This window comes from Alphaproteobacteria bacterium (assembly GCA_041396705.1).
Lineage (GTDB): Bacteria > Pseudomonadota > Alphaproteobacteria > CALKHQ01 > CALKHQ01 > CALKHQ01.
This window is the reverse complement of the sequence record JAWKYB010000013.1, coordinates 112619-169735: the sequence shown is the minus strand read 5'-3', so window position 1 is coordinate 169735 and position 57117 is coordinate 112619. Positions and strand designations below refer to the sequence as shown.

49 protein-coding genes and 1 riboswitch (2 of these 50 only partly in view) are annotated in these 57117 nt (G+C 71.8%); of the genes, 23 read left to right on the top strand and 26 right to left on the bottom strand.

Going from position 1 to position 57117, the window contains the following annotated elements:
- The 4 genes from R3F55_18790 to R3F55_18775 all read right to left on the bottom strand — a co-directional run.
- Positions 1 to 784, bottom strand: the 5' portion of a protein-coding gene (locus R3F55_18790; GenBank protein MEZ5669441.1) for a carbohydrate ABC transporter permease. Its footprint begins 53 nt before the window's first position; the window shows 784 of its 837 coding nt (coding positions 1–784); it begins with the start codon at positions 782 to 784; its stop codon lies beyond the left edge, outside the window.
- A gap of 6 nt (positions 785 to 790) precedes the next feature.
- Positions 791 to 1666, bottom strand: coding sequence for a sugar ABC transporter permease (locus tag R3F55_18785; protein ID MEZ5669440.1), 876 nt, complete (start codon positions 1664 to 1666; stop codon positions 791 to 793).
- A gap of 114 nt (positions 1667 to 1780) precedes the next feature.
- Positions 1781 to 3181 (bottom strand): extracellular solute-binding protein, encoded by a 1401-nt coding sequence (locus tag R3F55_18780; GenBank protein MEZ5669439.1) that lies wholly within the window; start codon positions 3179 to 3181, stop codon positions 1781 to 1783.
- A gap of 131 nt (positions 3182 to 3312) precedes the next feature.
- Positions 3313 to 4275 (bottom strand): sugar-binding transcriptional regulator, encoded by a 963-nt coding sequence (locus R3F55_18775; protein ID MEZ5669438.1) that lies wholly within the window; start codon positions 4273 to 4275, stop codon positions 3313 to 3315.
- 135 nt (positions 4276 to 4410) lie between these two features.
- Between R3F55_18775 and R3F55_18770 the strand changes: the two genes are divergently transcribed.
- Positions 4411 to 5181: an SDR family oxidoreductase gene (locus R3F55_18770; protein MEZ5669437.1), complete on the top strand. Its 771-nt coding sequence runs from the start codon at positions 4411 to 4413 to the stop codon at positions 5179 to 5181.
- Here R3F55_18770 and R3F55_18765 read toward each other — a convergent pair.
- The gene (locus tag R3F55_18765) at positions 5166 to 6557 is read right to left on the bottom strand and encodes a HAMP domain-containing sensor histidine kinase (protein ID MEZ5669436.1); all 1392 of its coding nucleotides are present in this window, start codon (positions 6555 to 6557) and stop codon (positions 5166 to 5168) included. The two genes, R3F55_18770 and R3F55_18765, sit on opposite strands and share 16 nt — an antisense overlap.
- Positions 6554 to 7276, bottom strand: coding sequence for a response regulator (locus tag R3F55_18760; protein ID MEZ5669435.1), 723 nt, complete (start codon positions 7274 to 7276; stop codon positions 6554 to 6556). Before R3F55_18760 ends, R3F55_18765 begins: the two co-directional genes overlap by 4 nt.
- Before the next feature lie 191 nt (positions 7277 to 7467).
- Here R3F55_18760 and R3F55_18755 point away from each other — a divergent pair, with 191 nt between their 5' ends.
- Positions 7468 to 8103 carry a ferric reductase-like transmembrane domain-containing protein gene (locus tag R3F55_18755; protein MEZ5669434.1) on the top strand — a complete coding sequence of 212 codons (636 nt, stop codon included), beginning with the start codon at positions 7468 to 7470 and terminating at the stop codon, positions 8101 to 8103.
- A 9-nt stretch (positions 8104 to 8112) separates the two neighbouring features.
- Here the strand turns inward: R3F55_18755 and R3F55_18750 are convergent, their stop codons facing one another.
- From R3F55_18750 to R3F55_18725, 6 genes are all read right to left on the bottom strand, one after another.
- Positions 8113 to 9978, bottom strand: coding sequence for an EAL domain-containing protein (locus R3F55_18750; GenBank protein MEZ5669433.1), 1866 nt, complete (start codon positions 9976 to 9978; stop codon positions 8113 to 8115).
- A 31-nt stretch (positions 9979 to 10009) separates the two neighbouring features.
- The gene (locus R3F55_18745; protein MEZ5669432.1) at positions 10010 to 11554 is read right to left on the bottom strand and encodes an ATP-binding protein; all 1545 of its coding nucleotides are present in this window, start codon (positions 11552 to 11554) and stop codon (positions 10010 to 10012) included.
- A gap of 186 nt (positions 11555 to 11740) precedes the next feature.
- Positions 11741 to 12667 carry an ABC transporter permease gene (locus R3F55_18740; protein MEZ5669431.1) on the bottom strand — a complete coding sequence of 309 codons (927 nt, stop codon included), beginning with the start codon at positions 12665 to 12667 and terminating at the stop codon, positions 11741 to 11743.
- 7 nt (positions 12668 to 12674) lie between these two features.
- Positions 12675 to 13628 (bottom strand): ABC transporter permease, encoded by a 954-nt coding sequence (locus R3F55_18735; protein MEZ5669430.1) that lies wholly within the window; start codon positions 13626 to 13628, stop codon positions 12675 to 12677.
- Between the two features lie 15 nt (positions 13629 to 13643).
- Complete coding sequence (locus R3F55_18730; GenBank protein ID MEZ5669429.1) at positions 13644 to 15335, bottom strand: peptide ABC transporter substrate-binding protein; 1692 nt, start codon at positions 15333 to 15335, stop codon at positions 13644 to 13646.
- A gap of 88 nt (positions 15336 to 15423) precedes the next feature.
- Positions 15424 to 16131, bottom strand: coding sequence for an ABC transporter ATP-binding protein (locus tag R3F55_18725; protein MEZ5669428.1), 708 nt, complete (start codon positions 16129 to 16131; stop codon positions 15424 to 15426).
- Between the two features lies 1 nt (position 16132).
- On the opposite strand from R3F55_18725, the gene R3F55_18720 reads away from it, so the two are divergent.
- Positions 16133 to 17101 (top strand): hypothetical protein, encoded by a 969-nt coding sequence (locus tag R3F55_18720; protein MEZ5669427.1) that lies wholly within the window; start codon positions 16133 to 16135, stop codon positions 17099 to 17101.
- Positions 17102 to 17131: 30 nt separating this feature from the next.
- On the opposite strand, the gene R3F55_18715 is transcribed toward R3F55_18720, so the two are convergent.
- From R3F55_18715 to R3F55_18705, 3 genes are read right to left on the bottom strand one after another with little or no spacing between them, the layout of a single operon-like run.
- Positions 17132 to 17875, bottom strand: a complete 744-nt coding sequence (locus tag R3F55_18715) for a branched-chain amino acid ABC transporter permease (protein ID MEZ5669426.1) — start codon at positions 17873 to 17875, stop codon at positions 17132 to 17134.
- 7 nt (positions 17876 to 17882) lie between these two features.
- A complete protein-coding gene (locus R3F55_18710) occupies positions 17883 to 18755 on the bottom strand; it encodes a branched-chain amino acid ABC transporter permease (GenBank protein ID MEZ5669425.1) in 873 nt (290 codons plus the stop codon).
- Positions 18756 to 18758: 3 nt separating this feature from the next.
- The gene (locus tag R3F55_18705) at positions 18759 to 19889 is read right to left on the bottom strand and encodes an ABC transporter substrate-binding protein (protein MEZ5669424.1); all 1131 of its coding nucleotides are present in this window, start codon (positions 19887 to 19889) and stop codon (positions 18759 to 18761) included.
- 90 nt (positions 19890 to 19979) lie between these two features.
- Positions 19980 to 20076: riboswitch (TPP riboswitch) on the bottom strand.
- Between the two features lie 63 nt (positions 20077 to 20139).
- Here R3F55_18705 and R3F55_18700 point away from each other — a divergent pair.
- The 4 genes from R3F55_18700 (at position 20140) to R3F55_18685 (ending at position 23330) form a co-directional block, all read left to right on the top strand.
- On the top strand, positions 20140 to 20643 hold the full coding sequence (locus R3F55_18700; GenBank protein ID MEZ5669423.1) for a hypothetical protein: 504 nt from the start codon (positions 20140 to 20142) through the stop codon (positions 20641 to 20643).
- A gap of 386 nt (positions 20644 to 21029) precedes the next feature.
- On the top strand, positions 21030 to 21191 hold the full coding sequence (locus R3F55_18695) for a histidinol dehydrogenase (GenBank protein ID MEZ5669422.1): 162 nt from the start codon (positions 21030 to 21032) through the stop codon (positions 21189 to 21191).
- Positions 21192 to 21231: 40 nt separating this feature from the next.
- Entirely contained in the window at positions 21232 to 22041 is an 810-nt protein-coding gene (locus R3F55_18690; protein MEZ5669421.1) for a histidinol dehydrogenase, read from the top strand.
- Positions 22038 to 23330, top strand: coding sequence for a hypothetical protein (locus tag R3F55_18685; protein MEZ5669420.1), 1293 nt, complete (start codon positions 22038 to 22040; stop codon positions 23328 to 23330). Before R3F55_18690 ends, R3F55_18685 begins: the two co-directional genes overlap by 4 nt.
- Before the next feature lie 6 nt (positions 23331 to 23336).
- Here R3F55_18685 and hutG read toward each other — a convergent pair whose 3' ends face one another.
- Positions 23337 to 24158, bottom strand: coding sequence for an N-formylglutamate deformylase (gene hutG, locus R3F55_18680; protein MEZ5669419.1), 822 nt, complete (start codon positions 24156 to 24158; stop codon positions 23337 to 23339).
- Between the two features lie 213 nt (positions 24159 to 24371).
- Between hutG and R3F55_18675 the strand changes: the two genes are divergently transcribed.
- The 11 genes from R3F55_18675 (at position 24372) to R3F55_18625 (ending at position 42445) form a co-directional block, all read left to right on the top strand.
- Positions 24372 to 25763, top strand: a complete 1392-nt coding sequence (locus tag R3F55_18675; GenBank protein MEZ5669418.1) for an SrfA family protein — start codon at positions 24372 to 24374, stop codon at positions 25761 to 25763.
- Between the two features lie 24 nt (positions 25764 to 25787).
- On the top strand, positions 25788 to 26732 hold the full coding sequence (locus R3F55_18670) for a hypothetical protein (protein MEZ5669417.1): 945 nt from the start codon (positions 25788 to 25790) through the stop codon (positions 26730 to 26732).
- 5 nt (positions 26733 to 26737) lie between these two features.
- The gene (locus R3F55_18665; protein ID MEZ5669416.1) at positions 26738 to 28117 is read left to right on the top strand and encodes a VWA domain-containing protein; all 1380 of its coding nucleotides are present in this window, start codon (positions 26738 to 26740) and stop codon (positions 28115 to 28117) included.
- A 22-nt stretch (positions 28118 to 28139) separates the two neighbouring features.
- Positions 28140 to 29612, top strand: a complete 1473-nt coding sequence (locus tag R3F55_18660; protein ID MEZ5669415.1) for an SrfA family protein — start codon at positions 28140 to 28142, stop codon at positions 29610 to 29612.
- Between the two features lie 142 nt (positions 29613 to 29754).
- The gene (locus tag R3F55_18655) at positions 29755 to 32772 is read left to right on the top strand and encodes a virulence factor SrfB (protein ID MEZ5669414.1); all 3018 of its coding nucleotides are present in this window, start codon (positions 29755 to 29757) and stop codon (positions 32770 to 32772) included.
- A 15-nt stretch (positions 32773 to 32787) separates the two neighbouring features.
- Complete coding sequence (locus R3F55_18650; GenBank protein MEZ5669413.1) at positions 32788 to 35463, top strand: virulence factor SrfC family protein; 2676 nt, start codon at positions 32788 to 32790, stop codon at positions 35461 to 35463.
- Positions 35464 to 35473: 10 nt separating this feature from the next.
- Entirely contained in the window at positions 35474 to 36889 is a 1416-nt protein-coding gene (locus R3F55_18645) for a hypothetical protein (protein MEZ5669412.1), read from the top strand.
- Positions 36886 to 38880, top strand: a complete 1995-nt coding sequence (locus R3F55_18640; GenBank protein MEZ5669411.1) for a vWA domain-containing protein — start codon at positions 36886 to 36888, stop codon at positions 38878 to 38880. Before R3F55_18645 ends, R3F55_18640 begins: the two co-directional genes overlap by 4 nt.
- 40 nt (positions 38881 to 38920) lie before the next feature.
- The gene (locus R3F55_18635; GenBank protein MEZ5669410.1) at positions 38921 to 39676 is read left to right on the top strand and encodes an ATP-binding cassette domain-containing protein; all 756 of its coding nucleotides are present in this window, start codon (positions 38921 to 38923) and stop codon (positions 39674 to 39676) included.
- Entirely contained in the window at positions 39673 to 40899 is a 1227-nt protein-coding gene (locus tag R3F55_18630; GenBank protein ID MEZ5669409.1) for an FtsX-like permease family protein, read from the top strand. Before R3F55_18635 ends, R3F55_18630 begins: the two co-directional genes overlap by 4 nt.
- The gene (locus tag R3F55_18625; GenBank protein ID MEZ5669408.1) at positions 40892 to 42445 is read left to right on the top strand and encodes an SUMF1/EgtB/PvdO family nonheme iron enzyme; all 1554 of its coding nucleotides are present in this window, start codon (positions 40892 to 40894) and stop codon (positions 42443 to 42445) included. Before R3F55_18630 ends, R3F55_18625 begins: the two co-directional genes overlap by 8 nt.
- A 10-nt stretch (positions 42446 to 42455) precedes the next feature.
- Here R3F55_18625 and R3F55_18620 read toward each other — a convergent pair whose 3' ends face one another.
- From R3F55_18620 to R3F55_18610, 3 genes are read right to left on the bottom strand one after another with little or no spacing between them, the layout of a single operon-like run.
- Positions 42456 to 43256, bottom strand: a complete 801-nt coding sequence (locus tag R3F55_18620; protein MEZ5669407.1) for a M15 family metallopeptidase — start codon at positions 43254 to 43256, stop codon at positions 42456 to 42458.
- 37 nt (positions 43257 to 43293) lie between these two features.
- Positions 43294 to 43671 carry a hypothetical protein gene (locus R3F55_18615; protein MEZ5669406.1) on the bottom strand — a complete coding sequence of 126 codons (378 nt, stop codon included), beginning with the start codon at positions 43669 to 43671 and terminating at the stop codon, positions 43294 to 43296.
- 44 nt (positions 43672 to 43715) lie between these two features.
- On the bottom strand, positions 43716 to 44222 hold the full coding sequence (locus R3F55_18610) for a DUF1993 domain-containing protein (GenBank protein ID MEZ5669405.1): 507 nt from the start codon (positions 44220 to 44222) through the stop codon (positions 43716 to 43718).
- A gap of 218 nt (positions 44223 to 44440) precedes the next feature.
- Between R3F55_18610 and R3F55_18605 the strand changes: the two genes are divergently transcribed.
- A complete protein-coding gene (locus R3F55_18605; GenBank protein ID MEZ5669404.1) occupies positions 44441 to 45061 on the top strand; it encodes a hypothetical protein in 621 nt (206 codons plus the stop codon).
- Here the strand turns inward: R3F55_18605 and R3F55_18600 are convergent.
- Positions 45033 to 45635 carry a hypothetical protein gene (locus R3F55_18600; protein ID MEZ5669403.1) on the bottom strand — a complete coding sequence of 201 codons (603 nt, stop codon included), beginning with the start codon at positions 45633 to 45635 and terminating at the stop codon, positions 45033 to 45035. The genes R3F55_18605 and R3F55_18600 overlap by 29 nt on opposite strands.
- A gap of 146 nt (positions 45636 to 45781) precedes the next feature.
- On the opposite strand from R3F55_18600, the gene R3F55_18595 reads away from it, so the two are divergent.
- Positions 45782 to 47233 carry an aldehyde dehydrogenase family protein gene (locus tag R3F55_18595; GenBank protein ID MEZ5669402.1) on the top strand — a complete coding sequence of 484 codons (1452 nt, stop codon included), beginning with the start codon at positions 45782 to 45784 and terminating at the stop codon, positions 47231 to 47233.
- Between the two features lie 144 nt (positions 47234 to 47377).
- Positions 47378 to 48406: a hypothetical protein gene (locus R3F55_18590; protein ID MEZ5669401.1), complete on the top strand. Its 1029-nt coding sequence runs from the start codon at positions 47378 to 47380 to the stop codon at positions 48404 to 48406.
- A 9-nt stretch (positions 48407 to 48415) separates the two neighbouring features.
- On the opposite strand, the gene R3F55_18585 is transcribed toward R3F55_18590, so the two are convergent.
- Together R3F55_18585 and R3F55_18580 are read right to left on the bottom strand one after the other, a co-directional pair.
- Entirely contained in the window at positions 48416 to 51025 is a 2610-nt protein-coding gene (locus R3F55_18585) for a hypothetical protein (protein MEZ5669400.1), read from the bottom strand.
- 237 nt (positions 51026 to 51262) lie between these two features.
- Positions 51263 to 52372, bottom strand: a complete 1110-nt coding sequence (locus tag R3F55_18580) for an LCCL domain-containing protein (GenBank protein MEZ5669399.1) — start codon at positions 52370 to 52372, stop codon at positions 51263 to 51265.
- Between the two features lie 157 nt (positions 52373 to 52529).
- On the opposite strand from R3F55_18580, the gene R3F55_18575 reads away from it, so the two are divergent.
- On the top strand, positions 52530 to 53030 hold the full coding sequence (locus R3F55_18575) for a hypothetical protein (protein ID MEZ5669398.1): 501 nt from the start codon (positions 52530 to 52532) through the stop codon (positions 53028 to 53030).
- 28 nt (positions 53031 to 53058) lie between these two features.
- Here R3F55_18575 and R3F55_18570 read toward each other — a convergent pair whose 3' ends face one another.
- The 4 genes from R3F55_18570 to R3F55_18555 all read right to left on the bottom strand — a co-directional run bounded on the left by R3F55_18570 (position 53059) and on the right by R3F55_18555 (position 56895).
- Complete coding sequence (locus R3F55_18570; protein MEZ5669397.1) at positions 53059 to 54222, bottom strand: serine hydrolase domain-containing protein; 1164 nt, start codon at positions 54220 to 54222, stop codon at positions 53059 to 53061.
- Positions 54223 to 54329: 107 nt separating this feature from the next.
- On the bottom strand, positions 54330 to 54746 hold the full coding sequence (locus tag R3F55_18565; GenBank protein MEZ5669396.1) for a hypothetical protein: 417 nt from the start codon (positions 54744 to 54746) through the stop codon (positions 54330 to 54332).
- Between the two features lie 89 nt (positions 54747 to 54835).
- On the bottom strand, positions 54836 to 56377 hold the full coding sequence (locus R3F55_18560) for a CHAD domain-containing protein (protein ID MEZ5669395.1): 1542 nt from the start codon (positions 56375 to 56377) through the stop codon (positions 54836 to 54838).
- Entirely contained in the window at positions 56377 to 56895 is a 519-nt protein-coding gene (locus R3F55_18555) for a histidine phosphatase family protein (GenBank protein MEZ5669394.1), read from the bottom strand. The genes R3F55_18560 and R3F55_18555 overlap by 1 nt, the downstream gene beginning before the upstream one ends.
- 106 nt (positions 56896 to 57001) lie before the next feature.
- Here R3F55_18555 and R3F55_18550 point away from each other — a divergent pair, with 106 nt between their 5' ends.
- Positions 57002 to 57117: the start of an MATE family efflux transporter gene (locus R3F55_18550; protein ID MEZ5669393.1), read on the top strand. 1249 nt of this gene lie beyond the right edge of the window; only the first 116 of its 1365 coding nucleotides appear in the window; its start codon is at positions 57002 to 57004; its stop codon lies beyond the right edge, outside the window.

Here is a 57117-nt window from a genome sequence, read left to right as displayed (position 1 = left end):
CGGAGAATACGATCAGCGCCGGGATCAGTGTGATCACCGCGATCGCCGCCATGATCCCCCATTCGGTGCCGGTGGTGGTGACATATTCCGACAGCCCGGTGGTCAGCGTGCGCGCGTTGAAGCTGGTCAGGGTCGCGGCCAGCAGGAACTCGTTCCAGGCGAACACCCAGGTCAGGATCAGGGTGACCGCCAGCCCGGGCCGGGCCAGCGGCAGCACCACCTTGGTGATGACGTGCCAGGTGCTGGCGCCGTCGACGACGGCCGCCTCGTCGAGCTCGCGCGGGATCGCCTCCACCGTCGGCCGCAGGGTCCAGATCGCGAAGGGCAGGTTGAAGGTGCAGTAGATCAGGATCATGCCGATGCGGCTGTCGTACAGCGAGAAGGTGCCGATCTTGAACACCTGGGTCAGCAGCAGGAAGAACGGCAGCAGGAACACGGCCGGCGGCGCCATCCGGTTGGTGATCGTCCAGAAGAAGATGCTTTCCTTGCCGCCGAGGTCGTAGCGCGACAGCGCATAGCAGGCCATGAAGCCCAGGGTGGTGACGAGCACCGCGTTGCCGGTGGAGATGATGATCGAGTTCCACAGGTAGCGGCGCAGCGTGTCGTCGGTCAGCACCTCGGCGTAGTTGTCCCAGTAGAAGGTGGAGAGCAGCACCTCCGGCGTGGTGAACAGGTCGACCGCCGGCTTTACCGAGATCACGAACAGCCAGTAGATCGGGAACAGCGTGACGAAGCTGATTGCCAGCCAGATCAGCAGCGAGATCCAGGGTCGCTTCGATCGCATCGCGGCTCAGGTCCTCGTGTTGCGCGGCGCGATCAGGGCGACGTAGAGCAGCCAGCAGATCACGATGGTGAGGTAGAGCACGATGATGGAGATGGCAGAGCCGTAGCCGTAGTCGGTCTTCGGGAACACGATCCGCCAGATGTGCAGCCCGACATAGCGCGTCGCCGCGCCCGGGCCGCCGCCGGTCAGCATCCAGACCTCGTCGACCGTGCGCAGCGCATCCATCAGCCGGATGAACAGCGTGGCGAGGATGGCCGGCCGGATCATCGGCAAGGTGATGTGCCAGAAGATCTGCCGCTTGTTGGCGCCGTCGATCTGGGCCTGCTCGAACGGTTCCTTCGGAAGCGAAACCAGCGCCGCGATCAGCGACAGCGTGACCAGCGGCGTCCAGTGCCAGATGTCCATCACCACGGTGACGACGAAGGCGGCCGTGGCGCTCTGGCCGATGTTCATGTCGTAGCCGAACCACTCGTCCAGGAAGTGCGGGATGATGCCGATGCTGGGCGTGGTCATCAGCCGCCACACCGATCCGACCACGATCGGCGCCACGATCAGCGGCAGGGTGTGCACTGTGCGGAAGAAGCCGCGCCCCGGGAACTCGCGCAGCAGCGCCTGTGCCAGGAAGTAGCCCAGCACCAGCTCGCTGACGACCGCGAACGCCACGAACTGCATGGTCACGACGACCGAGAACAGGAACTCGTCGTCGAACACGAGGCGGCGGAAGTTGTCGGCGCCGGCATATGTCATGTTCGGGTTGGCGCCGAACGGGTTCCATTGCTGGAACGCCAGGAACAGGACGTAGAGGAACGGAATCACGCCGAACACGCCGAGCAGGATCAGCGTGGGCGAGAGCAGGAGCCAGCCAACCTTGTTGGATTTCACGGCGCTGTCCTTGGGGCGCGGCCGGGCCGATGCATGCGGGGGCGCCCGAGCCGAAGGTGCCGAGGGGACCGGCTGCTGCGGTCCCCTCGGTGCCGGTCGGTGCGGTGGCGGGCGTTACTGGCGGTAGCCGAGCTGCTTCAGCTCTTCCTCGGCCCGCGCCGCCATCTGGTCGAGACCTTCGTCGGGGCCGACCTCGCCGGTCAGGATCTGGTAGAAGATCGGCGCGGTCGCCTCGCGGACCTGGGCGTGGAACGGATAGGCCGGGGCGCCGGCGAACAGGCGGCCCTGGTCGCGCAGCATGGTGTAGTAGCCGCCCAGCGTCTCGTCCATCGCCTGCACCTGCGGGTCGTCGTAGGTCGCGGTGTTGGTGATCCGCGGCGCCGCGACGGCCCAGCCCGGCTGCACCTCGTTCTGGCCGATGAACTGCAGGAACAGGAGCGCGGCTTCCTTGTTGTTCGACGTGACCGGGATGCCGAAGGCGCCGCCGTCGTAGTAGCCGATGTAGCCGGTGCCGGCTTCGGCCGCTTCCATCACGCCGGGCGAGGTCGGCGGCAGAGCGACGCCGACGTTGCCGACGACGCGCGACTTCGACTCGTCGGACGCGATCCAGGCGGCATTCTCGCCGTAGACCAGGCCCTGTGCGGCGCGACCGGCGGCGAAGGTGGTGCCGACCTCGGTCCAGGTCGACGCCGGCGATTCCGGCGGCGCGATGTCGCGCAGGTGCAGCCACCAGCGCAGCGCTTCCTTGGCCTCGGGGCTGTTCATCGTGCCGCCGTTCGCGACGGTGGCGGCATAGTTGGCGTCGGCGTTGATGCCCCAGTTGTAGACGCCGAAGGTGGGCGCGACCGATTCGAAGAACTCGTACCACGATGCCGGATGGCCGGTGTGGGCCTGGGCGGTCGAGCCCCAGAGCTCCATGCCGTGCTCCTGGCCCCACGCGGTGAAGAACTCGGCGATCTCGGTATATTCCTCGTGGGTGGTCGCCGGCGCGAGCTCGCGTCCGGTCCGCTCCTGGAACGCGGCGCGGATCTCGGGGTCGTTGAACAGGTCGGTCCGATAGAGATAGAGCTTGATGAAGGCTTCCATCGGCACGCCGAACAGGTCGCCGCCGTCGCCGCGGAAGTAGTTCGCGAAGGTGGTGAAGTTCGCCTCGTCGAAGGTCGCGGCCTTCAGGGCGGCGTTGTCGGCCAGCGACTGGGTGATGTCGACCAGGAAGTCGCGCGACAGATACGCGTAGATGATGTCCTGCTCGATGTAGACCATGTCATAGATGCCGGTGCCGGCCTCCATGTCCTTGATGGCCTTGTCGTACATCTGGTCCCAGGACGTGGTCTCGATCTCGACCGCGATGCCGGTCAGCTCTTCGAATTGCGGCGCCAGCACGTCGGCGATGTAGTTCGACGGCGGGGTCGCCTCGGTCACGCCGCGCAGCGTGACGCCCTGATACGGCGCCGCCGCGTCGGCCCACCATTGATCGTCCGCCATCGCCTGCGCGCTGATCACGACGGCAGCCATGCTGACGGCCGTCAGCCTGAGCGTTCTCACGGTTTCAATCCTCCCTTGGTCTTTCCGTGGCCGTAGATCATTTGCTCAGCCACTGAGCAAAAATGCTCGGCCTTCGCCCTGCGGGAGTCAAGCCGGGAATTTCACAGCGTGGCCACCACGGCGGCGGCGGTGTCTTCGTCGGTGATCAGCCCGCTGATCAGCCGGCCGCGCAGGGCCGCGGCGATCGGCTGCACCTTGCGGGCGCCGCCGCCGATGGCGACGACGGTGCGCCCCGGGCCGGGCCGCAGCGGCGCGCTGAGCACGCGACGATTGAACGAGCCGTCGATCAGCCGGCCCTCGCGATCGAACGCCCAGCCGGCGATCTCGCCCACCGCCTGCTGCTCGCTCAGCTCGTTCAGCTCCTCGTCGGTCAGGAAGCCGTCGACGTGCAACGGCCCGTCCCAGCTGACGTCGCTGATGCCGACCAGCGACAGCCGTGCCTTCTCCGCCAGGTCGTTCAGCGTCAGATGGGCGCGCTGGGCGGCATAGAGGTTGCGCTCGTCCTCGGTCTCGGCGACCAGCGGCATCGGCCGCGGATAGCAGCGGCAGCCCAGCCGGTCGGCCAGCCGCATCACCACCTCGAAGCGGTTGGCGGAAGCGTCGCGGCCGATCGAGCCGACCAGCGAGACCAGCCGGTGCTGCGGCCGGCTCGCCGGCGTGACCTGCTCAACCATGGCTCTGAGCGCGCGCCCGGTGGTCAGCCCGATCACCACCGGGGCCGGATTGGCGATCTCCGCCTCCAGCCGCAACGCCGCGGCCAGCGCCACGCCCTGGGTCATCGAAGCGGGGTCGGTCGGGTCCGACGGCTGCACGTCGCAGATCTGCAGGCCGAACCGGGCGGTCAGAGTCTCCGCCAGCGCGGCGCAGCTGGCGATCGGCCGGGTCACCTCGACCCGCACCAGCCGCTCGGAGACCGCGAAGGCGATCATCCGCTGGGCGGCCGGCCTTGAGATGCCCAGCTTGTCGGCGATCTGCTCCTGGGTGTCGCCGGCAACGTAGTAGAGCCAGGCGGCGCGGGCGGCCTGGTCGAGCTTCAGCTGCTGTCGATCGGGAGTTGCGGCCAACGTCGCTAACCTTCATCATCGCGGTCCGGAAATATGAGCACCAATGCACAAAGTGAGCAATTGCTCATTTTTTGCGAAACCCTGGCCAGCCAACGGCCGCGCCGCTGCGCAGCCGCTACAAAGGAGACGATGGCGTTGTATCGGGAGAAATCGGACCTGACCGGCCGGGTGGCTGTGGTCACCGGCGGCGGGCGCGGCATCGGGCTGGCGTCCGCCGAGGCGATGGCGGAGTGCGGCGCGCGGATCGTCATCGCGGAGATCGACCCGGCAACCGGCGAGCCGGGCGCGGACAGCCTGCGCAAGAAGGGCTACGACGCCCAGTTCGTGCCGCTCGACGTCACCAAGCCGCAGATGGTCACCGCGGCGGCGGACGGGATCATGGCCAGCCACGGCCGCGTCGACATCCTGCTGGCCAACGCCGGCATCGCCATCAACACCAGGGCCGAAGAGACCACCGACGAAGAGTGGCTGAAGGTCATCGACATCAACCTGAACGGCGTGTTCTGGTGCAACCGCGCGTTCGGGCGCCACATGCTGGCCGCCGGCAAGGGCAGCATCGTCAACATCGGCTCGATGTCCGGCATCATCTCCAACAAGCCGCAGGAGCAGGCGCACTACAACGCGTCGAAGGCGGCGGTACACATGCTGACCAAGTCGCTGGCCGGCGAATGGGCGACGCGCGGGGTGCGGGTCAATGCGATCGCGCCGACCTACATCGAGACCAGCATGACCAAGCGCGGCATGGACAACGCCGACTGGTACAGGATGTGGCTGGAGATGACGCCGATGGCCCGCGTCGGCCAGCCCGAGGAGATCGCCTCGGTGGTTCTGTTCCTGGCCTCGGATGCGTCGTCGCTGATGACCGGCAGCGTGGTGGTGGTCGACGCCGGCTATACCGTCTGGTAGCGCGGCTGCGCCGGGCCGGGCCGCGCACCCGGCAGCGTTATGATCACGCGGGTACCGCCGCCGTCGGCGTCGTCGATGGCGATGGTGCCGCCGTGCGACTCCACCACGGTAAGCGCGATGGCCAGGCCGAGGCCGGCGCCGCCGGTATCGCGGCTGCGCGAACCTTCCAGCCGGACGAACGGATCGAACACCTGCCGGCGCGCCTCGACCGGAATGCCCGGTCCGCTGTCGTCGACCACGATGCGCGCGAAGCCGCTGGTACACTCGAGCCGGATGCGGGCTTCCGCGCCATAGCGGCAGGCGTTCTCGGCAACGTTGCGGATCGCCTGCTTCAGCGCCGTCGGCCGGGCGTCGACGACGACTTCGGCGTCGACCGCGAGGCTGGCCCGCGCGCCGCGCTCGCGCAGGTCCGCCACCAGTTCGTCCAGCAAGGCACCCAGGTCGACCGCCGCCTGCGGCTCCTCGGCGCTGGCGCCGCGCGCCAGCGCCAGCGCTGCCTCGACCAGCGTCTGGATCTCGTCGAGGCAGCTGGCGATGCGCGTGCGGGTCTCGTCGTCGTCGATCATCTCCAGGCGGATGCGCATGGCGGTGATCGGCGAGCGGAGGTCGTGGCCGACCGCGGCCAGCATCCGCGCGCGCTCGTCGAGCAGCCGGGTCAGGCGGTCGGCCATGGCGTTGAAGGCGGCGGTGGCACCGCGCAGCTCGGTCGGGCCCGAAAGCGGCAGCGGCGCCGGCTTGTCGCTGCGGCCCAGCCGGTCCGCGGCCGCGGCCAGCGCCCGCATCGGCCGCACGATGCGCCCGACCGAGACCCAGACGACCGCGACCACCAGCGCCACCGTGACGGCCAGGATGGCCAGCGGCCACGCCCATTGCAGGGACGGGAAGTCGAGGACGAAGCGGGCGTTGAGCCAGCGGCCGTCCGCCAGCGCCGCCGAGACCAGCAGTTCCTCCGCCGCCGCGCGGCGGCGGTCGTCCGCTGCCCGGCCGTCCCGTTGCGGGTCGAGCGCGCGCAGCGCAATGCCCAGGTCGCGCTGCGGCGGCGCTTCGACGATGTGGACGATCCTGTCGGTCAGTCGCGGCTGCGGCTCGGCATCCGGCGCCGACGCCAGCGGCCGTTCGTCCACGCTGAACCGCAGCGCATGGGATTCCGCGGCGCGCAGGACGGTGGCGACCGTCGCCGCCGGTGTGCTGTCCAGTTCGCGGGCGACGTTGACCAGACGGCTCGCCGCTTCCTTCGCCGCCGCGAAGCGCACGGCGCGCGCCCGTTCGTCGAGCAGAGCAGCGATGCCGCCAAGCTGTGCGAGCGCCAAGGCGACCAGCAGCAGCAGGATCAACTGGGCGCGCGCGCCGCGCGGCAGACCCCGGCGGGCGGTCATTGCGCGTCGGTCACGTCGGTGGCCAGGCAGTAGCCGCCGCCGCGCACCGTGGCGATGATGCTGGGCTGTGTCGGGTCGCGCTCGATCTTGCGGCGCAGGCGACTGACCTGGTTGTCGATCGCGCGGTCGAACGGTCCGCCGTCGCGGCCCTGGGTGAGGTCGAGCAGCCGGTTTCGCGACAGCACCAGCCGCGGCCGCTCCAGCAATGCGGTCAACAGCCGGAACTCGCCGGTGGTCAGCGCGACCTGCGTGCCGGCGTCGTCGCTGAGCAGCCGGCGGTCCACGTCAAGGGTCCACCGGTCGAAACGCAGCCTGCGTCCGCCCAGCGTCCCGCCCGACCGCTCCGGCCGCTCGGTGCGGCGCAGGATCGCCTTGATCCGCGCCAGCACCTCGCGCGGGTTGAACGGCTTGGCGATGTAGTCGTCGGCGCCGAGCTCCAGGCCGACGATGCGATCGGTTTCCTCGCCGAGCGCGGTCAGCATCAGCACCGGCATGTCGGAGGTGACGCGCAGCCGCCGGCACACCGACAGGCCGTCCTCGCCCGGCATCATCACGTCGAGGATGACCAGGTCGTATTCGGCCGCGGCCAGCCTGCGGTCCATCGCCTGCGCGTTCTCCGCCGCATCGGCGGCAAGGCCGTTGCGTTCCAGATAGCGGGTCAGCGCGTCGCGGATCTCGCGATGATCGTCCACGACCAGGATTCGGGGCGTTCGCGTCATCGGCACTCCTTTGGCCGCGGATCATAGCCGCAGTGCCGGCCGCGTCGCCGCGACGCAATTGTAACCGTCTGTCGCTGGCGCCGGCGTTGCGACAGTCGGTTACATCGCGGCGCGACTTGCGGCACACATCTGCGACAGCCGGCGGCTATGGTTTGCGGCGGGCGGAAACAATGCGCGTGGATCGATCGACGATGGACCGGACATCCTTGCGGCAGCGGGCCGTGCGTCTGGGCGATGCGACATCGCCCTATCTGCTGTGGCTGCTGCTGGCGCTGCCGGCCCTGCCGATGCTGAACGATGCCATTGCATCGGACGATGCGCGGGTGTTCCACCGGCTGGTCCATCCGTCGGGGGAGACGTCGGCCCGCCTGCTGATCGTCGCCATGATCGCGACGCCGCTGGCGCTGCTGCTGCGCGGCTGGCGGGGGCCGCGCTGGCTGGTCCGCAACCGCCGCTATTTCGGCGTGGCGGCCTTCGCCTATGCCGCCCTGCACACGCTGTTCTATCTGGTCGACAAGGCCGACCTCGATCGCGTGGTCGGCGAGCTGGCCCGCTTCTACATCTGGACCGGCTGGCTTGCCTTCCTGATCTTCCTGCCGCTGGCGGCCACGTCGATGGATTTCGCCATGCGCAAGCTGGGGCGCTGGTGGAAGCCGCTGCAGCGCTGGACCTATGCCGCTGCGGTGCTGACGCTGCTGCACTGGGCGGCACTGCACGAGTGGCGCAACCCGACGGCGGCGCTGGTCCATTTCGCGCCGCTGGTTCTGCTGACCGGCTATCGGCTGTGGTATCGCTACATGCGGCCCCGCCGGCGCCAGGCGGCCTGAACGGCGGCGTTATTCGCCGACGGCCGCCGCGGCCGCGCGGATCAGCTCGGCGGCGGCGGTCGCCTGCAGCGCGCGCACGTCCGGCGCGTCGCCGCCGGTGCCGATGCCCCATTCCCGGTGCGCGCGCCGCACCGCGTCGAGCACGACGCGGCTCAGTTCCGTCGGCACGGTCGGGCGGGCGATCAGGAAGCCTTGGCCGTAGTCGCAGCCCAGCGCGACCAGCCGGTGCAGGATCTCGATCTGGTCGATGCCCTCGCCGACCACCTCCATGCCCAGGCTGTGGGCGAGGTCGATGGTCGAGCGCACGATGGTCGCGTCGGTCGGCGAGCCGAGCATGCGCGACACGAACGAGCGGTCGATCTTCAGCTCGCGCACCGGCAGCCGGCTGAGGTAGGCCAGCGACGAGTAGCCGGTGCCGAAGTCGTCGATCGACAGGCGCACGCCGATCTCCGCCACCTCGTGCGCCACCTGCAACGCGCCCTCGGGGTCGTGCATGATGGCGCTCTCGGTGAGCTCCAGGGTCAGCCGGCCCGGCGCCAGCGCGTGCTGGCACAACAGATCGTCGACCATCTTCGGCAGGTTGCGGTCGTGGATCACCTGCGCCGACAGGTTGACGGCGACCGACATCGCCAGCCCGCGCTTCTCCCAGTCCGCCATCTGCCGGATGGCGGTGCCGAGCGTGTTGATGGTCAGCGCCCCGATCAGGCCGGTCTGTTCCGCCTGCGGAATGAACTCGGTCGGCGAGACCTTGCCCAGCGTCGGGTGGTGCCAGCGCAGCAGCGCCTCGGCGGTGAACGGCCGGAACCCGGCCAGGCACAGCTTGGGCTGGTATTCCAGCCGCATCTCGTTGTCCTCGACCGCCCGCTTCAGCTCGCCGGTCAGGGTCAGGTGGCGGATCGAGTTGCGGTCGACATGGCTGTCGTAGGTGGCGAACCGGGTACGGCGCTGCTTGGCCTCGTACATCGCCACATCGGCGCAGCGCAGCAGATCCTTCATCGAGCCGGCATGGTCGGGAAACAGCGCCACGCCGATGCTGGCCTCGACGCCGAGCGACAGGTCGCGCAGCATGAAGGGCTCTTCGATCCGCGCGGCCAGCGCCTCGGCGACCTGTTGCGCGGTCTGCTGGTCCGGAACCGGGTCGATCAGCAGGGCGAACTCGTCGCCGCCCAGCCGCGAGACGAAGCCGAACTGCGGGTCCTGCAGCCGCAGCCGGTCGGCCAGCCGGCACAGGAGGTCGTCGCCGATGTCGTGGCCGAGGGTGTCGTTGATCTCCTTGAAGCGGTCGAGGTCGAGCAGCAGCAGGGCGAAGCGGCTGCCGGCGCCGTCCGCCGCGGCCAGCCGCGCCTCCACCGTCTCGGTCAGCAGGGTGCGGTTCGGCAGGCCGGTCAGCGGATCGTGGGTGGCCTGATGGCGCAGCGTCCCTTCGTGGCGTTTCCGCTCGCTGATGTCGCGCAGCACGATGACGTGGTTGGTGCTGTCCTCGCCGCACACCGACGTCACCGCATATTCGATCGGCAGGGCTCGCCCGTCGGCGTGGGCCAGCAGGCCCTCGCGATAGCGGCCGTCGCGGGTGGCGAGGTCGATGTCCGGGATCAACCGCTCGATCCGGCAGTCGCCGGCGGCCAGCCATGGGCGGCCGATCAGGGCGTCGGCGGCGGCGTTGGCGACCGCGACCAGGTTGTCGGCGCCGACGATGAGGATGCCGTCCTGGCTGGTGGCGAACACGCTCGCCATCAGCGCCTCGACGTCGCGCACGCGCGCGGCGCTGGCCACCGCCAGATCGGCGTTGCGGCGCGCGCCGATATGCTCGCGCTGGACCAGGAAACGGCCCATCGCCGAGTCCGGCCGGGCGGCCAGCTTCTGCCAGGATCTCATCGCGGCAAGCGGCCCCGCTGAAGGCTCGGCGTCATCGCGCGTCCCGCCAGCGACCGATGACCGACTTGATGAACTCTGGCGTGATGTCGTCCTCCTGCCAGCGTTCGCTGAACACGGCGGTGGCGCTGTGCGGCCGGCTCTCCGGCGGCAGCGAATCGAACATCAGGCGCATGGGCACCGACACGCCTTCGCCGACGGCGATGGCCTCGCCGTTGCGCAGGGCCGGCAGCAGCTCCATCAGGCCGCCGCTCCAGTCGGGCAGGGTGCCCTGCACGAAGTCCTGGTCGGCCTTGCTGGTCAACCGCATGGCGAACACGGTGCTGCACTGCGACAGCGCACCGGCGGCCAGGTCGGCCGGGCGCTGGCTGACCAGGCACAGCGACACGCCGTACTTGCGGCCCTCCTTGGCGATCTGCGCCAGGATGCGCTTGGTCGGCTCGAAGCCGGCGCCGGCCTGCTCCGGCAGGTAGCGGTGGGCCTCCTCGCAGACCAGCAGGATCGGGATCGACTGGCTGCTGAACAGCGCGAACTCGAAGGTGATGCGGCCGAGCACGGAGACGATGACGCTGAGCACGTCCGACGGCAGGCCGGACAGATCGACGATGGTGATCGGCTTGCCGTCGACCGGCACCCGGAACAGGCGCGACAGCACTGCGCTGAGGTTGTCGCGCAGCGCGATGCCGGAGAACATGAAACTGTAGCGCGCGTCCTCGCGCAACGCCTGCAGCCGCGACTTGAGCCGCAGATAGGGAGTCAGCGCCTCGCTCTTGTCGAGCCGGCCCATCTCCTCTTCCAGCAGCTTCATCAGGTCGGTGATGCGATAGGGCACCGGCGTGTCGACCGTGATCGGGCGGCGCTCCTCGTGGCCCTGCGCCTGGTAGGCGCGCTTGGCCGCGACGACCAGCGTGGTCAGGATGTTGATCTCCGCCGGCGCCTCGCGCAGCGGCTTGTCGGTGCGCAGGACGACCGCGGCCAGCTCTTCCAGGCTGAACAGCCAGTAGGGCAGTTCCAGCGTGGTGCTGTCGACCACCTCGGCCATGCCGAAAAAGGCGGGCGCGTATTCGCAGTGCGGATCGAGCAGCACGATGTGCGCATTCGGGTTGCGCTTCAGGATGCGCTGCAGGATCAGCGCGGTGGCGCAGGACTTGCCGGTGCCGGTTCCGCCCAGCACCGCGAAATGCTTGCCGAGCAGGTCGTCGGGCGCGACGGTGGCCGGGATCGAGTCGTCGTGGTGGACCTTGCCGATGCTGACGGTCGAGCGCCCGGCATTGGCGTAGACGGTCGCGATGTCGTCGGTGCCGGCGACGCTGACCGGCGCGCCGACCGCCGGCACCAGCGACACGCCGCGCTGGAAGCGGGCGCCGGATTCGGTGTGCGACGCCTCGCCGAGAAGGTCGAGCTCGGCAAAGACCTGCGAGTCCGCGGAAGCGACGGAAGCGGTGGGCTCGGTGACCGCAGTGACCAGGCCGAACACCCAGTTGCGGGCAACCGGAATCTTGACGATCTGGCCGGCGTGCAGGCCGGAATTCGGATCCTCGGCATCATAGCGTCCGCGGTCCGTGACCAGGATCACCATCTGCGATCCCGACACGCTGGCGACGCGCCCGACGACGTCCGAGGCTATCTGTCCGACGTGTCCGCCGTCCATTTCGCTACCTGCAGCTTCACTCTCTCCGCCATGCCTGAAGCCTAGCAGCGGGGGCATGAAAGGCCGGTTAATTTCAGCGCCGCGAAGTTGTAGAACGCACCCGCTCTGCGACCCTCAACGGCGGGTCCGGCGCGGGTTCAGCGCCTCCTGCAGGCCGTCGCCGAGGAAGTTGAACGCCAGCACGGTGACGAAGATGGCCAGGCCCGGATACAGCGCCAGGCCGACCGAACGCCCGATCGTCTCTTCGGCGTTGCTCAGCATCCCGCCCCAGCTCGGGGTCGGCGGGTTGATGCCGAGTCCGAGGTAGCTGAGCACGGACTCCACCAGGATCACGCCGCCGACCGCCAGCGTCGTCGCCACGATCAGCGGCGACAGGATGTTGGGCAGGATATGGGTGGCGACGATGCGCAGGTCGCTGGCGCCCAACGCCTTGGCGGCACGCACGAATTCCCGCTCGCGCACGCTCAGCGCCGAGGCCCGCACCAGCCGCGCGGCGGTGGTCCAGCCGAACAGCGCGACGATCACCACGATGCGCCAGATGGCCGCAGCCTCCGACCGGGCGAATTCCGCCGACAGCCCCAGCTTGCCGAGGTCGAGGGCGGCCAGGATGATCAGCAGCGGCAGCACCGGCAGCGCGATCACGCCGTCGGTCACCCGCATCAGCACGCTTTCGATCCGCCCGCCATAGTAGCCCGCTGCCAGCCCGACAACGGTGCCGATCAGGCTGGCGACGATGGCGCCGACGAAACCGACCAGCAGCGAGACCCGGCCGGCATGGAGCAGGCGCACCAGCACGTCGCGGCCGGCGGCGTCGGTGCCCAGCCAGTTGTCGGCCGTCGGCGGGCCGTAGGTGTTGAACAGGTCCTCGGCATAGGGGTCGATGCCCAGCCAGCCAGCGACCGCGGGCGCCAGTACCGCGCTGGCGATCATCAGGACGATCACGACCAGGCTGATCATCGCCGGCCAATGGCCCGCGAAGCGCCGCCAGGCGCCGTCGGCGCGCTGCGGGGCATGCAGGACATGCGAGGCGACGCTGCTCATCGCGGCCTCAGCGCAGCGTCACACGCGGGTCGAGCCACGCATAGGCGAGGTCGGCCAGCAGGTTGGCGATCAGGATGGCGAATGTGGCCAGCATCAGCGCGGCCAGCGCCAGGTTGTAGTCGTTGGCGAACACCGCGTCGTAGATGGTGCGGCCCATGCCGGGGTAGGCGAACACCTGCTCGGTGACCAGCGCGCCGGAGAACAGCGTGCCGAAGTCGAGCGCGACGATGGTCGCCACCGGCATCATCGCGTTGCGCAGGGCGTGGCGGTAGACCACGCGCCGGTTGGAGGCGCCCTTGGCGCGCGCGGTGCGGACATAGTCCTGGCCCAGCGCCTCGGTCATCGCCGCGCGCACGTGGCGGATGTAGACGGCCAGGCTGGCCACGGTCAGCGCGGTGACCGGCAGCACCTGGTAGCTCAGCCAGCCGAAGAAGCCGTCGCGCTCGACCGAGCCGCCGCCGCCGGGCGGCAGCCATTTCAGCGCCACCGAGAAGCCGTACATCAGCAGCAGCGCCAGCCAGAACGGCGGTACCGACACGCCGGCGAAGCAGAACAGGTTGACGCCATAGTCGGTGGCGCTGCGCGGGCGCTGGGCGACCAGCACGCCGGCGGGGATCGCGATCGCCAGCGACAGCACGAAGGCGGCGCCGAGCAGGATCAGCGTGTTGACCAGGCGCGGCAGCAGGATCTCGCCGACCGGCACCCGGTAGGTGCGCGAGTAGCCCAGGTCGCCGCCGAGCACGTCGCCGGCCCAGTTGACGTAGCGGGTGACCAGCGGCTGGTCGAGGCCGTAGCGGGCCTTCAGCCGCTCGGCATCGGCGCTGGTCAGCTCGGGATCGGAGCGCACCATCACGTCGATCGGGTCGCCGGGCATCAGCCCGATCAGGCTGTAGGTGGCGAACGAGACGGCAAGGCTGACCAGCAGCAGGCCGAACAGGCGGCGGACGAGGAATGCCCCCATGGGCGCGCTGCCGCGCTACTGGCCGCCGTCGTTGCGACGCCAGTGCTCGACATACAGGGTCGACGGGTCCATGTGGCCGGTCGGCGTCACCCCGTCCAGCCAGAGCGGCAGGATGAACGGCTGGGCGCGGTAGTACAGCGGCAGCACCGGCAGGTCGGTGGCGTAGACGGTCTGCAGCCGGTCCCACAGCGCCTGCTTCTCCGGGTCGTCGCAGGTGGTCTCCAGCGCGTCGATGACCTCGTCCATCTCGGCGCTGACGTAGCCGGGATAATTCTGGCCGGCCCAGTTGTTGGCCTCGGTGGGGATCATGGTGGAGTGCAGGGTGGTGCGCGGGATGTTCTCCGGCGAGCTCAGCCAGGCGAACATGATCATCGCATCGAAGTCGCGCCGCGCCAGCGTCTCGCCGAACAGCACCCGGGCCGGCTCGTTCTTCACCGTGACGTCGATGCCGGCGCGCCGCCACTGGCTCTGCAGCACCTGCTCGACCAGCTCGCGGGTGGCGTTGCCGGCGGTGGTCATGATGGTCAGGGCCAGCGGCTCGCCGGCGGCGTTGGTGCGGATGTCGGCGTCGGGCCGGAACGTCCAGCCGGCCTCGTCCAGCAGCTGCGCCGCCCGCGCCGGGTCGAATGCGTAGGTCGGCACGCCGTCGAAATAGACCGAGTCCTGCGGGTTGACCGGGCCGGTCGACACCGGCTGATGACCGGCGAACAGGCGGTCGGAGATGGTCTGGCGGTCGATCGCGTGGATCAGCGCCTGGCGCACGCGCAGGTCGGCCAGGATCGGGTTGTCGAGATTGAGGTCGATGTGCTCGTGGAACAGCGCCGGCTTGAAGATCACGTCGTATTCGTCGCCGTGATTCTCCTCGAAGGCGATGGCCTGATCGATCGAGATGCCGTCCTCGCCGGCGATCATGTCGATCTCGCCGGCCAGCAGATTGGCCTCCAGCGCCGGCGTGCTCTCGATCGGCCGCACCCGGATGGTGTCGAACCAGGGCTGTTCGCCCCACCACAGCGGGTTGCGGGTCATGGTGATCTCGCCGCCGAACTCGATGTCCGACAGCACATAGGGCCCGAACCACAGCCCCGGGTTGGTCGGGTCGGTCTCGTACAGCGAGCGCTCGGCATAGGCCGACGGCTCGGCCTCGAACAGCGCGCGCTCCAGGTGGGCGGGCACAAGCTCGAAGTTGTTGATCAGCTCGAAGCCGCACGACACCTTGTCCCACTGGATGGTGAAGGTCTTGTCGTCGCGCACGTCGATGGCGACGATGTCGTTGGCGAACAGCTCGAAATTGATCGTGCCGGATTGCGGGTGGCGGCCGACCTCCCAGGTGAACAGCACGTCCTCGGTGGTGATCGGCACGCCGTCGGCCCACTGCGCCGCCGGGTCGATGGTGTAGGTCGCCGCCCAGCCCCTGCCGCCGCCCAGCTCGGCCGGAATGTCGCGGATCTCGGCGGTGCCGTCGGCGACGCTGGGCAGTGCGGTGCACAGGAAGCAGTGGCCCTCCCAATCCGGGCCATAGGCGGTGAACGGCCGCCGCGTCATGCCGTGGATGTAGCTCTGCACCACATGCGCCTCGGTCAGCGGGTTCAGGTTGGACGGGTACTGGCTGACCCCGATGACCAGCTCGCGGTCGCCGTCGGCCGCGGCGGTGCCGGCCAGCGCGCCGGCCGCGATTGCCGCAAGGCCACCCAACCCAAGCCACTTCATGTCGCCCACCTCGCCCGTTGCCCAGCAGGAAACCGGCAGCATGGGCCGCAAAATCGGCGCCGACAAGCGGCTTGCCGGAAGCGGCGGCTCAACCGCCCGTGAGGCCGCGGCCGGCCAACATGGCGCGCATGGCGTCCGCCGGCGCCGACTCGGCGATGCGGCCGCGCCGCAGCAGCACGGCGCGCCCGGCGACGGCGAGGGCGGCGCGTGCGTTCTGCTCGGCCAGCAGCACGGCGGTGCCGGCGGCGGCAATCCGGGCGACATGGCGCATCACGTCGCCGACCAGGGCCGGCGACAGGCCGAGGCTGGGCTCGTCGAGCAGCAGCACCCGCGGGCCGGTCATCAGCGCCCGGCCGATCGCCACCATCTGCTGCTGGCCGCCGGACAGGGTCCAGGCGCGGGCGGCTGCCTTCTCGGCCAGCGCCGGCAGCAGCGCCTCGACGCCGGCAAGCCGCTGCGCCACCGCCGCGCGGCCGCCGCGTGCGCCGGCCAGCAGGTTGTCGCGCACGGTCATGCCGGGAAACATGCGCCGGCCTTCCGGCACATAGCCGAGGCCGGCCCGGGCGCGCCGCTCCGCCGGCAGCCGGCTGACGTCGGTGCCGGCGACATGCACGCTGCCGGCGGCGGCGTCGACCAGTCCCATCGCCGCCTTGATCAGCGTCGACTTGCCGGCGCCATTGGGGCCGAGCACGGCCAGCACCTCGCCCGGCGCGACCGCGAGGTCGAGGCCGTCGACGGCCGGCGCCTCGCCGTAGCGCACGACGAGGCCGCGGATCGCCAGCGCCGGCACGGTCACGGTGCCGCCTCGCCGCCGGCGGCAGGCCGAGATAGGCCTGCCGGACCGCCGGGTCGGCCAGCACCGCGTCCGGCGGGCCGTCGGCGATCCTGCGGCCGGCGTCCAGGCAGACCAGCCGGTCGCACAGGCCGGCGAGGTAGTCGACATTGTGGTCGACGATCAGCCAGGTGGTGCCGTCGCCGCGGCTTGCCTCGATCAGTGCCGTCAGCCGTTCGCGGTCGTCGTCGGCGAGGCCGGCCGCCGGTTCGTCGAGCAGCACCAGCCGCGGCCGGCCGGCCAGCGCCCGCGCGATCTCGACCAGCCGGCGCTGGCCGAAGGCGAGGGCGGCGACTGGCGTCGCGGCCAGTCCCGCGATGCCGCACCTTTGCAGGCCCGCGGCCGCCGCCGCGCGCGCGCCGGCCAGACTGGTGGCGCCGGCGTCGCCGAGCGCGGCGTTGTCGATGACGTCGTCGCCGTCCAGCAACATCGGCTGCTGGAAGCAGCGGGCGAGGCCGCACGCGACACGCCGGTGCGCCGGCAGGCGGGTGGCGTCGGCGCCGAACAGCGCCAGCGTGCCGGCGTCGGGCCGCTCGAACCCGCAGACCAGGTTCAGCAGCGTGGTCTTGCCGGAGCCGTTCGGACCGATCAATCCGCAGACCTGCCCCGGCGGCAGCGCCAGCCGGTCGAGGTCGACGGCGACGACGCCGCCGAAGCCCTTGCGCAGGCCGGCGATCGCGAGCGCCGGTGCGTCGCCTGCGGCCGCGGCCGGTGGCTGGGCCCGGATGGCGGCGGGCTGGGCGGCGCCGCCGTGTCTCGCGCCGTGGCGCCGCCCGAGGCGGTCGACCATGGCGGCGAGCCCGGCGGGCGCGAACACGACGATCGCCAGCATCGCCGCGCCATAGGCCAACAGGTAGTACCGGTCGAGGAAGCCGGAACCACTCGGGCACGTGGGTCAGCAGCAGCGCGGCGACCAGCCCGCCGGCGAGGCTGAGCCGGCCGCCGATCACCGTCATCGCCAGCGTCAGCACCAGGATCGAGAAGGCGGCGCGTCGGGCGAGATCACCCGGGTGGTGTGGACGTAGAGCGCGCCGGCCGCCCCGCCGAACGCGGCGCTGAGCAGCAGCGCGGCGAAGCGCAGGCTGGCACGGTCGATGCCGACGGCCGCCGCCGCCAGCGGCCGCTCGCGCTGCAGCGCGTAGCGCAGCCGGCGCCAGGGCGACAGGACCAGGCCCGCAATCGCCAGCCCGGCGCCGACGCAGATCCAGACCGCGACGAAGGTCGGCAGCCCGCGGCCGAGCGCGACGCCGAACAGCACGATGCCGGGCACGTTCGGCAGGCCGTTGGCGCCGCCGGTCGCCGACTCCCAGTTGACCGCGACCAGCAGCGCGACCTGGCTGATGCCGAGCGTGGCCAGCGCCAGATAGTGGGTCTCCAGCCGCAGCACCGGCACCGCCACCGCCGCGGCGACCAGGCTCGCCGCCGCCACCGCCAGCGGCATGGTCAGCGCGAACTCGGCGCCCAGGTGCAGGCTGGCCAGCGCGCTGGCATAGGCGCCGATGCCGAAGAAGGTGCCCTGCGCCAGCGACAGCGCGCCGGCATGGCCGAAAATGAACTGGTAGCCGGCCACGTTCAGTGCCCAGACGCCGGCCAGGGTCAGCACGCGCAGGCCATAGGGCCCGGCGCCGGTCAGCGCATAGGCCAGCATCGCGGCGACGGCGAGCATGGCGATGGCCGTGCTGGGGCGGAGCGGGGGCAGCAGCCGCATCGGCGCCTCAGGCCCGCACCCGCGCCGCCTCGCCGAGCAGGCCCTGCGGCCTGAACGCCAGCACCAGCAGCAGGGTGGCGTAGAGCGCCGCCTCGGCCCAGACATAGGAGACCAGCGCGGCGCCAACGACCTCGAACGCCGCGATCACCAGCGCGCCGACCGCCGCGCCGCCGATCCGGCCCCAGCCGCCGATGGTGACCGCGATATAGGCCTTCAGCATGAACTGGCCGCCGTCGGTCGGCGTCAGGAACAGCTCATGCCCGGTCATCAGCCCGGCCGCGCCGGCCAGCCCCGCCGCGGCGGCGAAGCTGGCGAGCGTCATGGCGGTGACCGGGATGCCAAGGCTTCGCGCGATCTCCGGGTCCTGCGCGCTGGCGCGCAGCCAGCGGCCGAGCCGGGTGCGTTCCAGCAGCCAGGCCAGCCCGCCGATCAGCACCGCCGCCGCGGCCAGCGTCGCCGCCTGCTGGCCGGACAGGCCGAGCCAGGGCAGGGCCGCCGCGCCTTCGCCGAGCAGGGCCGGGGTGGCCCGCGGCGCAGCGCCGAAAGCGGCGGTCAGGCCCTGCTGGATGACGATGCCGACTGCAATGGTGGAGACGAACACCGCCGTCGGCGGCCGGTCGCGCAGCGGCAGGTAGGCGACCAGCCCGCAGAGCAGGCCCAGCGCCATCATCGCCACGATCACCAGCGGCAGCAGCAGGATGGCGGGCAACGGCAGCACGCCTGCGACCAGCACGGTGGCGAAGCCGCCCGCCACCACCCAGTCGCCATGGGCGAAGTTGACCGCGCCGACCGCGTTCAGCACCAGCACGAAGCCGATCGCCATCAGCGCGTAGGCCGCGCCCAGCGCGGCGGCATTGGCCAGCAGCGGCGCCAGCGTCATCGGCTATTCGCCGGCGGCCGGCACCGCATAGCGCTTGACGATCGCCGGCGTGCGGCTGGTGCCGTCGTAGCAGATGATCACCGCGTCGTGGGCCATGTTGCCGCCGTCGGCGTAGCTGTAGCGCATCGCCAGCCCGTCATAGGGCGTCTCGGTCAGCCAGGCGCGCAGCGATTCGGCGTCGGTCGCGCCGGCCGCCGCGCCGGCCAGCACCATCCGCACCGCATCGTATTGGGTCAGCGCATAGGCATCGGGCTCGGTGTCGAATTCGGCGCGATAGGCCTCGGCCCAGGCCTGCACCGCCGGCCGGTCGTCGGCGTTCGGCGCGGCCCCGCTCTCTGCGCAGACCCCGGCCAGCTCGGCCGGTTCCAGCAGGGCAGCGGTCGCGGGCTGGTGCATGGCCGATCCGGCGATGATCGGCAGGTCGAGGCCCATCGCGCGGGCCTGCTTGATCACCAGCGCGGTGGAGCCGGCGTGCAGGTGCAGGATCAGCCCGTCGGCGCCGGCCTCGACCGCCTTGCTCAGCACCGGCAGCATCTCGCGCGCATCGACCGGCAGGCCCTCTTCGAGCACCGGCGTCACGCCCAGCGCGGCCAGGTTGGTCTTCAGCTGCTCATAGCCGCTCTGGCCGTAGGCGGTGGTCTGGTAGATCAGCGCCGGCGCGCGCATGCCCATCGCGTTGACCGCATAGTCGGCGTGCGCGACCTTGACCACGGCGTCGCCGGGAAAGAAGCGGAACACCCAGGGATTGCCCTGTTCGGTGATGGCGGCGGTGCCGGAGATCGTGACCAGCGGCACGGCGTAGTCGGCTGCCAGCGGCAGCAGGGCCAGCATCTGCGTGCCCAGCATCGGCGCGACCACGGCCAGCGGCTCGCCCTCGCCGAGGGCGCGCTCCATCGCCGTCACCGCCTGCTCCGGCGAGACGTTGGTGTCGGTAACCTCGCTGCGCACCGCCAGGTCCGCTGGCGCCTCGTCCAGCGCCATCACCGCGCCATTGCGCTGGCTGGTCCCCTCCAGCGCCAGGAAGCCGGTGATCGGCACCAGCACGGGGACGTAGATGTCGTCCGCCAGCGCGGCGGTCGCATGGGCAAGGCCGGCGGCCGCCACGGCGGCCGGCAACAGCGGCCGGAACAGCATGATCGTGATCCTCCCGTTCAGCGCTGGCGGCAACCCGGGCGACGGACGCGGACCGAGGGCATGAACGTGGAGGCGTTGGTTGGGTGACGGTGCGTCACGCGACAAGCTCCCTGCGCCGGCATTACCCGGATCCGGTTCGATGGGTCTGCTCTCAGCCCGGCACTGCCGGACACCCCAGCTCGTCGTCATAATGTGGACGGATTCGGGGCGCTGTCAAATGGCGCAGGACGGTTGCGGAGGAGGGCGCGCGATGCGGCGCTGGCTGGCGGTGGTTGCGGTGGTGTTGGGCGGCGCACATCTGGCGGCGCCGGCCGAGGCCTGCGAGGGGACGACCGCCGATCCCGCAATCGCGGCGCAGGCGCAGGCGATCGGCGGCGCGCTGCCGCTGGCCTATGTCGGCACCTTCCAGTGGGACGGCGCGCCCCAGGGCGACCCGGTCGCGTTCACCTTCACCGACTGTCGCATCGACGGCGTGATCCTGCTGAACGGTACCGGTCAATATCTGGCCAGCGGTACCACCATCGACCTGCTCGGCCGCCTCGCCGGCGGCAAGATCGTGCTGTTCGAGGCCAATCCGCGCGACGGCCGCGGCGGCTTCGTCACCGACGGCCGCCACCACGGCTCCATCGCGCCCGACCTCAGCCGCATCTGCGCGACCTGGGTGACCGATGTCAGCGGGGAACGCGGCCTGCTGCGCCTCGGCTTCACGGCGGCGGACGCCGCGGCCTGCGACGGCAGCGCGCCGATCAGCTGAGCGTCCTCGACTCGGCCCCGTTCACGCGCTAGCACTCGGCCCGCGAACAACGGGGCGGACGATGGCGGACCGGACGATCAGTTTCTACGACCTCGAGGCGATGGATGCGGCGGCGCGGGCGGCGCTGCTGGTGCGGTCTGAGGCGGACCTCGGCGAGTTCATCGCGCGGGTGCAGCCGATCATCGACCGGGTCAAGGCCGAGGGCGATGCGGCCCTGGCCCATTTCGGCCGCGCGTTCGACAAGGCCGCCGTCGCCGCGGACGCGATCCGGGCGACGCCGGGAGTCGACGCCGCCTTCGCCGAGGTCGAACCCGACGTGATCGATCGATCGAGTACGCGGGCCTACGGCATCCGCCCATTTCCACCAGCGCCAGAAGCCGGAGCCGATGTGGCTGCACGAGGCGCGCCCGGGCGTGTTCGCCGGCGAGAAGTGGGAGCCGATCCCCTCGGTCGCGCTCTACGTGCCGCGCGGCAAGGGCGCCTTCCCGTCGGTCGCGCTGATGACCGCGATCCAGCGGTGGTCGCCGGCGTGCCGGAAATCGCGATGATCACGCCGCCGCGGCCCGACGGCGGCGTCGACGCCCGACGCTGGTCGCGGCCCGGATCGCCGGCGTCGCCAACGTCTACAAGTGCGGCGGCGCGCGGCGTGGCCGCGGTCGCCTACGGCACCGAGACCGTGCCGAAATGCGCCAAGATCGTCGGCCGGGCAGCCCCTGGGTGGTGGCCGCCAAGCGCGTGCTGGCCGGGGTGATCGACACCGGCCTGCCGGCCGGCCCTTCCGAGGCGATCGTGCTGGCCGACGAGACCGCCGACGGCGCCATCGCCGCGCTCGATCTGATCGTCGAGTCCGAGCACGGCCCCGACAGCTCGGCCTTCCTGGTCACCAACAGCCGCAAGGTGGCGGAGACGGCGCGCGACGCCATTCCCGGCTACTGGGGGCAGATGGGCGAGCAGCGGGTCGGCTACTCGTCGACGGTGCTGTGCGGCCCGCGCGGCGGCATCGTGCTGGCGCCGGACATCGCCGCGGCGATCGGCTTCGTCAACGACTATGCGCCCGAGCACCTGGAGATCGTCGCCGACGAGCCGATGACCTATCTCGGCCGCATCCGCAATGCCGGCGAGGTGCTGCTGGGCGCCAGCACACCGGTGCCGCTGGGCAACTTCGTGCTCGGCCCCAACGCCGTGTTGCCGACCTCGGGCGCGGCGCGCACCCACTCGCCGCTGTCGACCTACGACTACATGAAGCGCATCTCGATCGGCCAGGTCACCGCGGCGGCCTATCCGGAGATGGCACGCCATGCCGAGCGGCTGGCCCGCTACGAGGGCTTCGACGGCCACGCCAACGCGGTCTCCGCGACCCGCGACCGGGTGATGGCCGCCGGCAAAGCGCGGGCGTGACCGCCGCCTCGCCGCTCGCCGCCGCCCGCGCCGCGCTGGCGGCGGGCGACCAACCGGGCGCGGAGGCCATCCTCGCCGCCTTCGTGGCGGAGGAGTTCGCGCTGCCGGTCGCCGCGCTGTCGATCCGCCGCGACGGCTATTCGCTCAACTCGGTCAACGGCTTCGTCGACCTTGCCGACGGCCGGCGCTTCTTCTTCAAGTTCCACCAGGAGGAGGGCGAGGAGGCGACGGTCGAGGAATATTACCGCGCCGAGCTGCTGGCCGAGGCCGGCTATCCGGTCGACCGGCCGGCCTATGTCTGCCGCGCGGTCGGGCGCCAGATCCTGCTCTACGAGGCCCGCGAGACGCCGCGCTTCGCCGACCTGTGCAAGGCGGCCGAATTCGCCGCCGACCCGGCGACCCTGCGTCCGCTGGTCGAGGCGCAGATGCGGCTCGACCGGCTGGTCGGCGAGCGCAACGTCGCGACGCTGCACGGGGCGGAGGCCGCCGACTACGCGGCGGAGCCGCTGCTGCAGCTGTTCGTCTGGCGGTTGGTCGACGACAAGGCCGACGCCCGGCTCGGCGGCCGCGCGCAGCGCTTCTACAGCGGGCGCAGCCTCGTTTTCCCCGGCCTGTCGCTGCCGGCGGAAGAGCTGCGCCGGCTGACCTGGCGGATCAACGGGCGGGACTATCCGGCCACGCTGGACGGACTGTTCGCCGACGCGCTCGCCCAACTGCGGCCGCAGCCGGCCGGCCGCTATCCGGCCGTCGTCGCCCATGGCGACGCGCACAATGCCAACGTCTGGTACGACGACGGACAGCTGAGCTGGTTCGACCCGGCCTTCGCCGGCGCCCACGTGCCGGCACTGCTCGCCGAGGTCAAGGCGACCTTCCACAACATCTTCGCCCACCCGCTGTGGCTCTATCATCCGCAGGAGGCCGATGCCCGGCTCGCCGCCTCGGCGCGGCGCGAGGGCGACGTGCTGGTCGTCGCGCACGACTGGGCGCCGACGCCGCTGCGCCAGGCCTTCCTCGACAGCAAGGCGGCGCTCTACTGGCGGCCGGTGCTGGCCGCGCTGCATGGGCGCGGCATGTTGCCGGCGGATTGGCGGCAGACCGTGCGGCTGGCGCTGTTCTGCTGCCCGACGCTGGTCATGAACCTCAGCGCCGGCTGCGGCATGGGTGCGGCGATCCACACGCCGAAGACCTCGCTGGTCGGCCTGTCGATCGCGGTGATGTGCGGCTGCGCACCGGCCGACGGCGACGATCTCGTCAGCCGTTTTCTCGACAGCGTCGATCCGGCGGCATAGGCGCGATCAGGCGGCGGCGGCGTGGCCGACCCAGTCGGCCAGCGTACCGACCATGGCGCCGAGCACGGCCATCAGCGGCCGTGCCTTGGCCTCGTCCCAGACCCAGGGCGGACCCTCGGTCATGTAGGCGGCCTGCACGATCTCGATCTGCAGCGCGTGGACGCCCTGCTCCGGCTGGCCGTAGCGCCGCGTGATGTAGCCGCCCTTGAAGCGGCCGTCGTGCACGGCGCTGAAGCCCTTCGCCTCGGTGCAGACGCGCCATGCGCGCGCCGTCAGCGCGGGCGCGGCGCTGGCGCCGTCGGCGCTGCCGAGGTTGAGGTCGGGCAGACGGCCGTCGAAGAAGCGCGGCGCATGGGCCGGGATCGAGTGGACGTCGAGCAGCACCGCGATGCCGTGGATCACCTTCATCCGCGCCAGCTCGGCATAGAGCTGGTCGTGATAGGGCATCCAGTAGCGGCCGACCCGCTCGGCAAGCGCCGCCGCGTCGGGCGGCGCGTCGCGATAGATCGGCTCGTGCGCGAAGGTGGTGGTCGGCACCAGGCCGGTGTTGTCGGCACCGGGATAGAGCGGGGTGCCGGTGGGATCGCGGTTGAGGTCGACGACATAGCGGCTGTGGGTCGCTGTCATCAGGGTCGCGCCGTGCGCCAGCGCCACTGCGGCCAGCCGGTCGGCGAACCAGTCGGTGTCGGCGACGGCCAGCGCCGCCGGCGTCATCGTCGCCGCGATCGCCGGCGGAATGTGGACGCCGGCATGGGGCACGTTGACCAGCACCGGGATGGTGCCTTCGCTGACGTGGTAGAGGGCGGGCTCGCTGGGCGCCTGGCTCATGGTCGTCGCACTCGTCGCTGGGCGCGCGGCGGGCCACGCGCCGAAAAAATGTCGCAATTGCGGTTTCGGTTGCCCAGGCGCTTGCGCCGGGACGACGCAGCCGGCGATGCAGGAACCGTGCCTTGCCGGCCAAGCTGTGCTACGCCGCCGCAGAAAGACTTAGAGCATAGTGCCTTTGCCTGAAAGCCCCGTTACCTCCGCCGCGGAAAGGGAATGGCCGACCACCTGATCACCTCGACCGACCTGCGCGGCCTGCGCGCGCTCGGCCTGCAGGGCGAGCGGGTGTCGGCGGCCTATGCGCAGTTGTCGGCATTGCTGCGTGCGCGGCTGGGCCCGACCCATGCGGCGCTGTTCGCCGAGCCGCAGGCCGGCGCCGACGACATGGTCGACTGGTACGCCGCGGTCGACGGCCCGGTGACGCCGCTGGTGCTGCTGGACGGCGACGCGCGCGAGGCGGCCGAGGCGCGGATCGGCGAGATCGTTGCCGACATCGAGACGCTGGCGACCGCGCTGGTCGACGGCGGCCGGGACGAGGAGGTGCTGCTGGGCCGCATGCTGCGGCTGGCGATCCACCTGCCGGCGGCCGACCGCATCTACATGGTCGGCGACCAGCCGGTCGCGGTGTGCTGGGGCTATGTCGAGGAATCCGCCGCCGAGGACGCGGCGAGCGCGCTGGTCGCATTCATCAGGACGCCGTCGTCGGCCCCGGTCCCGCCGCCGCAGCCGACGGTCCAGCCAGCGCCGGTGCCGGCAGCGGTCGCACCGCCGGCCGGCTTCGGCTGGCAGTGGGCGCTGCTGCTCGCCGGGCTCGCCGTGGCGGCGATCCTCGGCGCCTGGCTGCTGCGCGACATCGGCCGCGAGCCTGTGGTCGCCGCGGCTACGGTGCCGCCGCCCGATCCGGCGCCGCCGGTCGCTGCCGGCCCGCCGCCGCGCCACGACGAGCTGGCTGAGGCGATCGGCCGGGCCCGCGATCTCCGGGTCTGGCTGGCCGGGCTGGAGCACCAGCTGGCCGAGCGCAAGGCGGCCTGCGAACCGCCGGAACTGATCGTGCCGGCCTCGCTCGCCGGCGATGCCGAGGCAGACGGTGCCGAGGCGGACGATGCCGCCGCCCCGGAAGCCGCCGAACCGGCGCCGGACGATGCCGACGACGCAGCGGCGGACGATGCCGAGGCCACCGAAGCGGCGGACGATCCGGAGGAAGAAGCGACGGCGACGGACGGCGCGCTGGTGATCCCTGACTCGGCCGTGGCCAATGCCGAGCTGGCCTTTCTGGAAGGCTGCTGGCAATCGACCACCGACCTGGTCAACCAGGACGATGTGCCGCTTGGCATGCGCTACTGCTTCGCCGCCGACGGCAGCGGCGACGTCACCGTGACCGAGGGCGAGGGCGACGCGGAGGATGGCACGCTGTGCAAGGGCCCGGTCCGCGCCACAATCTCGCCCAATCGCGGTCTCATCATCGCAACCGATGAGGACATCGAGTGCGAAGATGGCAGTTCCTATTCGTCATGGCGGATCGAGTGCACGCAGGGCGACGGCGGCGCCGCGGCCTGTGCCGGCGCCCATGGCGACGGCGGCACCTTCGAGGTCTCGATCCAGCGTTGACAGCGCGCCGGCCGGTGCGGGCCGATGCGGCGCCCGGTCCTGATGGCGGCGGTGATGCTCGCCGTGGCCGGCGGCGGAGTCGGTGCGGGATGGCTGGCCGCGCTGGCCGAGGCCGGCCGGGGTGCGGCCGCCGAGAAGGCGGTCGAGCCGCTCGCGGACCGGGCGGCCGTGCCCGCCGCGCCGGACGCGCCGGCGGACCCGGACGCCATGGCACCGCTCGCGCGCCTGCTGGCGGCGGCGGACCGGGCCGACGGCCTGGAGCGGGAGCTGGCGCGGTTGCGCTGGCAGGTGGCCGCGCAGCGCCGCGCCTGTCGTACCGAGGAGCCGCCTGCCGCCGCGCAGTCGCCGGTGCCGGAGCAGTTGGCCGCGGCCGGCCCGCGTTCGGCCATCTTCAACCCGGCGCAGCCGGCGGTGGAACCGGCGCCCGAGCCCGCTCCCGGGCCGGCAGTGGCGCTGCCGGCGGCGACGCCGCAGCGCGAGCGCGCGCCGGAGCCGGTGCGGGTCGCCGTGGCGGAGCCGGCCGTGGAGCCGCCGGCGGTCCCGATGCCGGTCCAGCCGCAGCCGCAGCCGCCGGTGAGCTATCGTCCCGGGCAGACGCTGGCGGTGCCCGAAGCCGCGATTCAGACCGGCGACCTGGCCTTCCTGGAAGGCTGCTGGATCTCTTCACCTTTTGCCAATCCGGTGAATGGTAATGCCGCGACCAAGAGCTATTGCTTCGATCGCAACGGCAACGGCCAGATGAATTTCCGCGACCGCGACGGCACCACCTGCACCGCGCCGATTCAGGCGCGCTGGGAACCCGGCCGCCGGCTGGTGATGGAGGAGCCGCGCGACGGCACCTGCTCGAACTTCGGGCCGTGGTACCGCGAGGCGACCAACTGCAGCATCGGCGGCGACGGCCAGGCGCAATGCAACAGCTATGAGTTCTTCCGCCGCTTCAACTATGCCACGCGGCTGACGCGGAGCTGACCGGGATGGCGGACACACCCATGCGCAACCGCGGCGTGCCCTGGCCGGTCTGGGCCGGGCTCGGCGCCGTCCTGCTCGGGCTGGCCGGCCTGGTCGGCTGGCGGCTGGTCGACGAGCCGGCGCAGGCGGCCGACGCCGAGACCGCCGTGGCGCCGGCGCCGGAAACGGTCGCCCTGGCGGAGCCGCCGGCCGCGACACCGGACCCCGAGCGCGAGAAGGCACTGGTCCAGCTCGCCGCGCTGAACGATGCCCGGGCCCAGGGCACCGCGCTGGCCGACGAGGTTTCGCGCCTGCGCTGGGCACTGCTCGACCAGCGCCGTCAGTGCGTGGTCGACGAGCCGCCGCCGCCGGTGGAGCCGCAGGTGGCCGAGGCCGAGCCGCCGGGCGAGCCGCCGGTTGCACCGGAGCCGCCCGCGGTCGAAGAGCCCGCCGCCGAGGAGCCCGCGCCGTCCGAGCCGGTGGTGGTCGCCGCGGTCGAGGTCGAGCCGGAGCCTGTCGCGGTAGCGGTCGCCCCGCCGCCTCCGCCGCCGCCCGCGCCGGGCCGTCCGGCGCTGGTGCCGGCGCGCGAGGCCCCGCCCCCGCCGCCCCCACCGCCGCCGCCGGCCGAGCCGGTGCAGGTGGCCGATGCTCCGGTCCAGGTTGCCACCACGACGGTGCCCGCGCCGCAGCCGCAGGCCCTGCCGGGCTGCCCGGCGCCGCGCCCGCCGGAGGAGGCGCCGGAGGTGGTGTTCGTGCTCGATGCCTCCGAGAGCATGATGATCCCCTATGGCGCGCCGGCCGGCATCGACGAGCAACTGCAGTCGATGGCGCGCGGCGGCCTGATGGGCGGCCAGCAGGCGGAGGCGATGTTCCAGCAGCTGATCAGCCAGTCCGGCGCCAAGCGCATCGATAGGGCCAAGCAGGCGATGATCGGCGTGATCCAGTCGACCCCGGCCGATGTCGACATGGGGCTGATCACCTTCCACGACTGCGGCGACGTGCGCAATTTCGGCTACTACGACAGCGGTGCGCGCGGCGCGCTGACCAACCGTATCGCCGGCACCCGCGTCGGCCGCGGCACGCCGCTGGCCGACAGCATGACCGCCGCCGGCAACCTGATCCGCGGCGGCCGCTCGGCCAGCGACCCCGCCTACATGGTGGTGGTGACCGACGGCAACGATTCCTGCGGCGGCAACCCCTGCGCGGTTGCCCAGCGGCTCGCCGCGATCTATCCAGGGCTGATCATCAATGTGATCGACCTGTCCGGCACCGCCAACCTGCAATGCGTCGCCGGCGCCACCGGCGGCCAGCTGGTCCGGCCCGAGGGCAGCGGCGGCCTGACCGACATGGTGCGGCGCGCCGCCGGCCAGCCCGACGTGCCGGCGCACTGCCTGCAGGGCCAATAGGGGCGGCGGGAACGGAACCGACATGAGCGAACGGATCAGGCTGGCGACCGGTTCGGTCGGTGAGCTGCAGGCGCTCGGCGCCTTCGGCCGGCCGGTACATTCGCTCTACGCCCAGCTGAGGGCGGTGGTCGGCGCGCGGCTGTCGGCACGGCACGCGGCCCTGTTCGCCGAGCCGGTAATGCATTCGTCCGACAACCGGATCGACTGGTATGCGCCGGTCGACGGCCAGGCGCGCCGTCTGGCCGATCTGCCGCCGCAGGAGGCACAGGCCGCGCAGGCGACGCTGCAGCAGCTGTTGGCCGAGCTGTCGGCGCTGTCCGCACAGATGGCGGCCTCGACCAACGATAGCGACCAGGCGCTGGGACACCTGATCTCGCTCGCCCTGTCGACGCCCGACGACAGCCACCTGTTCGTGGTCGGCGACCAGCCGGTGCTCAGCTTCTGGGGCTTTGCGCGACGCGGCGGAACGGCGCAGGCCGCGCCGCTGCACGGCTTCGGCGGCCAGGCGGCGCAGCCGGCCGCCGCCGCCGCGCCGGTGGCGGCGATTGCCGTCGCGCGCGGCTCGCCGCTGCCCTGGCTGATGTGGGGCATCGCCTTCCTGCTGCTGGTGCTGGCGGCGCTGCTGCTGATGCGCGCCGTCGGCGGCATGGACATCCCCGGCCTCGCCTGGCTCGACGGACCGGCGGCGCAGGCCGCCGGGCCGACCGGTCCGGGCGGCCCCGCCACGCCGGCGGCGACCCAGGTGGCCGAACGCGCGCCGGCCGACGACTCCGCCCTGGTCGCCGCCCGCGACCGCGAACGCGCACTGCGCGCACAGCTCGCGGCGCTGCAGTCGGACATGGAGCGCGCGCTGGCCAGCTGCCCGGTGCCGCAGCGGCCGCCGGCCGCCACTCTCGTCCCGGACCGGCCGGCGAATCCGGTGCGGCCGCTCGACCGGGCCGAGGTCGACCGGCCCGGCGTCGACCTCGACCGGGTGGTGCCGTTGCCGGACCGCGACGCCACCGATCTTGCCGCGCTCGACCGTCCGGACGACCCCGACCTCGGCACCGACACCGCCGAGACGGACGAACCGGCGCCGGACGAGCCCGCGGTGGCGGACGAGCCGCCCGCCGGTGCGCCGCTGACCATCGACCGGGCCGCGCGCGACGCCCAGGACCTGGCCGCGCTCGAGGGGCGCTGGCGCACGGGGCGCAGTCTGATGGACCAGGGCAGCACCGATCCGCTGGAGATCGAGTATGCCTTCGACGCAGAGGGCCGCGGCCGCTCGACCATCCGCCTCGACGACGGCGTCACCTGTTCGGCCGAGGCGCAGGCCGCCTACAACGGCCCGGACGCAGTGGTGATCACCGAGCTCGACCACCCGGCCTGCAGCGACGGGACCGAATTCGAGCGGTCGGAGGTGGTCTGCGTGATCGACGCGGATGGCTCCACCATCTGCGAAGGCGCACAGGCCGGCGGTTCCGGCTATCCGGTGGGGCTGTACGCGGCCGAGTGACGCCGCAGGCCGCCACCGCCATTCACGCATGTTGGGGAAAGTTGCGCCGCGTCATGGCAGGTGTTTTGCGTGATCGCCATATCCAGGCCATATTCGATGCCCCATTCTGTCCCCTGGGGCGGGAGAACGGATTGCTGAGCGAATGCTGAAGGCCCTGCCCACCTACCGTCATCTGACCAGCCTGATTCCGCGCAGCGGCATCCAGTTCCTGGACTTCGGCTTCAGCATCGATGCCGCCGCCCGGGTCAGCCGCGCCTTCTGGGAGGAGGCGACCGGTACCGCCGAGGACGCCCCGGTCAACCTGCACTGCCTGGAACGCGACCCGCAGACCCGCGACTTCGTCACCAAGGACGCCGAGCGCAAGACGGTCGAACCGAGCTACGTCATCAACGCCGACCGGGCACTGGAGGTATTCCTCGGCCAGTGGGTGCCGGTGCCGTTCCTGCGCATCCGCGAGCGCAGCCGCGACGGCGCGCCGGTGTTCGCGCGCGGCCCGTCGAACTGGGCGCGCGTGCGCGTGGTGGCGCTGGACGAACCCGACCGCGACGGCAACAGCCACCGGGTGACGCTGGCCTTCGACACCGAGCTGGCCGACCAGGCCGAGGGCGCGCCCTATCTGGCGCCGTCGCCGGAGGACGCGCGCTCCGGCCAGGTGTTCTCGCTGGCGCACGACGACCGCGACAATTCATGGTTCATCGCCGACGATTGGGTCGACGAGTGGCTGTACGAGCTGTTCATCGACTATCGCCGCCGCCAGCGCGGCGGCCGGCCGGTGACCGAGGCCGACCTGCAGTGGGCCTGCGAGCACTACGCCCGCTATCTGACGTTGCTGCAGGTGCTGGCCGACATGCGCCTGTTCCCGCGCATCCAGCTGGTCGACACCGACACCCGTCCGCGCAAGTACCGGCCGATCGGCGTCGACCTGGTGCTCGACGTCGGCAACAGCCGCACCTGCGGCATCCTGATCGAGGCCGACCCCGACGACAAGATCGACCTCAACAACTCCTATGTGCTGGAGCTGCGCGACCTGTCGCGCCCGCACCTGGCCTACAACCGGCCGTTCAGATCGCGGCTGGAGTTCGCCAAGCCGGCATTCGGCCGCGACCACCTCAGCCGCCGCTCCGGCCGGCCGAACGCCTTCAACTGGCCGTTGGTCGCGCGGGTCGGGCCGGAGGCGGCCTGGCTGGCCAGCCAGGCCAAGGGCACCGAGGGTGCCACCGGCATGTCGAGCCCGAAGCGCTATCTGTGGGACACGCGGCCGCGCAACCAGGACTGGCGCTTCAACGGCCTGGCCGCGCCCGGCCACGGCGGCGCCCGCGACGACGACCAGGGCTTCGAGCCGCCGGTCACCACCGGCGTGTTCGTCCAGCAGCTGACCGAGGAGGGCGTGCCGCTGGACGACCCGAAGCTGCCGGCGGCGGCAAGGATCCCGGCGCTGCGGGCGCGCTATTCGCGCTCGTCGCTGATGGTGTTCGTGCTGGCCGAGATCATCCTGCACGGGCTGGTGATGGCCAATTCCGCCGAGCAGCGCGGCAAGCGGCCCTATGAGGACGTGCCGCGGCAGCTGGAGCGGGTGATCATGACCATGCCGACGGCGATGCCGAAGGCGGAGCGCGACATCCTGCGCCATCGCGCCGAGGCGGCGGTGCGCCTGCTGTGGACCTCGATGGGCTGGGACGGCGACGACCCGAACCAGCCGCAGCCGCCGCGCGTGCTGCTGGACTGGGACGAGGCGAGCTGCACCCAGCTGGTCTATCTGTACAGCGAGATCGCCCACAAGTTTCAGGGCGACATCCGCGGTTTCTTCAACACCATCGGCCGGCCGCGCCCCGCCAGCAAGGCCGCCGGCAACGGCGAGGCAGGCGCCAACAGCCGGCCCAGCCTCAGGGTCGCCAGCATCGACATCGGCGGCGGCACCACCGACCTGATCATCACCACCTACCGGCTGGAGGGCGACCGCACCATCGCCCCGCACCAGGAGTTCCGCGAGGGCTTCAACATCGCCGGCGACGACATCCTCAGCGCCGTGATCGAGCGGCACGTGATGCCGGCGATCACCGACGCGCTGGAGAAGGCCGGGGCGACCAACGCCCGCACGCTGGTGACCGAGCTGTTCGGCGGCGATTGGGGCGACCAGTCCGAGCGCGACCGCACGCTGAGGCGGCAGTTCGCCAACCGGGTCGCGCTGCCGGTCGGCATCAGGCTGCTGGAGCAGTACGAATCCTACCGCCCGATCGCCGGCAACCACGTCGACAGCTGGGCCTTCGACCAGTTCTTCGACGAGACGCCGCCGCCGGGGCTGGAGGACGCCTTCGTGCGCTACCTGGCCGACGCCGCCCGCGACGCCGGCGCCGAGGGCTTCGACCTGCACGCGCTGCAGGTGCCGGTCAACCAGGCGGCGATCGACGCCACCGTGCGCAGCGTGATTGCGCAGGTGCTGGCCGACATGTCGGAGATCGTCTTCATGTACGACTGCGACATCGTCCTGCTGTCGGGCCGGCCGTCGCGCTTCCCGGCGGTGACCGCGGCCATGTTCGCCAAGCCGCCGGTGGTGCCGGACCGGATCAAGGCGATGCACCACTATCGGGTCGGCAGCTGGTACCCGTTCCGCGACGCCCAGGGCCGGATCAACGACCCGAAGACCACCGCAGTGGTCGGCGCGATGCTGTGCGCCCTGGGCGAGGGCGACATCGAGGCCTTTTCCTTCCGCAGCTCGGCGTTGCGGATGCGCTCGACCGCCCGCTTCATCGGCGAGATGGAGCGGACCGGCGAGCTGCGCGAGGACAAGCTGCTGTTCCGCGGCCTCGACCTCGACGACCGCCGCGGCGCGCCGCCGAAGGCGACCTTCACCTTCGAGGCCCCGACCTTCATCGGCTTCCGCCAGCTCGATGTCGAGCGCTGGCCGGGCAAGCCGTTGTACTGGCTCGATTTCGGCAATCCGCGAATCCGCCGCGAGGCGGCGATGCCGCTGAAGGTGACGCTGTCGATGCGCGACGACGCGGTCGAGAGCGACGAGGAGACCGAGGGCGATTTCGAGATCATCGACATCGTCGACAGCGACAACACGCCGTTCCGCGAATCCGACCTGGAGATGCGGCTGCAGACGCTGAAGTCGGAGGCCGGCTACTGGCTGGACACCGGCATCTTCAACATCCGATAGGCCCGAAGCCGACTCATGACCGATTCCGCACCCCTGACCGCCCTGACCAGCCCGGAGAACGAGCGCGCGGCACAAGCCTGCCGCGCGACGGCCGAGGCCGCCCAGGCGGCGATCGACTGGATGGAGGCCAATGCCGAGCGGGTCGGCCCGGACGGCACCGCGCTGCTGTCGGACCTGCGCAAGGCGGCCAACGCCGCGCGCAAGATGGAGGTCGCGGTGCGCCGGCCGATGTGCGTTGGCGTGTTCGGCCCCAGCCAGGCCGGCAAGTCATACCTGATCTCCGCGCTGGCGCGGAAGGACACCGAATCGCTCAACGCCAAGTTCGCCGGCCGCACGGTCGACTTCGTCGAGGAGATCAACCCGCAGGGCGGCCAGGAATCGACCGGCCTGGTCACCCGCTTCACCCTGCAGCCGGGACGCAAGACGCCGGACGGCTTCCCGGTCGAGCTGCGGCTGCTGTCGCAGACCGACATCGTCAAGATCATCGGCAACACCTTCTACCTCGACGGCGACCCCAACACCTTCCCGGCGCCGGACCCGGCCGCGGTGCACGAGCGGCTGTCGGAGCTGGCGCGCGCCGCCCAGGCGGAAGCGGTCGACACGCTGACCTCCGACGACGTGTTCGACCTGCAGGAATATTTCGACAAGCAATTCCCGACCGCGCCGCGGCTGCGCGCGCTGGGGCCGAACTACTGGACCCAGGCCGCCCGGCTGGCGCCGCGGCTGAAGCGGGCGGAGCGGGCGCAGCTGTTCGCGCTGCTTTGGGCCGATGTCGAGCCGCTGACCGAACTGTACAAGCGGCTGCATGCGGCGCTGGCCGAGCTCGACTTCGCGCCGGAGGCCTTCGCCCCGCTGAACGCGCTGGTCCCGCGCGAGACCAGCATCATCGACGTGCGCACGCTCTACGACCTGGGCAAGGATGCCGGCGAACGGCTCGACCTGGTCAATCCGGCCGGCAAGAAGGTCTCGCTGCCGCGGGCCGAGGTGACGGCGATCGTCGCCGAGCTGCGGATCGTGGTCGAGGACAAGCCGTGGGACTTCTTCGACCACACCGACCTGCTCGACTTCCCGGGCGCGCGCTCGCGCGAGATCATCCCGAACATGGCCGAGGAGCTGGCGCGCAAGGGCGACATGCTGCAGCACCTGTTCCTGCGCGGCAAGGTAGCCTACCTGTTCGACCGCTATGTGGCGGAGCGCGAGCTGACCGCGATGCTGCTGTGCATCGGGCCGTCGAACCAGGAAGTGAAGACGCTGCCCGACATGATCAACCAGTGGATCAGCGTCACCCACGGCGACACGCCGCAGGCCCGCGCCCGGCGCACCACCGCGCTGTTCCTGGTGCTGACCAAATTCGACACCGAGTTCGAGCGGGCCAAGGGCAAGCGCGAGGACGACGACAGCCCGACCGAGCGCTGGACCGCGCGGCTGCAGGCCTCGCTGGTCGATTTCTTCGGCAAGCGCCACGGCTGGGTGCACGAGTGGGACGGGCGGCGCGGCTTCCGCAACACCTTCTGGATGCGCAACCCGAACATCGCGGCGACCGACCTGCTCGACTACGACGAGGAGAAGCTGCGCCACAACGTGTTCCACGAGCTCGGCATCCGGGCGGGCGAGCGCGAGCGCATCGGCACCTTCCGCACCGCCTATCTCAACAACGAGCTGGTCAAGCGCCATTTCGCCGAGCCGGAGGCGGCCTGGGACGCGGCGTTCGCGCTGAACGACGGCGGCATCCGCTATCTGGCCGAAAAGCTGCGGCCGGTCTGCAACCCGGACCTGAAGCGCCAGCAGATCGAGGGCGACCTGGCCGAGTGGCGGCGCCGGCTGGCGGAGCGGCTGACGCCGTTCTACATCTCCACCGACGCCGAGAAGGAGCGCGAGAAGAAGCGCAAGCTGGCGCAGGCCATCGCCCAGCGTCTGGTCGGCAGCGCCACCTCGCAGCGCTTCGGCGAGCTGCTGCGCGCGCTGCAGGTCGACGACGAGGACCTGGAGTCGGTCTACTACCGCGTCGAGGGCCTGGAGTCCGGCTCCAACGGCCATTCCGTCACCGTCGGCCGGGCGGCCGACGCCGGCGCGATGCTGTCGGCGCTCGGCCTTGGCGGCTCCGGCGATGCCAACGGCGAGAGCATGACCGACCAGGCCGACCGTTTCGCCCGCGCCTCGGTCGAGCTGTGGGTGGAGAAGCTGAACAAGCTGGCCGACGACGAGGCGGCGGGCACCTACTATCGCGTGCCGCGCGGCGACATGAGCAACCTGATCCACGAGCTGGTCACCGGCGCCACCCGGCTGGGCCTGCGCCGCGACATCGCCGGCGACGTGCGCGACCAGAGCAAGTACCGCAACGTCAAGTGGGACCAGATGATGGACCGCGTGGTGCTGCTGGCCGCCAACCACATCAATACCTTCGTCGACTATCTCGGGTTCGAAGGCCAGGAAGAGGCGCTGCGGCCCGCCGTCAGCGCCCGCGACGGCGCCAGCCGCCCGGTGTTCCGCGGCCGCCCGCCGGTCGACGGATTCCCGCAACTCAGCGAGACGCCGTCGCAGTTCGACCAGGACTATTACGTCGACTGGATCGCCGCCTTCATGAAGCTGGTCGAGGACAACTTCGCCATGCAGGGCGAGGAGGCGATCGACGTCGAGCAGAACAGCCGGCTCGGCGCGATCCTGGAACGGCTGGACGCGCTGGCGGCCTGAGCGACCGGACATGACCATTCTGATCACGGCAGCGGCGGACAGGAAGCAGGGACCCGGCCACGCGGTCATTCGGGTCGAAGGCGTGCGCGTCGCGCCCGACGACATCCGTTTCGCCGTGCGGCGGCCGGGCTTCCGCGAGGACAGCCTGGGCCCGACCGGCTGGCAGGCGGCCGAGGCGCTGCTGACGCCGGCGGCCGCCTATGTGGTGCAGGACGCCCTGTTCCTGCATGTCGGGTCCGAGGTGGTGGCCCACATGGAACCCGGCATGAACGTCGCGTTCCTGCTGGTGCTGCCGGACGGCGCGGCGCTCGACGGCCGGCTGGCTTGGCCGGCGATCCCCGGCCCGATCGGCGGGGCAGGCGCGCGCCGCGGCCGCATGGTGGCGACCCGCAGGGTCGAGGCGGAGGCCCCGGCGCTGCGCACCGGTGCCGCCCTTGTCGGCGATACGCCGCCGCCGCCGGCAGCGCCGCAGCCGCCCGCATCGTCCAAACCGGTCGCCGCGGTTGTGCCGCCGGCGCCGGAGCCGGTATCGCCGCCGCCGGTGCAGGCCGCGGTCGAGCCGGAGGAGCCCGTTGCCGACCCCGCGTTCGAGGCCGAGCCGGAGTCCGGCGGGCGGCCGGCGCCCGACCTGCGGGCCGAGCGTGACGCCGCCGCGACGGCCGCGGCGGCCGCGCATCGCCGCCCGTGGGGCCGGCGCGTCGCCGCGGTGGCCTCGATCTCGGTCGTGCTGATCGCCGGTGCTGCCGCCGCCTCGGTCTATCTCGGCCGCGACGAGATCTGCGCGCATGCGAGCCTGGGTGCGATCGCCGACGACCTGGGGCTGTGCCCGCCGGTTGTGGTCGCCGAGGCCGCACCGCCGGAGCCGCAGCCGGCCGACCCGGCGACGGCGCCGGATCCGAGCCGCTGGAACATTAACCCACTGTCGTGGCTTGGCCCCCAGGAGACGCCGCGCGGCGGCGCGGCGGCGCCGGCCGACGCCACCGACGACCAGGCGGCGCAGGAGCCGCCGCCGTCGCCGGAGAGCCAGCGCGAGCTGGCCCGGCAGTATCTGGAATCGCAGCCGTCGCCGGAAGAGGCGTTCGGCCGCGCGTCCGAGCTGCTGGCCCAGGGCCAGGTCGATGCCGCCTTCCTGATCTTCCGCTATGCGGCCGAGCGCGGCTACGCCGATGCGGCGACCGCCGTCGCCGCCATGTACGACCCGGAGACTTTCACGCCGCAGACCAGCCCGCTGCCGCGGCCGAACCCGTCGGTGGCGCGGTCGTGGTACGAGCGGGCCGTGGCGGCCGGTGACGAGGAGGCGCTGCTCAGCCTCGCCCGGCTGCTGGCCGACGAGAATGCCATCGAGGATGCGCGCGAGGCGCTGCACCGGGCCGAGGAAGCAGGCCTGGTCGATGCCGCGCGGCAGATGCTGGAGGACTTGCAGTGACCCTCGTCTCCGCCGTGCGCCGGGGGCTGGCGCGGGCCGCCCTGCCGGCGGCCTTCGCCCTGGCCGTGCTGCCGGCATTGCAGCCCGCCGTGGCCGTGGCGCAGGACCGCGTCCCGCTGCTGCAGGACGGCAAGACCACGCTGTACCAGCGGGTGCTGACGCGGCCGGACGCGGTGCTGCGCGAGACCCCGGCCCTGGACGCCGCCCAGGTCGGCGAGACCCTGCCGCCGTTCACGGTGTTCTACGTCTACGGCCGCCAGTCGGAAGCGGGCGCGGAGTGGCTGGAAGTGGGCGTCGGCCGCGACGGCGCGGTCGACGGCTGGCTCAATGCCGGCGCCACGGTGCCGTGGAACACCAACATGACCGTGGCGTTCGCCAACCCGGCCAACCGCGAGCGGGTGCTGCTGTTCGCCGACCGCGACGGCCTGGCGGCGACGCTGGGCGCGACCGACCCCGGCGCGGCGGCGGCGGAGCTGCGCGCCGCGGTCGAGGCCGGCGGGGCGGAGCCGGTGATCTCGATCGAGCCCGACGTCTATGTCGACCTGCGCCGGCAGTTCTACCTGCTGCCGATCCTGCAGTCGGAGGAGATCTACCTGGACAGCGGTTTCACCACGCGGCTGCTGCAGGTCGCGTCGGTGACCCTGCCGAAGGACCCGGCCCAGGCGGCGTCGGCGGACCCGGCCCGCGCCGACCTGCTGCAGGATTTCAAGGCCGGCGTGGTGTTCGTGATCGACACCACCATCTCGATGGGCCCCTACATCGACCGCACCCGCGAGGCGATCCGCACCATCTACGACCGGCTAGAGGACCGCGGCCTGCTGGGCCGGGTCGCCTTCGGCCTGGTCGCATTCCGCAACAACACCGATGCGGTGCCCGGCCTGGAATATGTCGCGCGCAGCTATGTCGACCTGACCGAGGGCGCCGACCCGGTGCAGTTCTTCGACCAGGTCGCCGCGGTGGCCCCGGCCAACGTGTCCAGCGCCACCTTCGTCGAGGACAGCTTCTCCGGCGTCGTCAACGCGATCCAGTCGATGCCCTGGGACGGCTTCGGCGGCCGCTACGTCGTGCTGATCACCGACGCCGGCGCGCTGCGCGGCAGCGACCCGCTGAGCGGCACGCACATGGACTCCGACCAGGTGCGCCAGCTCGCCGCCGACAGGGGCATCGCGATCTACACGCTGCACCTGCTGACCGACGTCGGCCGCGCCAACCACGAGGACGCGGCCGCGCAATACACCGTGCTGTCCAGCTTCCCGGGCCTCAGCCAGCCGCTCTACTACCCTGTCGCCGCCGGCGACGTGGTGCAGTTCGGCCGGGTGATCGACGCGCTGGGCGAGGCGCTGGCCGGCCAGGTCGCCGATGCCGAGGGCCAGTTCGGCGCGGCGCCGCCGGCGGTCGCCAACACCGCCGACCCTGTCGACCGGATCGGCGCGGAATCGCTGATCGTCGGCAACGCGATGATGCTGGCCTATCTCGGCCGCGAGGAAGGCGCCCAGGCGCCGAGCGTGCTGGAGGCGTGGGCGGCCGACCGCGATCTGGCCAATCCCGCCGTGGCCGCGCTCGACGTGCGCGTGCTGCTGTCGAAGACTCAGCTCAGCGACCTGCAGGAGGTGCTGAAGGCGATCGTCGAGGCCGCCCGTGTCGGCCAGATGGCGCCGGAAACCTTCTTCGACGAGCTGCAGAGCGCCGCCCTTGCGATGAGCCGCGACCCCAGCCGGGTCGGCTCCGGCGAGGCGCGCAACCTGGCCGACCTCGGGCTGGTCGGCGAGTATCTGGAAGGCCTGCCCTACCAGTCGAAGATCATGGGCATCGACCAGGACCTGTGGCTGAGCTGGAGCGTCGGCGAGCAGCAGGCGTTCATCGACGAGATCGAGGCCAAGATCCGGCTTTACGAGGCCTATCACAACGACGTCGACCGCTGGATTGCGCTGGACGGCGGACGGGTGCCGGGCGATGCGGTCTATCCCATCCCCCTCGACGCGCTGCCCTGAGCCGGCGGGCGAGGGCGCGCCGGACTCCGGAGCAGGGCCGATGCCGGACCGGGCGCCGCGCGACCGCGGGCCGGCGCTACTGTCGGCGCGGCTGCTGCGCAAGCGCTGGCTTACAGGTCCCGGGCGGACGTTCGCGGTCGAGGCCGCGGACATCGCCCTGCATCCGGGCAGCCACGTCGCGCTGGTCGGGCCCAGCGGCAGCGGCAAGTCCACCGTCCTCGACATGCTGGCGCTGGCGTTGGCGCCGGACGAGGCCGACGGGTTCGCCATCGGCGGCGCCGAGGCCGCCTGCGACGTCGGCCGCCTCTGGCGCGCCGGCGATTCCGACGGGCTGGCTGCCCTGCGCCGCGACCGGCTCGGCTATGTGCTGCAGACCGGCGGCCTGCTGCCGTTCCTCAATGTTCGCGATAACATCGCGCTGCCGCTGCGGCTGGCCGGGCGCGGCGACGGCGACGCCGTGGCCGAGCTGGCCGAGCGCCTGGGCATCGCCGGGCGGCTCGACCTGAGACCGGCCGCGCTATCGGTCGGCGAGCGGCAACGCGCCGCCATCGCCCGCGCGCTGGTCCACGCGCCGGCGATCGTGGTTGCCGACGAGCCGACCGCCTCGGTCGACCAGGCCAACGCCGAGCGCATCTTTGCGCTGTTCGCCGAGCTGATCGACCAGACCGGGGTCGCCGCGGTGGTCGCGACCCACGACCGCGGCCTGGCGGAGGCGTTCGGGCTGACGGTGGTCGAACACGACCTGGTCGAGACCGGCGACGGCGCGCTGTCGCGATTCCGGATGGACCCGGCATGAGTGCGGCACGGCTGCCCCTTCAGGTGGCGCGGCTGGGCGTCGCCGACTTCCGCTTCGAGGGCGGCATGTCGTTCTGCTTCGTCGCCGCGCTGGCCGGCGTGCTGACGCCGCTGATCATCCTGCTGGCGCTGAAATACGGCTTCATCGACGCGCTGACCCAGCGGCTGACCGGCGACCCGCGCAACCTGGAGGTGACGCCGGTCGGCGCCGGCCGCTACGACGCCGCCTGGTTTGCGGCGATGGCGGACGACGACGCGGTCGGCTTCGTCATTCCGCGCACCCGCCAGATCGCGGCCACCGCCGACCTGGCGTTCGCCGGCGCAAACGGCGCGGCGGTGGTGACGGCGGAGCTGATCCCCACCGCGGCCGGCGATCCGCTGATCGCCCTGAGCGGCACGCCGCCGCCGGCGCCGGGTGAGGTGCTGCTGAGCGACCGCGCCGCGCGCGAGCTGGGTGCGGCCGCGGGCGACGCGGTCGACCTGATCGTCGTGCGCACCCGCGACGGCGGCCGCGAGGTTGCCCGCCGCAGCTTCGTCGTGGCGGCGGTGCTGCCTCCGGACGCGTTCGGCCGGCCCGCCGCCTTCGTCGACCTGTCGGTGCTGCTGGCGGCCGAGGATTTTCGCGACGGACGCGCGGTACCCGACTGGGGTTTCGCCGACGACCCGCCGCCGCCCGAACCGCGCCTGTTCGCCAGCTTCCGGCTCTATGCCGCCGACCTCGACGCCGTGGCCGCGCTGGAGGACCGGCTGGTGGCCGCGGGCGGCGACGTGCGCACCCGCGCGGCCGACATCGCCGCTGTGCAGCGCCTGGACGCCAGCCTGTCGGTGCTGTTCCTGATCGTGGTCGCGCTCGGCGGCACCGGGTTCCTGGTCTCGATGGGCGCGAGCCTGTGGGCCAACGTCGCGCGCAAGCAGAAGGCGCTGAGCGTCATCCACCTGCTCGGCGCGCCGCGCCGGGCGCTGGCGCTGTTCCCGCTGACCCATGCGGCGCTGATCGCGGTGATCGGCGGCGTCGCGTCGGCGCTGGCGGCGCTGGCCGTGTCGGCCGTCATCAATGCGGTGTTCGCCGACCAGGTCGCCGGCACCGAGCAGGTTTGCCGGCTGGTTTGGTGGCACGTGGCGCTGGCGCTTGCGGCGACGCTGGTGCTGGCGCTCGCCGCCGCCGCCCTGGCCGCCTGGCGGGTATTGCGCATCGCCCCGGCCGAGGGCCTGCGCGATGTCTAGGCCGGCGGCAGGCTGGCTGCTGGCGGCGTCGCTGGCCCTGGGGCCGGCTGGCACGGCGGCGGCGCAGGACGTCGCGCCCGAACCGTGGCCCGAGGTCTATTCCAACCCGCAGCCGGCCGAGGGCGATCTGGTGCTGCCGATGCCCTGCGGCGGCGCGATGACATTCCGCCGGGTGGAGACCCCGACCGACGGGCCGCTGGACGACCGCCGCGTGCTGCTGGGCGCGTCCGACGAGGAGCGCGGCTATGCCGAGGGCCCGGTGTTCGCCGACATCGCCGGCGGCTTCGTCGACGGGGCGGGCGAGGCCGGCCGCCACTACTGGATCGGCAAGTACGAGGTCAATGCGGCGCAGCTCGCAGCGCTCGGCGAGAGCTGCCCCGACCTGAACCCGGGGCTGCGGCTGCCGGCGACGGCGGTGACCTGGGCCGACGCGGTCGCCTTTGCCGACGCCTATACAGGCTGGCTGGCCGCCAACGCCACGGACGCGCTGCCCGACGCCGACGGCATGGCCGGCTTCCTGCGCCTGCCGACCGAGGCGGAGTGGGACTTCGCCGCGCGCGGCGGCATCGCGGTGCGGCCGGAGGATTTCCGCGCCCGCACCTTCCCGATGCCGGCGGGCATGCCGGCCTATGTCTGGTTCCAGGGCAGCCGCTCGGCCAACAACCGGTTGCAGCTCATCGGCCTGCTGGCGCCGAACCCGTTGGGCCTGCACGACGTGCTCGGCAACGCCGACGAGATCGTGCTCGACCCGTTCCGGCTCAATCGTGGCGGCCGGTGGCACGGCGAGGCCGGCGGCTTCGTCGTGCGCGGCGGCAACTACCTGACCTCGGAGGGCGAGATCCGCACTTCCTACCGGCAGGAGATCGCGCACTACCGCGACGGCGCGCCGAACCGGGTGCGCACCATCGGCTTCCGGCTGGTGATCGCGGCGCCGGTGCTGACCTCGCGCGAGCGGCTGGCGGAGATCGACGCGGCCTGGCGCGAACAGGCGGCGGCCGGCTTCCAGGCGGAGCCGGCGGGCGAGGAGGACCCGCTGTCGGCGCTGACCCGGCTGATCGAGGCGCGCGACGACGCCACGCTGGCGGCCGCCGCCGAGCGGTTGATCGCCGAGCTGCGCGCCGAGACCGACGTGCGCGCCAGCTCGGGCGAGCGGCTGGCGCGCGCGCTGCTGCGTCTCGGCGCCGGCTTCGGTGCCGACGTGCATGCGGTCGCCGCGATCGTCGCGCTGAAGCAGGAGATCCAGCAGGCGCTGGCCGATGCCGCGCTCGACGAGCGCCAGCTGGCGGCGTCCGTCGAGGCGCTGGCGGCCGAGCGCCGAGCGCTCGACGATGCGATGGACGCCTATGTCGACAACGCCATCATCGCGGCGGAGAACATCCCCGGCCCGACCTTCGACGCCCAGCTGGAGCTGCTGCGCCAGGAACTGGCGGCAGCCGGGCGCAGCGACATCCTGCCCTTCGCCGCGGTGTTCGCCGACCATGTCGCCGAAGTGCGCCTGACCGGTGCCGCCGACCGCGAGGTGTGGCTGACGCGGCTGTCGCGATAGCGCGGCCGCGCTACCGGCCGCTCAGATCCGCATAGGTCCGCAACTCCGGGCGGTACTCGAAGTGCATGGTGTCGTAGTGGTACCAGCGCCCGCCCCAGATGAAGTCCTCGGTCTCGAAGGCGGCGACGATCTCCGGCGGAATCCGGTTACGGTATTCGCTCGGGTCCGGGCCGCCGCCGGCCCAGCGCCAGTAGTCGGCGAAGTTGACATTGATGTCGATCGCGACGGCGAAGCTGTGCGCGCTGAGCCGGTCGGTCCCGGCGATGACCCGCCAGTTGAAGCTGCCGGCCGGCTCGGCGAGATAGGGCAGGAACGCCTCGCCCAGCGCCTCCAGCTTGGCGGAGATGCGTGCGACGCGCGCCGGCACGTCGAAGGCGCGGTGCACCGGCAGCGGGCTCGGCCGGGTGTTGGCGAGCCAGGTCACCGTCTCGAGCTGCGCCGCCACCGCGTCGCGGCTTTCGCCGTAGAGGGCGCGGAACAGCGGGTCGCAGCGATAGCGGCCGGGGTCGAAGTTGCGCGCGGGCGGATCGTCGGCCGCACCCCAGGGATAGGGGTCGTGCAGCATGTCCTGCGGGTCGGCGTTCTCCAGCCGCCGGTCGAAATCCTTGTCCCGCCCGTCGTCGAGCGCGACCCGTGCTCCCGAGGCGAAGACCAGGTCGCCATTCGCGTAGCCGACGATGGCCTGCGGATAGGCGTCGATGAACGCCTGGGCGGCAACGGACGGGTCGGCGGGCTGGGCCCGGGCCGGCGTGCGCAGCGGCGATGCGGCCAGCGCCAATCCGCCGGCAAGGAAGGCGCGTCGGTTCAGCATCGGCCCAGCCTGACCGCGGAATGCGCCGGAAAGGCGCTCAGTTCACCGTCACGTCGATGTAGTCGATGACGCCGGCATGGCCCCAGACCTGGACGACGACATAGGGGCGGCCGTTGACGATCGCCTGGATCGCTCCCGGCGACGAGGTGCCGGCGTTGAGCAGCGCCTCCATCCGGGCGCGGTTGTTGACGTTGGCAAAGACCGGGTCCCACTCGTCGGCCGGGTCGCGCCGGCCGAAACGATGGAAGTTGGCCCGGTCCTGCCGGATGATCGCCGCCGCGCTGGTCAGCCGCTGGCCGTTGGAGTTGAGATGGTCGCGGTCGCTGAGCAGCGCGCCGTATTGCGCGATCAGCTCCTGCGCCGCCGCCGGGCCGGCGGCCAGCGCCAATGCGAGTCCCGCCAGCAATGCACGCATCCGATGCCTCCCTGTCGCTGTGTCGGCGGCGGCGTCCTCGCCGCTCAGCTCATGCCCATGAAGTCGCGCTTGCCGATCGGCACGCCGCAATGGCGCAGGATCGCGTAGGCGGCGGTGACGTGGAAGTAGAAGTTGGGCAGCACGAAGCCGAGCAGGTAGTCCTGCCCCTGGAAATGCATCGCCTGGCCGCCGATCGACAGCGTGATCTCGCGCTCCTCCGATCCGTCGACGTCGGCCGGCTGCTTCGACTGCACGAAGGCGAGGGTCTTGGTGATGCGTTCGCGCAGCTCGCCCAGCGTCGCCTCGTCGTCGCTGTATTTCGGCGGCTCGGCCCCGGATAGCCGGGCAACGCAGCCCTTGGCATGGTCGGTGGCGATTTGGACCTGCCGGCTGAGCGGGAACATGTCCGGCGCCAGCCGGTAGCCGACGAGCACGGTCTGGTCGATCCGCCGCTCGGCGGCATTGGTCTCGGCCTTCTCCAGGATCGCCGACAGTGCGTTCAGCATGCGGGTGAAGACGGGCACGGACGCCTGATACATCGAGAGCGTCATGATGGGCGGGCACCTTCATGTGCGGGTGGACGAGGCCTTCTTTCTGCGCCCGCCGGCCCGGTCGCGCAAGGGCCGGCGTGGCCCGCACCGCGGGCGGCGCGGCCGGATAAGCACATGTTAACGGCTGTGGCGGAAACTGGGCGCCCGCAGTCGGTGCGGCCTACCCGCCATTCGCACCGCATGCGCCCGCTGCTGGCACAGGCAATCGCGAGGACAGCATGCCTTCTGGTCCCGCCCTTCTCGGCCTTGGCGCCGCCGTCATCGCGATCGGGGTCGCGCTGGTCGGCGGCTTCGTCACCTTCGCCGGCGACAGTGCCGGCTCGGTCGGCTACGGCGCGCTCGGCGTCGGCTCGGTCCTGGCCCTGGTCGGCATGATCGCCATGCCGCGCCGCCGCGAGACGGCTGTGGACAGCGCCGAGGCGTTCCAGTCCGATATCAGCCGCCAGGCCCTGCTGGCGGCGCTGGCCTATGCCGCCGCCTCGGACGGCCACCTGCACGAAGCGGAGGCGGAGACGGTTCAGCATGTCTTTCAGAAGCTGACCGGCAAGCCGATCGACATGGCCGCGATCAAGGCCAGCGTGGTGAACGTCGACCTGCACCGCGAGCCGATCCGGCACCATCTCGCCGGCCTGTGGCAGCAGATCGATCGCGACGTGCGCATCGTCATCCTGCACGGCGCGTATCTGGTCGCCTGCGCCGACGACGAGATGCACGCGATGGAGCGCCCGGTCCTGGCGGACATCGCCAGCGGACTGATGCTGACGGAGAACGAGCGGCGCTCTGCCTATCTGATGCCCGACGTCGCCGAGCCTACTCTAGCACCAGCGATTCACGGCTGATCGGCTCGCCCAGCCGGTTCGCGATCGCGCTGACCAGCAGCGGGCCGGCTTCCTCGCGGCTGGAGCCGCTGATGTCGGCCATGATCTCGCCCTGCCAGACCCGGCGCCCGGTGCTGCGGTCGTTCAGCGTGACGAAGATGCCGAACTGCAGCGCGTCGACCGAATCGGGGTTGACCCGTCCGCCCAGCACGCTGTCCTCGCTGTCCGCGAACAGGTTGACCCGCACGCTGCCCTCGTCCAGCCGCGTGTCGGCGGTGGCGCTGCCCAGGGTCGGCACGTCGCGGGTGATGGTGTCGCGGTCGCGCAGTTCCAGCCCCAGCAGCAATTGCCCGCCGGCCCCGACCTGATAGCCCTTGGCGGCCAGGGTCTGGCGGGCGACGTCGGCGATGGCAAGGGCCAGGTCGCTGTCGTCGTAGCTGACGATCTCGATCGAGGCGGCCGGCGGCATCGGCGCCAGCGCCAGCGCGTTGATCGTGGCCGAGACCGGCTTCGACGGCTGGGCGCCAGCCGGTGCGGCGACGGCGGCAACGGCGACGCAGGCCAGGACAGCGGCGAAGAACGACCGGACGGGCATGAGGGACTCCTGCGCGGCGACATTGCCGTGACGGTAATTATAGGGCTTCGGCGCCGCGCGGCCATGAGAATGCGCACAACGCGGTGCATGCGGCGGCCGACGATGCTAGAACGCCGCCAACCGGAATCGCATCGAGGGAAAGCGCAATGACCGTGCAGAAGAATTTCATCGCCGGCGCCTGGGTCGACGGGGGTGAGGCCAACCGCGACCTCAACCCGTCGAACCTGTCCGACACGGTCGGCGAATACGCCCGCGCCAGCAAGGAACAGGCCGTCCAGGCGATCGACGCGGCGGCCGCGGCGCTGGCGCCGTGGAACGCGCTCGGCGTGCAGGCCCGCTTCGATGCGCTGGACGCCATCGGCACCGAGATCCTGGCCCGTCGCCAGGAACTCGGCACGCTGCTGTCGCGCGAAGAGGGCAAGACCCTGCCGGAAGGCATCGGCGAGACCGTGCGCGCCGGCCAGATCTTCAAGTATTTCGCCGGCGAGACGCTGCGCATAGACGGCGAGAAGCTGGCCTCGGTCCGCCCCGGCGTCGAGGTCGAGATGACGCGCGAGCCGGTCGGCGTGATCGGCCTGATCACGCCGTGGAACTTCCCGATCGCGATCCCGGCCTGGAAGATCGCGCCGGCGCTGGCCTATGGCAACACGGTGGTGTTCAAGCCGGCCGACCTGGTACCCGGCACGGCCCATGCCCTGGCCGACATCATTGTCCGGGCTCTGGCGGGCGTGAAGGCGCCCGACGGCGTGTTCAACCTGGTGATGGGCCGCGGCAGCGTGGTCGGCGACACGCTGGTCAACGCGCCCAAGGTCAGCGCGATCAGCTTCACCGGCTCGGTCGCGACCGGCAGCGGCATCGCGGTCGCCTGCGCCAAGCGCCGCGCCAAGGTGCAACTGGAAATGGGCGGCAAGAACCCGCTGGTGGTGCTGGACGATGCAGACCTGAAGAATGCGGTGGCCTGCGCCGGCAACGGCGCCTTCTTCTCCACCGGTCAGCGGTGCACCGCGTCGTCGCGGCTGATCGTGACCGAAGGCATCCACGACCGCTTCGTCGCCGCGCTCACCGACTTCATGAAGGGGCTGAAGGTCGACGACGCACTGAAGCAGGGCACGCAGATCGGTCCGGTGGTCGACCAGTCGCAACTGGACCAGAATCTCAGCTATCTCGACATCGGCCGCAAGGAAGGCGCCGCGCTGCATGCCGGCGGCGAGCGGTTGAACCGCGATACCGAGGGCTTCTTCATGGCGCCGGCGCTGTTCACCGAGACCACCAACGCCATGCGGATCAACCGCGAGGAGATCTTCGGGCCTGTGGCGACCGTGATCCGGGTGAAGGACTATGACGAGGCGCTGGCGGTGGCCAACGACACCGAGTTCGGGCTGTCGTCGGGGATCTGCACCGCATCGCTGAAGCACGCCAGCCACTTCAAGGCGAACAGTCAGGCCGGCATGACCATGGTGAATCTGCCCACCGCCGGGGTCGACTATCACGTGCCGTTCGGCGGCCGGAAGGGTTCCAGCTATGGCGCGCGCGAGCAGGGCCACTATGCCCAGGAATTCTACACCGCGGTGAAGACCAGCTATCAGGCTGCGCTGTAGCGCGCCGCCCGATGCCGACGGCCCGGACGCACGGTCCGGGCACAATTGCGCTTGCAGAAATCGTTACAGGGTCTTCACAAAAGGCCCTGTACTTTTTCGACTCGTGTGTAATGGACCGCGGTCCCCGATTGCGAGGCAAGCGACATGACCGGTTTGACGACCTCGATTGTGAAGACCATTGCCGGGGCGGCGTTGCTGTCGGCCCTCGCATTCGCCAATGCTGCGGCAGCCGACGGCGATGACTGCAACCTGCTGATCGGCGGTACGATGCCCGTCTCGGCGATGGCCGGCGGCACGGTTACGGTGTCGCTCGGCGCCGGGTTCCAGTGCGTCGGCACGTCAAGCCTGGGCGGCAGCGATGGCCACATCGTGGTGCAGGGCTTCGACCTGTTCCTGGTGCCAGCCGGCGAGTTCACCGGATTCTACGATTTCGACCCGATCTATCGCACCGTCTCCGGCCGTCGGCCGACCGCTTCGACCGGCGGCTTCGCGCAGCGGTTCGAGGACGGCATCCTGGCCACGCCGGCCTGGCAGTCCGGCCCGATCGGCTTCGCGGCGCCGGCCCAGGCCGGCAGTTACGACCTGTTCGCCTGCGTGCTGCGCTACACCGACCCGTCGAACATCGACGAGGCCCTGTTCAACCGCGCTGTCGGCATGAACGGCGGCGGACTGCTGCCCGGCCGCTGCCTCTACGGCGGGATCGAGATCGTGGCGATGCCGGACGTCGGCCCGGCGCTCGACGCCTCGCGCGACGCGTTCGTCGACCGGCTCTCGGCATCGATCCAGGTGCCCGGCTCGGTCTATCAGGCCGGCCAGCCGATTCCGGTCAGCATGACGGTGACCAGCGCGGTCGCGGCGCCGCCGGGAACCCTGCGCGCCGCGGTGTGGCTGGTGCCGCAGGGGCAGGGGGTCGACGGTCCCGCCGATGCGGTGGTGCCGCTGTCGATGCCGGCGGCCAACCAGGGCGCCGTGGTGCAGCTGCAGGTCGCGCCGCCGCAGCAGGCCGGCGTGTATTATTTCCACTACTGCGTCGGCTATGCCGAAAGCCCCGCCCAGCAATGCTGGCTGGGCCTGCCGCAGCCGCTGGTCACCGTGGTCGACGCGACGACGCTGAACCCGCGCCTGCCGGACAACCTGCCGACGGTGCCGCGCCCGGTGCTGCCCGGCAACTGACCGGCGCGGCTATAGCGCAGCCGCCATCATCAGCGCGCCGACTGCGCCGGACGTTGCCGAGTAGGTGGCGCCGATGACGGCACTGCCGCGGTAGAGTGCCGCGAATCCGCCAAGGCCGCCGGCGGCGCAGACGATGGCGCCGCCGGCCAGACCGACCAGATTGTGCTGGATCGCGTGGCCCAGCGTCACCGCACAGGTGCCGACCTGGATGCCCTGGGTTACCAGCAGCGCATATTCCGTCTGCGCAGCGCCGCCGGCGAGGCTGACGCCGAGCGTGGTGCCGGTGCGCCAGTCGACCCGCCACCACCCGGTTTCCAGGGGAGCGGCTGCCGCGATCTGCGGCGCGACGACGATCGCACCGCGGCCGACGTCGCCGGCGATGGCGGCGCGCACGTCGTCGGGCAGGGCAAGGCGGTCGACGGCGGCGATGTCGCCCGGCTCGATGCGGACCCAGGGCCGACCGGCGGCAAGGTCGGCCTCGAACTGGACCGCGGCATTGGCGCGCGCGTCGGGACCGGCGAGAACCGCTTCCGTCACGGTGTCGCGGACGCCCTGGGCGACCCGCCCGGCGAAGGGCTGTGCCGCGGCCGCCATCGCGGCATCGTTTGCGACGATGTCGTACAGCAGGGTCTCGCGCAGGTCCTCCGAGCCGCTGCCGGCGACGCCGCGCCAGACGATGGCGACGTTCGGCCGGTCGGGTACCGCGGCGGAGGTGCCGAAACGGGTCAGCGCGTAGCGATGGAGAGCGACCGGCATGCGCGGCACCGCCGCCAGGTCCGGGATCGCGGCCTGGTCGGCGCTGGCCGCGGCCAGCATGCGGGCGAGGGTGGCGCCATCGTGCGCCATCTGCTGGCGCACCCAGTCCCGCGCCGTCGCGACCGCGGCGACCTGGATATCGGCCTCGCGGATCAGCGCCAGCGCGCGGTCGAGCCGTGCCGCAGCGTCGTCGACCGGCGCCTGCACCGGTGCGCCGATGCGCGCGGCCGCCCGTGCCGCCGGCCCGATGGCGTCATAGATCGCGCGGCGCTGGATCGTCGGGCCCTCGCCCGGCACCTCGACGGACACGTCCAGCCAGACCGCGCTGAGCCGGACGGGGTTGTCCGCCGGATCCGCCGGCGTGGGCGCCTGTCCCAGCGCTTCGCCGAGCACGCTGTCGAACACGCCGCCGGCGCTGGCGGCCTGGTTGCCGGACACGCCGCTGTCGGCGCCCAGCTGCTGCACGGTCGCCATGCCGGCCGGCAGCGCGTCGCCGCGCGTGGTCAGCAGCCGGTCGGTCAGCACCGTGCCGCCGATGCTGAGCTCGGGCTGCCAGATCCAGGCATCGGCAAAGGCGGACAGCACCGATGCCGTCGTGTCGGCGGCGGGCTCGGCAAGCAGCGCCGCCAGGGACAGGCCCTGCGGCACCATCCGCAGCACGATCGGCCTTCCGAGCGCATCGGCGGCCGGAAGCCGCTGCGCCAGCAGCGTGGCCTCGCGCAGCGTGCCCCGATCCCAGAACTCGGCGGAAACCGTCAGCGCCACCATGTGGCTCAGCCCGGCCGGCAGCCCGGCCGGGTCGACGGTCTCGCTCGCGGCGATGGCGCCGACAAGGCCTGCGTCCGGATCGGCGTCGCGCCAGGCGGCACCGTCCGCGACCTGGACCCACCAGTGGTCCTGCAGCGCCGCGACGGCGGCGGCGCGGGCATTCGCGTCCGCGGTCTGCGGGCTGTCGCCCAGCGCAGCGAGCAGAGCGTCCGCCAGCGCGCCGCCGCGCGCCGCCACGGCCGCGTCTGCGGCGCGCCGGCTGGCATCCGCCTCGGTCAGCAGGGCGACCGTGTCCGGATCTCCGAGCCCGGCCGCGGCAAGCTGCGCGGCCAGCGGAGCGGAATCGGCCTGCTCCGGCGCGGCCGTCGGCGCCGGCGCGGCGTCGAGCAGCGCTTCGGCCGCGGCAGGGTCGAGTGCGGCGCGCGCCAGCCGCACGGTGTAGCCGTTGCGGCGCAGAAGTTCGGCCAGCAGCAGGGCGCGATCCAGGCTGTTGCCGTGCCGGTCCATCAGCGTGCCCTGCGCACCGCGCAGGCTGCCGCGATAGGGCAGCAGCGTGGTGTGCGCCGCCACCCATGCGGCGGCGTCCTCGGGCCGCGGTCCGGCCGCGACGGCTGCCGCGGCGAGATCGAAGCCCAGCCGCGGCACGTCTGCACCGTATGAGTCCAGCGCGGCGGCGAGGCGCAGCAGCCGGTCGGCCTCGGGATCGGAGGGGTCCGCCACAGCGGCGTCGGTCGCGGCGGGGATGGGGTTGTCAGCCAGCACGGCCGCGGGCGGTGCGGCGGCACTGTCGTCGCCGGCATAGCCCTGTGCGGCAGCCATCGCCAGCCAGCGGGCGGCCGACGCGGGATCGGCGGGTACGCCGTCGCCGGCCTCCAGCATGCGGCCGAGCGCGTATTGGGCGGCGGCCATGCCGTCGGCGGCGGCCCATTCGTACAGGCGCAGCGCGGCGGCGCCGTCGCCGTTGCGCTGCAACGCACGGGCATAGGCCAGGGCGAGACGGGCTTCGCCCGGGTGCTCCCGCACGGCCGCGGCGCAGGCCGGCAGCGCCAGCGCCGGATCGATCGCCGCCAGCGCAACGCCATCGACCCCTGCCACCGTCCCGGGCGCGCCGGCGAGGCGATCGCAATCGGTGATTGGCAGATTGTCGGCGGCCAGAGACGTGGCCGATGCCACGACGAACGGAACACACAGCAACCACGCGCAGCGCATCACCATACCCTCCGCCCAGGGCTGCAACGGCTGCAGCCTATTTCGGCGTCGTGGCTTTGTCGCTGTGATTGTTGGCGGATTCGGGGCGCGCTTGTAACAAATCGTCGCTGCCGTGCCCGGTCGTCATTGGAAGACGTAGCTGCCGTCCCAGCTGCCGTAGTCCTGCGAGGCGATGCCGTTGCGGTCCGATCCGCGATAGCTGGCCTGCCCCGGCGCCGGCACCGCGGTGACGACGCCGCCGTCGGGTCCGACGAAGCCGGCGTGCAGCGCGGCCGCGCAGATCGTCGAATCGTCGGTGTAGACGTCGGTACCCCAGACCCCGCCGACCAGGGCATCGGGTGCGCAATGGCAGGTGCGCGGCGTGTTCGTGCCGCGCAGGTCGAGCATGTCGCCGGGGCAGGCCGGTGCGCCGGGCACGCTGCTGGTCTGCGCAACGATGCCGGGGAAGGTGAAGCTCCAGCCATAGGCGCCGAAATTCATGCTGGTCACGCCGAAGGCGGCGGTGCCCTGATAGACGGTCAGACCCGGCGCGCCCTGCACCGTGACGGTGCCGCCGCCCGGCCCGACGGCGCCGGCATGCATGGCGGCCTGGCACAGCGCGGAGTCCGCCGTGTAGGTCCCGGTGCCCCACACCCGGCCCTGGAACGCATCGGGCCCGCACCAGCAGATCAGCATCAGGGTCGAACCCGTGTGCATCGAGAAATTGTCGGGGCAGGCCGCCGATGCGTCCAGCACGACGGTGCCGGGTCCCTGGCTGCCGGGTCCCTGGCCGCCGGGGACGCCGCCGGTCACGCCGCCGCCGTCGGCGAGGCAGTCGCGCACGAACCAGCGCAGCCCCTGCAGGCCGGCCGCGTTGAAGTTCGGGTTGTTCCAGTCGGGGAACTGCGCCTCGGTGGTGTAGTTGCCCCACATCCACTGGGCCCGGTCGGCGCCGAACTGCGTCCAGTTGTCGGGCTCGAAGGCCGACCAGATGCCGTCGCCGCCGAACAGGCCGTAACGATTGACGCTCCATGGCTTGCGCGCGTCGAACTCGTCGTCGCCGTCATGCGCGTTCAACGTTGCGCCGACATGGTCGGTCCATGCATCGATGCAGGCGCGCCCCTCCGGCGTCGCCCAGGGTTCCTGCGCCTGCGCGGCGACACCGCCGATGGCGAGGCCGAGCGCGGGCGCTGCCGCTGCCGTTGCGGCGCGCGCCAGCGCTGCGCCGATCCGTCGCCCGATGCGATGCGTCATGCCGCGTCCCTTCCCGATGCCGTGTCTGCGCCAGAGACGCATGGTAGCGCAGTTTGGCATGGCGGGCGGCGTTGACGGATTGATCGATCTCAACAGGCGCCGGACTTACCCGGGCTATGCTGGCCGCGATCGTTTCCCGCATGCCGGAGGCCGAGCCATGCGACCCCGTCTCAACCTGTTCGCTGCATCAACGCTCGCACTGGCGACGACTTTCGGGCAGGGCGCCGTTGCCGCCGACATGGCGACCTGCGTGGCCTATGCGCGGACATCGGTCGGCCAGAACGACGCGGCGATCGGCAATGGCTGCGGGTTCGGCGGGCCGCGCTGGCAATCGAACTTCAACGCCCACAACCTGTGGTGCCTCGGCCAGCCGGAGGCGACGGTCCGCGCCGAGGTCGATGCCCGCGCCGATCAGCTGGCGACCTGCACCGGCCAGCACTGGCCGAACGGCACCCACCGGCGCTGCCACATCATCGCGCTGCTGGCGGTGGCGCAGTATCAGGCGGGCGTCGAGGCGCGATGCGCCTTCACCGGGTCGCTGTGGAGCCCGAGCTACGACATGCGCTATGCGACCTGCGTCAACGAGACGGTCGCGAAGTCGAACGGCGAGGCGGCGGCACGCACCGCTCAGCTCGCCCAGTGCGCGCCCTGGCCCTAGCGGGAACGACCGGCGGCAGCCGTGCCGGTCAGCCGTAGATCATGCTGCGCACATCCCACAGCAGGGTTTCGAGGCCCAGATTGGCGTCGCGGCCGTCGCGGGTGCGGGTGTTGACCAGCCCGGCGAATGCGGGCCCGCCCGCCTGCAGAATCAGCATGGAGACGCAGCCGGGCAGCGCTCCGGCATGCCAGCGGTTCTGGTGCGCCGGGTTGATCGCCCAGCCCCGGCCGTAGGACGACGAGGCCGCGCTCGGGCTGCGCATCACGCCGACGCTCTGGGCGCCGATCAGATCGGGCACGCCGTCGTCGCCGTTGAGGCGTTGCGCGAGCAGCACCAGGTCGGAAGCGGTTGCGACCCAGCCGCCATGCGAATCCATCCGCCTGACGTTGTAGGCATAGGGGTCGTCGCCGCCCTGGCCGACATAGACCACCTCGCCCGGACCGCGCTCGTTGCGCGTGTTGCCGGCGATCGCCATGTCGCGGATGCCGCTCGGCGCCAGCAGCCGCGACTGGACGAACTGCGCATAGCCCGCGCCGCCGGTCGCTTCGACGATGCGGCCGAGCAGGCAGTAGCCGAAGTTGGAATAGGCGTAGGCGGCGCCGGGCGGATTGATCAGCGGCGCCTCGCGCAGCGTGGTCGCGATCAGGTCGGCGTGGCCCAGCGCCGGATAGCGGAACATCGGGTCGTTGCCGTCGTTGGTCCAGCCACCCGCGGTGTGGGTCAGCAGATGGTCGACGGTGATCGCGCCGAGCCAGCTCGCCTGTGTGCCGGCCGGGTCGATCGGGAACCAGGAACCGAGCAGCCCGCCGGCGCCGAACACGGGCTGGTCGAGCCGCAGGCGGCCGTGCTCCGCCAGCATCATGATCGCCGCGGCGGTCAGCGGCTTCGACACGCTGGCGATGCGGAACCGGTGCGAATCGCCCAACGGCTCGCCGGCATAGGGGTCGGCCATGCCGAAGCTGCCGGCGAAGTCGATGCTGCCGTTGCGGCCATAGGCCAGCGAAACGCCGGGCGCGGAGAACTCGGCTAGGAAGCGCGCAACGCGCTGCTGGATCGCGCCCGATGCCGCCGATCCGGCGCCGGACTGCTGTCCCGGGGTCGGCGGCGCGGCGCCCTGGACGAAGGGCATGGCCAGCACGGCGGCGCCGGCCATCAACGCCCGACGGGTGAGACCCGGAGAATGCTTTGTCATGGGCGGGTCCTTCGGTCTGCGGGTTGGTCGGCGGCAGGGTAGTCAGCTTGGCGATCGAGGGGAACCCGCATCGGCGCGGGCGACGGCGACGCGACCGGACCGGCGGATCACGCCGGTGGAACGGCTTCGCACAGCATCGGCAGGACGAAGTCGATCACCGACACCACGGCGATTCGGCGGGAGACGTCGATGGTGGCGCCCAGGTCGACGATCAGCCCGGGATTCTCGCTGGTCGAGAATGGCACGCCATGTGCCTGTATGCTGATCGTCTCGTCGCCGCGCACCAGCACGTGCGCCTCGGTCTCCCAGCAGCCGGTGTACAGGCACAGGCTGACCGCGCCGCTGTGCGACAGCGAGAACGCGCCCGGCGTGTGCTCCGGCGCGACCTGGCAACGGCCGTCCCCGCAGCGCAGCTCGACGTCGGCGTTGCGGCAGCGCCAGTCCACTTCTTCGGCGAGGGACCGGCCCTCGGCTAGCACCGCCGCGGCCAGCAGGGCGACGAGACCGATGTTGCAGCGGGGCATCGCGCTTTCCCCTTTGACTGTTCGTAGCCAGGACTAACGCCGCAATCTGTCAGGATTGCGGTCGGGGCCGGCGCTGCGTCAGGCCGCGCTCAAGCCCAGAACGGCGCGACCTCGGCGAAGGCGTGATAGGCTTTCCGGGCATCGGCGCGCCGGGCCGGCTGCTGCGCGCCGAGCCAGCCGCGGACCATGCCGGCGCCGCGCGCCGTTTCGCGCGCCGAATCCGCCGCAGCGCCCGCCTCGATGCGCGCGATCGCCGCATCGGCGACGGCGAGGTCGTTGAGATGACCGAGGATGTCCTGGGTCTTCTTCACCGCCCGCAGCTGCCGGTCGACAGCCTTCTCATCGAACAGCGCGGCGAAGAACTCGGCGGCATAGCGCAGGTGCTTCAGCTCGATCCGCAACGCGTGCAGCGCTTCGAGCGGGCCGTCGTCGATGCGGCGGCCGGCCCTGGCCACGCGGCGCGCGTGCCGCCCGAGCACCCGCGTGGCGAAGGCGGTGGCGGGCCCGTCGGCGGCCACCGGCGCCGAGGCCAGCCACCGGCCGACGGCAAGCCATGCGCGGGTATAGGCCGGGTCGGCCAGGTGATCGGCCAGCGTTCTGGCCTCGCTCCCGCGCACCTTCCCGGTCAGGCGCGCAAAGGCGGCGAGCGCGCGGTCGCCGGGGAAGGCGGCCTGCACCGGCGGCAACGTCTCGTCGGCGAACACGTCGAGATCCCGCACCGGGCCGAGCAGGCGCAGGGTCGGCCGCAGCAACGCTCTGATCCGCCGGCTATCCGGCTTGGCGAGATGCGGGGCGAAAACCTCGAGGGCGGCACGCAGCCGCCGCAAGCCGACCCGCATCTGGTGGACGCCCTCCACCGGATCGTCGCCGTCGAGAATCGCCGGCGTGTTCGACACTGCCTGGCCGGCGGCGGCGGGTGCGATCGCCTCGAACGCGTCGGCGATCGACATGTCCGGCCGTAGCGCCGGCCGCGACCCGAGTACCGGGGGATTGCGGCGCCGGTCGGCAAGCTGATAGCCGCGCTCGCCCTTGCTTGCCGTCTGCAGCGTCAGCGGCAGGTCGGCGCTGAGGCCGGCCGCGAGATCGAACAGCGCGGCCGGCGGCCCGCTGATCAGTTCCAGCTCCACTTCCGCCACGGGGCAGGCGGCATCGCCCGCGCGAATCTCGCCGGTATCGATCGCCAGCTCGACGACGGCGCCGTCCGGCGTGGCGAGACGCCGCGTCGCGCGCGTGAAGTCGGTGACGAAAACCGCCCGGATCGGCCGCGACAGCGCCTTGCCCAACCGTCCGTCGAAGCTGTCGGGTGCGGCGGTGGGCCAGATCGGGTCCGGCCCGTCCAGCGCCGTTTCCCATTCCGCACGCGCCGCCAGGCCGGCCCCCTTCGGGTCGCCGGCCTTCAGCGTCTGCACATGGCGTCCGCGCGCACTGCGCACCCGCAGCACCACGTCGGCGCCGATCAGGTCGCGGTCGGCGGTGTCGTAGTAGGTCGACACCAGGCGCCGGCTCGCCGCGCGACCGATGGCGAGGGCCTTGACCAGCGGATGCGAGGCGATGCGGGCCGGATCGACCGCACCGAGGGCGAGGGCGATCTCGCGCTCGGCATTGGCGGTGCCGGCGGTGTCGGCGCCCACTAGACCAGCGCCTTCGGCACGGCGATGTCGGCCAGCGTCAGGGTCGCCGCCGTTACCGCCGCCCATGGCTCTCCGGTGGTGGCGATGGCGATCGCGGCGGTGGGGAATCCCTCGCTGGCGGCCGCACGCAAGGGCGCCGCGGCGCGTTCGGCCAGCATCGCCACCAGGTCCTGCATGCCGGGGTTGTGGCCGACCACCAGCACGGTGCGCGCAGCGCCGTGGCGACCGCGGACCGTTTCCAGGATCGTCTGCGGCGATGCCAGGTAAAGCGCCGGCTCGGCCGCCGCCTCGACCCGCATGCCGCCATGGCGCAGCACATGCTCGCAGGTCTGGCGGGCGCGGGTCGCCGTCGACGTCAGCACGAGATCCGGCACCAGGCCGCGCTGGGCGAGATAGACCCCCATCACCGCTGCCGCCCGCTCGCCGCGCTCGTTCAGCGGGCGGGCGTGGTCGTCGCCGGCGCCGGCGTGCCAGTCGGACTTCGCGTGACGGAGGAGAATCAATGTATTGGTGGGCATGTCCGGACTGGGGCCAGGGACCGGGCGGAGAGGTAGCCTAGACAAATATGCGACTCGTCAGGATTGCGCAACACAGGGGACCGACCGTCCGGAGCGGGATACGGGGTTGGCGTTGAACGCGGCCGGCGAAACGCCCGGCATGCGCCGGGTGATGGCGCTGGCTGCGCCAATCGTCGTTTCCAATGTGACGGTTCCGTTGATCGGCGTCGTCGACACTGCGGT

Bases quoted from the DNA above. Each gene is read 5' to 3' on its own strand.
- R3F55_18750 (MEZ5669433.1), bottom strand. From the start codon at position 9,978: ATGAGATCCTGGCAGAAGCTGGCCGCCCGGCCGGACTCGGCGATGGGC.
- R3F55_18580 (MEZ5669399.1), bottom strand. From the start codon at position 52,372: ATGACGCATCGCATCGGGCGACGGATCGGCGCAGCGCTGGCGCGCGCC.
- R3F55_18635 (MEZ5669410.1), top strand. From the start codon at position 38,921: ATGCCGGACCGGGCGCCGCGCGACCGCGGGCCGGCGCTACTGTCGGCG.
- R3F55_18620 (MEZ5669407.1), bottom strand. From the start codon at position 43,256: ATGCTGAACCGACGCGCCTTCCTTGCCGGCGGATTGGCGCTGGCCGCA.
- R3F55_18555 (MEZ5669394.1), bottom strand. From the start codon at position 56,895: ATGCCCACCAATACATTGATTCTCCTCCGTCACGCGAAGTCCGACTGG.
- R3F55_18660 (MEZ5669415.1), top strand. From the start codon at position 28,140: ATGAGCGAACGGATCAGGCTGGCGACCGGTTCGGTCGGTGAGCTGCAG.
- R3F55_18590 (MEZ5669401.1), top strand. From the start codon at position 47,378: ATGACCGGTTTGACGACCTCGATTGTGAAGACCATTGCCGGGGCGGCG.
- R3F55_18655 (MEZ5669414.1), top strand. From the start codon at position 29,755: ATGCTGAAGGCCCTGCCCACCTACCGTCATCTGACCAGCCTGATTCCG.
- R3F55_18695 (MEZ5669422.1), top strand. From the start codon at position 21,030: ATGTGGCTGCACGAGGCGCGCCCGGGCGTGTTCGCCGGCGAGAAGTGG.
- R3F55_18735 (MEZ5669430.1), bottom strand. From the start codon at position 13,628: ATGGGGGCATTCCTCGTCCGCCGCCTGTTCGGCCTGCTGCTGGTCAGC.
- R3F55_18665 (MEZ5669416.1), top strand. From the start codon at position 26,738: ATGGCGGACACACCCATGCGCAACCGCGGCGTGCCCTGGCCGGTCTGG.
- R3F55_18565 (MEZ5669396.1), bottom strand. From the start codon at position 54,746: ATGCCCCGCTGCAACATCGGTCTCGTCGCCCTGCTGGCCGCGGCGGTG.
- R3F55_18740 (MEZ5669431.1), bottom strand. From the start codon at position 12,667: ATGAGCAGCGTCGCCTCGCATGTCCTGCATGCCCCGCAGCGCGCCGAC.
- R3F55_18705 (MEZ5669424.1), bottom strand. From the start codon at position 19,889: ATGCTGTTCCGGCCGCTGTTGCCGGCCGCCGTGGCGGCCGCCGGCCTT.
- R3F55_18780 (MEZ5669439.1), bottom strand. From the start codon at position 3,181: ATGGCTGCCGTCGTGATCAGCGCGCAGGCGATGGCGGACGATCAATGG.
- R3F55_18745 (MEZ5669432.1), bottom strand. From the start codon at position 11,554: ATGGTGATCCTGGTCACGGACCGCGGACGCTATGATGCCGAGGATCCG.
- R3F55_18765 (MEZ5669436.1), bottom strand. From the start codon at position 6,557: ATGACCGCCCGCCGGGGTCTGCCGCGCGGCGCGCGCGCCCAGTTGATC.
- R3F55_18710 (MEZ5669425.1), bottom strand. From the start codon at position 18,755: ATGACGCTGGCGCCGCTGCTGGCCAATGCCGCCGCGCTGGGCGCGGCC.
- R3F55_18760 (MEZ5669435.1), bottom strand. From the start codon at position 7,276: ATGACGCGAACGCCCCGAATCCTGGTCGTGGACGATCATCGCGAGATC.
- R3F55_18605 (MEZ5669404.1), top strand. From the start codon at position 44,441: ATGCCTTCTGGTCCCGCCCTTCTCGGCCTTGGCGCCGCCGTCATCGCG.
- R3F55_18675 (MEZ5669418.1), top strand. From the start codon at position 24,372: ATGGCCGACCACCTGATCACCTCGACCGACCTGCGCGGCCTGCGCGCG.
- R3F55_18570 (MEZ5669397.1), bottom strand. From the start codon at position 54,222: ATGACAAAGCATTCTCCGGGTCTCACCCGTCGGGCGTTGATGGCCGGC.
- R3F55_18595 (MEZ5669402.1), top strand. From the start codon at position 45,782: ATGACCGTGCAGAAGAATTTCATCGCCGGCGCCTGGGTCGACGGGGGT.
- hutG (MEZ5669419.1), bottom strand. From the start codon at position 24,158: ATGAGCCAGGCGCCCAGCGAGCCCGCCCTCTACCACGTCAGCGAAGGC.
- R3F55_18615 (MEZ5669406.1), bottom strand. From the start codon at position 43,671: ATGCGTGCATTGCTGGCGGGACTCGCATTGGCGCTGGCCGCCGGCCCG.
- R3F55_18670 (MEZ5669417.1), top strand. From the start codon at position 25,788: ATGCGGCGCCCGGTCCTGATGGCGGCGGTGATGCTCGCCGTGGCCGGC.
- R3F55_18600 (MEZ5669403.1), bottom strand. From the start codon at position 45,635: ATGCCCGTCCGGTCGTTCTTCGCCGCTGTCCTGGCCTGCGTCGCCGTT.
- R3F55_18650 (MEZ5669413.1), top strand. From the start codon at position 32,788: ATGACCGATTCCGCACCCCTGACCGCCCTGACCAGCCCGGAGAACGAG.
- R3F55_18700 (MEZ5669423.1), top strand. From the start codon at position 20,140: ATGCGGCGCTGGCTGGCGGTGGTTGCGGTGGTGTTGGGCGGCGCACAT.
- R3F55_18625 (MEZ5669408.1), top strand. From the start codon at position 40,892: ATGTCTAGGCCGGCGGCAGGCTGGCTGCTGGCGGCGTCGCTGGCCCTG.
- R3F55_18730 (MEZ5669429.1), bottom strand. From the start codon at position 15,335: ATGAAGTGGCTTGGGTTGGGTGGCCTTGCGGCAATCGCGGCCGGCGCG.
- R3F55_18645 (MEZ5669412.1), top strand. From the start codon at position 35,474: ATGACCATTCTGATCACGGCAGCGGCGGACAGGAAGCAGGGACCCGGC.
- R3F55_18715 (MEZ5669426.1), bottom strand. From the start codon at position 17,875: ATGCGGCTGCTGCCCCCGCTCCGCCCCAGCACGGCCATCGCCATGCTC.
- R3F55_18755 (MEZ5669434.1), top strand. From the start codon at position 7,468: ATGGACCGGACATCCTTGCGGCAGCGGGCCGTGCGTCTGGGCGATGCG.
- R3F55_18575 (MEZ5669398.1), top strand. From the start codon at position 52,530: ATGCGACCCCGTCTCAACCTGTTCGCTGCATCAACGCTCGCACTGGCG.
- R3F55_18630 (MEZ5669409.1), top strand. From the start codon at position 39,673: ATGAGTGCGGCACGGCTGCCCCTTCAGGTGGCGCGGCTGGGCGTCGCC.
- R3F55_18610 (MEZ5669405.1), bottom strand. From the start codon at position 44,222: ATGACGCTCTCGATGTATCAGGCGTCCGTGCCCGTCTTCACCCGCATG.